Origin of the sequence: Prauserella oleivorans (genome assembly GCF_042685745.1) — a bacterium.
GTDB classification, from domain to species: domain Bacteria; phylum Actinomycetota; class Actinomycetes; order Mycobacteriales; family Pseudonocardiaceae; genus Prauserella_A; species Prauserella_A oleivorans.
Window position 1 is genome coordinate 4,388,753 of record NZ_JBHUNT010000001.1, and the last position, 56,729, is coordinate 4,445,481.

At 72.0% G+C, this 56,729-nt stretch carries 50 protein-coding genes and 1 pseudogene (2 of these 51 running past the window's edge); 23 read left to right on the forward strand and 28 right to left on the reverse strand.

The genetic code is table 11. The features are described from left to right. Positions 1 to 610 carry the 5' portion of an MATE family efflux transporter gene (locus ACFSZT_RS21515; RefSeq protein WP_377386865.1) on the reverse strand. Its footprint begins 698 nt before the window's first position, so 610 of the gene's 1,308 nt are visible here — the first part of the coding sequence; the start codon lies at positions 608 to 610; its stop codon lies beyond the left edge, outside the window. 90 nt (positions 611 to 700) lie between these two features. Here ACFSZT_RS21515 and ACFSZT_RS21520 point away from each other — a divergent pair, with 90 nt between their 5' ends. Further along, entirely contained in the window at positions 701 to 2,233 is a 1,533-nt protein-coding gene (locus ACFSZT_RS21520) for an SDR family oxidoreductase (protein WP_377386050.1), read from the forward strand. A gap of 71 nt (positions 2,234 to 2,304) precedes the next feature. Beyond that, positions 2,305 to 3,339 (forward strand): TRM11 family SAM-dependent methyltransferase, encoded by a 1,035-nt coding sequence (locus tag ACFSZT_RS21525; protein WP_377386053.1) that lies wholly within the window; start codon positions 2,305 to 2,307, stop codon positions 3,337 to 3,339. 120 nt (positions 3,340 to 3,459) lie between these two features. On the opposite strand, the gene ACFSZT_RS21530 is transcribed toward ACFSZT_RS21525, so the two are convergent. From ACFSZT_RS21530 to rimP, 7 genes are all read right to left on the reverse strand, one after another. Then, positions 3,460 to 5,049 (reverse strand): alkaline phosphatase D family protein, encoded by a 1,590-nt coding sequence (locus ACFSZT_RS21530; protein WP_377386056.1) that lies wholly within the window; start codon positions 5,047 to 5,049, stop codon positions 3,460 to 3,462. A 343-nt stretch (positions 5,050 to 5,392) separates the two neighbouring features. Beyond that, complete coding sequence (rbfA, locus tag ACFSZT_RS21535) at positions 5,393 to 5,845, reverse strand: 30S ribosome-binding factor RbfA (RefSeq protein ID WP_377386059.1); 453 nt, start codon at positions 5,843 to 5,845, stop codon at positions 5,393 to 5,395. Between the two features lie 27 nt (positions 5,846 to 5,872). Beyond that, positions 5,873 to 6,169, reverse strand: a complete 297-nt coding sequence (locus tag ACFSZT_RS21540) for a DUF503 domain-containing protein (protein ID WP_377386062.1) — start codon at positions 6,167 to 6,169, stop codon at positions 5,873 to 5,875. Positions 6,170 to 6,238: 69 nt separating this feature from the next. Continuing rightward, positions 6,239 to 9,076 (reverse strand): translation initiation factor IF-2, encoded by a 2,838-nt coding sequence (gene infB / locus ACFSZT_RS21545; protein WP_377386065.1) that lies wholly within the window; start codon positions 9,074 to 9,076, stop codon positions 6,239 to 6,241. A gap of 91 nt (positions 9,077 to 9,167) precedes the next feature. Next, positions 9,168 to 9,557, reverse strand: coding sequence for a YlxR family protein (locus tag ACFSZT_RS21550; protein WP_377386068.1), 390 nt, complete (start codon positions 9,555 to 9,557; stop codon positions 9,168 to 9,170). Continuing rightward, positions 9,554 to 10,603: a transcription termination factor NusA gene (gene nusA / locus ACFSZT_RS21555; RefSeq protein WP_377386071.1), complete on the reverse strand. Its 1,050-nt coding sequence runs from the start codon at positions 10,601 to 10,603 to the stop codon at positions 9,554 to 9,556. The genes ACFSZT_RS21550 and nusA overlap by 4 nt, the downstream gene beginning before the upstream one ends. Continuing rightward, positions 10,600 to 11,148: a ribosome maturation factor RimP gene (gene rimP, locus ACFSZT_RS21560; protein ID WP_377386074.1), complete on the reverse strand. Its 549-nt coding sequence runs from the start codon at positions 11,146 to 11,148 to the stop codon at positions 10,600 to 10,602. Before rimP ends, nusA begins: the two co-directional genes overlap by 4 nt. A 100-nt stretch (positions 11,149 to 11,248) precedes the next feature. On the opposite strand from rimP, the gene ACFSZT_RS21565 reads away from it, so the two are divergent. Further along, entirely contained in the window at positions 11,249 to 12,193 is a 945-nt protein-coding gene (locus ACFSZT_RS21565) for a ferritin-like domain-containing protein (RefSeq protein WP_377386077.1), read from the forward strand. 94 nt (positions 12,194 to 12,287) lie between these two features. On the opposite strand, the gene ACFSZT_RS21570 is transcribed toward ACFSZT_RS21565, so the two are convergent. From ACFSZT_RS21570 to ACFSZT_RS21590, 5 genes are all read right to left on the reverse strand, one after another. Beyond that, complete coding sequence (locus tag ACFSZT_RS21570) at positions 12,288 to 12,917, reverse strand: hypothetical protein (protein WP_377386080.1); 630 nt, start codon at positions 12,915 to 12,917, stop codon at positions 12,288 to 12,290. A 55-nt stretch (positions 12,918 to 12,972) separates the two neighbouring features. After that, positions 12,973 to 14,001 carry an aminotransferase class V-fold PLP-dependent enzyme gene (locus ACFSZT_RS21575; RefSeq protein WP_377386083.1) on the reverse strand — a complete coding sequence of 343 codons (1,029 nt, stop codon included), beginning with the start codon at positions 13,999 to 14,001 and terminating at the stop codon, positions 12,973 to 12,975. Positions 14,002 to 14,199: 198 nt separating this feature from the next. After that, on the reverse strand, positions 14,200 to 15,699 hold the full coding sequence (locus ACFSZT_RS21580; protein ID WP_377386086.1) for a PH domain-containing protein: 1,500 nt from the start codon (positions 15,697 to 15,699) through the stop codon (positions 14,200 to 14,202). Further along, a complete protein-coding gene (locus tag ACFSZT_RS21585; RefSeq protein WP_377386868.1) occupies positions 15,696 to 16,205 on the reverse strand; it encodes a PH domain-containing protein in 510 nt (169 codons plus the stop codon). Before ACFSZT_RS21585 ends, ACFSZT_RS21580 begins: the two co-directional genes overlap by 4 nt. A gap of 26 nt (positions 16,206 to 16,231) precedes the next feature. After that, a complete protein-coding gene (locus ACFSZT_RS21590) occupies positions 16,232 to 17,182 on the reverse strand; it encodes a threonine ammonia-lyase (protein ID WP_377386089.1) in 951 nt (316 codons plus the stop codon). A 71-nt stretch (positions 17,183 to 17,253) separates the two neighbouring features. Between ACFSZT_RS21590 and ACFSZT_RS21595 the strand changes: the two genes are divergently transcribed. Continuing rightward, complete coding sequence (locus ACFSZT_RS21595) at positions 17,254 to 18,180, forward strand: LysR substrate-binding domain-containing protein (RefSeq protein ID WP_377386091.1); 927 nt, start codon at positions 17,254 to 17,256, stop codon at positions 18,178 to 18,180. 12 nt (positions 18,181 to 18,192) lie between these two features. Here ACFSZT_RS21595 and ACFSZT_RS21600 read toward each other — a convergent pair whose 3' ends face one another. The 3 genes from ACFSZT_RS21600 to ACFSZT_RS21610 form a co-directional block, all read right to left on the reverse strand. Beyond that, positions 18,193 to 19,287 carry an MBL fold metallo-hydrolase gene (locus ACFSZT_RS21600; protein WP_377386094.1) on the reverse strand — a complete coding sequence of 365 codons (1,095 nt, stop codon included), beginning with the start codon at positions 19,285 to 19,287 and terminating at the stop codon, positions 18,193 to 18,195. 143 nt (positions 19,288 to 19,430) lie between these two features. Beyond that, entirely contained in the window at positions 19,431 to 21,155 is a 1,725-nt protein-coding gene (gene polX / locus ACFSZT_RS21605) for a DNA polymerase/3'-5' exonuclease PolX (protein ID WP_377386097.1), read from the reverse strand. A gap of 67 nt (positions 21,156 to 21,222) precedes the next feature. Continuing rightward, positions 21,223 to 21,990 (reverse strand): NAD(P)H-dependent oxidoreductase, encoded by a 768-nt coding sequence (locus ACFSZT_RS21610; protein WP_377386100.1) that lies wholly within the window; start codon positions 21,988 to 21,990, stop codon positions 21,223 to 21,225. A gap of 71 nt (positions 21,991 to 22,061) precedes the next feature. Between ACFSZT_RS21610 and ACFSZT_RS21615 the strand changes: the two genes are divergently transcribed. Genes ACFSZT_RS21615 through ACFSZT_RS21635 form a run of 5 tightly spaced genes read left to right on the forward strand, consistent with a single transcriptional unit; the run spans position 22,062 to position 27,310 of the window. Then, entirely contained in the window at positions 22,062 to 23,042 is a 981-nt protein-coding gene (locus ACFSZT_RS21615; RefSeq protein WP_377386103.1) for a GlxA family transcriptional regulator, read from the forward strand. A gap of 34 nt (positions 23,043 to 23,076) precedes the next feature. Then, positions 23,077 to 24,045, forward strand: coding sequence for a sigma-70 family RNA polymerase sigma factor (locus tag ACFSZT_RS21620; protein ID WP_377386106.1), 969 nt, complete (start codon positions 23,077 to 23,079; stop codon positions 24,043 to 24,045). 40 nt (positions 24,046 to 24,085) lie between these two features. Then, entirely contained in the window at positions 24,086 to 25,165 is a 1,080-nt protein-coding gene (locus ACFSZT_RS21625; protein ID WP_377386109.1) for an ATP-dependent DNA ligase, read from the forward strand. Beyond that, the gene (gene ligD, locus ACFSZT_RS21630; RefSeq protein WP_377386112.1) at positions 25,162 to 26,166 is read left to right on the forward strand and encodes a non-homologous end-joining DNA ligase; all 1,005 of its coding nucleotides are present in this window, start codon (positions 25,162 to 25,164) and stop codon (positions 26,164 to 26,166) included. Before ACFSZT_RS21625 ends, ligD begins: the two co-directional genes overlap by 4 nt. Positions 26,167 to 26,203: 37 nt before the next feature. Then, on the forward strand, positions 26,204 to 27,310 hold the full coding sequence (locus tag ACFSZT_RS21635; RefSeq protein ID WP_377386114.1) for an FUSC family protein: 1,107 nt from the start codon (positions 26,204 to 26,206) through the stop codon (positions 27,308 to 27,310). A gap of 93 nt (positions 27,311 to 27,403) precedes the next feature. Here ACFSZT_RS21635 and ACFSZT_RS21640 read toward each other — a convergent pair whose 3' ends face one another. From ACFSZT_RS21640 to ACFSZT_RS21650, 3 genes are all read right to left on the reverse strand, one after another. Then, on the reverse strand, positions 27,404 to 27,817 hold the full coding sequence (locus tag ACFSZT_RS21640) for a ChaB family protein (protein WP_377386117.1): 414 nt from the start codon (positions 27,815 to 27,817) through the stop codon (positions 27,404 to 27,406). A gap of 77 nt (positions 27,818 to 27,894) precedes the next feature. Beyond that, the gene (locus ACFSZT_RS21645) at positions 27,895 to 29,250 is read right to left on the reverse strand and encodes a phosphotransferase family protein (protein WP_377386120.1); all 1,356 of its coding nucleotides are present in this window, start codon (positions 29,248 to 29,250) and stop codon (positions 27,895 to 27,897) included. Beyond that, positions 29,247 to 30,503: an acyl-CoA dehydrogenase family protein gene (locus ACFSZT_RS21650; protein ID WP_377386123.1), complete on the reverse strand. Its 1,257-nt coding sequence runs from the start codon at positions 30,501 to 30,503 to the stop codon at positions 29,247 to 29,249. The genes ACFSZT_RS21645 and ACFSZT_RS21650 overlap by 4 nt, the downstream gene beginning before the upstream one ends. Before the next feature lie 236 nt (positions 30,504 to 30,739). On the opposite strand from ACFSZT_RS21650, the pseudogene ACFSZT_RS21655 reads away from it, so the two are divergent. From ACFSZT_RS21655 to ACFSZT_RS21665, 3 genes and pseudogenes are all read left to right on the forward strand, one after another. Continuing rightward, positions 30,740 to 31,015 (forward strand): annotated as a pseudogene (locus ACFSZT_RS21655) (enoyl-CoA hydratase-related protein); the annotation flags it as partial. Between the two features lie 82 nt (positions 31,016 to 31,097). Then, positions 31,098 to 31,505: an enoyl-CoA hydratase-related protein gene (locus ACFSZT_RS21660; RefSeq protein WP_377386871.1), complete on the forward strand. Its 408-nt coding sequence runs from the start codon at positions 31,098 to 31,100 to the stop codon at positions 31,503 to 31,505. Beyond that, the gene (locus ACFSZT_RS21665; RefSeq protein WP_377386126.1) at positions 31,502 to 32,275 is read left to right on the forward strand and encodes an SDR family NAD(P)-dependent oxidoreductase; all 774 of its coding nucleotides are present in this window, start codon (positions 31,502 to 31,504) and stop codon (positions 32,273 to 32,275) included. The genes ACFSZT_RS21660 and ACFSZT_RS21665 overlap by 4 nt, the downstream gene beginning before the upstream one ends. A 10-nt stretch (positions 32,276 to 32,285) precedes the next feature. Here ACFSZT_RS21665 and ACFSZT_RS21670 read toward each other — a convergent pair whose 3' ends face one another. Together ACFSZT_RS21670 and ACFSZT_RS21675 are read right to left on the reverse strand one after the other, a co-directional pair. After that, a complete protein-coding gene (locus tag ACFSZT_RS21670; protein ID WP_377386128.1) occupies positions 32,286 to 32,591 on the reverse strand; it encodes an enoyl-CoA hydratase-related protein in 306 nt (101 codons plus the stop codon). Between the two features lie 12 nt (positions 32,592 to 32,603). Continuing rightward, entirely contained in the window at positions 32,604 to 34,148 is a 1,545-nt protein-coding gene (locus tag ACFSZT_RS21675; RefSeq protein ID WP_377386130.1) for an acyl-CoA synthetase, read from the reverse strand. Positions 34,149 to 34,254: 106 nt separating this feature from the next. Between ACFSZT_RS21675 and ACFSZT_RS21680 the strand changes: the two genes are divergently transcribed. From ACFSZT_RS21680 to ACFSZT_RS21690, 3 genes are all read left to right on the forward strand, one after another. Then, positions 34,255 to 34,884 carry a TetR/AcrR family transcriptional regulator gene (locus tag ACFSZT_RS21680; RefSeq protein WP_377386133.1) on the forward strand — a complete coding sequence of 210 codons (630 nt, stop codon included), beginning with the start codon at positions 34,255 to 34,257 and terminating at the stop codon, positions 34,882 to 34,884. Positions 34,885 to 35,022: 138 nt separating this feature from the next. Then, a complete protein-coding gene (locus ACFSZT_RS21685) occupies positions 35,023 to 36,585 on the forward strand; it encodes a long-chain-fatty-acid--CoA ligase (RefSeq protein ID WP_377478328.1) in 1,563 nt (520 codons plus the stop codon). A gap of 50 nt (positions 36,586 to 36,635) precedes the next feature. Continuing rightward, positions 36,636 to 37,409: a tyrosine-protein phosphatase gene (locus ACFSZT_RS21690; RefSeq protein ID WP_377386138.1), complete on the forward strand. Its 774-nt coding sequence runs from the start codon at positions 36,636 to 36,638 to the stop codon at positions 37,407 to 37,409. Between the two features lie 130 nt (positions 37,410 to 37,539). On the opposite strand, the gene ACFSZT_RS21695 is transcribed toward ACFSZT_RS21690, so the two are convergent. The 3 genes from ACFSZT_RS21695 to ACFSZT_RS21705 are packed head-to-tail and all read right to left on the reverse strand — an operon-like array spanning position 37,540 to position 39,091. Continuing rightward, positions 37,540 to 38,097 carry a methyltransferase domain-containing protein gene (locus tag ACFSZT_RS21695; RefSeq protein ID WP_377386874.1) on the reverse strand — a complete coding sequence of 186 codons (558 nt, stop codon included), beginning with the start codon at positions 38,095 to 38,097 and terminating at the stop codon, positions 37,540 to 37,542. Positions 38,098 to 38,099: 2 nt separating this feature from the next. Next, positions 38,100 to 38,465, reverse strand: a complete 366-nt coding sequence (locus tag ACFSZT_RS21700; protein ID WP_377386141.1) for a VOC family protein — start codon at positions 38,463 to 38,465, stop codon at positions 38,100 to 38,102. Continuing rightward, positions 38,465 to 39,091 carry a vitamin K epoxide reductase family protein gene (locus tag ACFSZT_RS21705; RefSeq protein ID WP_377386144.1) on the reverse strand — a complete coding sequence of 209 codons (627 nt, stop codon included), beginning with the start codon at positions 39,089 to 39,091 and terminating at the stop codon, positions 38,465 to 38,467. Before ACFSZT_RS21705 ends, ACFSZT_RS21700 begins: the two co-directional genes overlap by 1 nt. A 173-nt stretch (positions 39,092 to 39,264) precedes the next feature. On the opposite strand from ACFSZT_RS21705, the gene ACFSZT_RS21710 reads away from it, so the two are divergent. The 4 genes from ACFSZT_RS21710 (at position 39,265) to ACFSZT_RS21725 (ending at position 44,632) form a co-directional block, all read left to right on the forward strand. Next, entirely contained in the window at positions 39,265 to 40,395 is a 1,131-nt protein-coding gene (locus ACFSZT_RS21710; protein WP_377386147.1) for an MBL fold metallo-hydrolase, read from the forward strand. Continuing rightward, positions 40,392 to 42,764 carry an acetyl-CoA acetyltransferase gene (locus ACFSZT_RS21715; protein ID WP_377386150.1) on the forward strand — a complete coding sequence of 791 codons (2,373 nt, stop codon included), beginning with the start codon at positions 40,392 to 40,394 and terminating at the stop codon, positions 42,762 to 42,764. Before ACFSZT_RS21710 ends, ACFSZT_RS21715 begins: the two co-directional genes overlap by 4 nt. Before the next feature lie 39 nt (positions 42,765 to 42,803). Further along, on the forward strand, positions 42,804 to 43,406 hold the full coding sequence (locus ACFSZT_RS21720) for a TetR/AcrR family transcriptional regulator (RefSeq protein ID WP_377386157.1): 603 nt from the start codon (positions 42,804 to 42,806) through the stop codon (positions 43,404 to 43,406). 65 nt (positions 43,407 to 43,471) lie between these two features. Next, positions 43,472 to 44,632: a hypothetical protein gene (locus tag ACFSZT_RS21725; RefSeq protein WP_377386160.1), complete on the forward strand. Its 1,161-nt coding sequence runs from the start codon at positions 43,472 to 43,474 to the stop codon at positions 44,630 to 44,632. 153 nt (positions 44,633 to 44,785) lie between these two features. On the opposite strand, the gene ACFSZT_RS21730 is transcribed toward ACFSZT_RS21725, so the two are convergent. From ACFSZT_RS21730 to fdh, 4 genes are all read right to left on the reverse strand, one after another. After that, the gene (locus ACFSZT_RS21730) at positions 44,786 to 45,256 is read right to left on the reverse strand and encodes a DUF4383 domain-containing protein (RefSeq protein ID WP_377386162.1); all 471 of its coding nucleotides are present in this window, start codon (positions 45,254 to 45,256) and stop codon (positions 44,786 to 44,788) included. A gap of 148 nt (positions 45,257 to 45,404) precedes the next feature. After that, entirely contained in the window at positions 45,405 to 46,388 is a 984-nt protein-coding gene (gene nrfD / locus ACFSZT_RS21735; RefSeq protein WP_377386164.1) for an NrfD/PsrC family molybdoenzyme membrane anchor subunit, read from the reverse strand. Beyond that, positions 46,388 to 47,356: a 4Fe-4S dicluster domain-containing protein gene (locus ACFSZT_RS21740; protein ID WP_377386167.1), complete on the reverse strand. Its 969-nt coding sequence runs from the start codon at positions 47,354 to 47,356 to the stop codon at positions 46,388 to 46,390. The genes nrfD and ACFSZT_RS21740 overlap by 1 nt, the downstream gene beginning before the upstream one ends. Then, complete coding sequence (gene fdh, locus ACFSZT_RS21745) at positions 47,353 to 50,643, reverse strand: formate dehydrogenase (protein WP_377386170.1); 3,291 nt, start codon at positions 50,641 to 50,643, stop codon at positions 47,353 to 47,355. The genes ACFSZT_RS21740 and fdh overlap by 4 nt, the downstream gene beginning before the upstream one ends. A 172-nt stretch (positions 50,644 to 50,815) precedes the next feature. On the opposite strand from fdh, the gene ACFSZT_RS21750 reads away from it, so the two are divergent. The 4 genes from ACFSZT_RS21750 to ACFSZT_RS21765 form a co-directional block, all read left to right on the forward strand. Beyond that, a complete protein-coding gene (locus ACFSZT_RS21750) occupies positions 50,816 to 52,456 on the forward strand; it encodes a RecQ family ATP-dependent DNA helicase (protein WP_377386173.1) in 1,641 nt (546 codons plus the stop codon). Between the two features lie 38 nt (positions 52,457 to 52,494). After that, positions 52,495 to 54,135 carry a catalase gene (locus ACFSZT_RS21755; RefSeq protein ID WP_377386176.1) on the forward strand — a complete coding sequence of 547 codons (1,641 nt, stop codon included), beginning with the start codon at positions 52,495 to 52,497 and terminating at the stop codon, positions 54,133 to 54,135. Between the two features lie 93 nt (positions 54,136 to 54,228). Next, the gene (locus tag ACFSZT_RS21760) at positions 54,229 to 55,026 is read left to right on the forward strand and encodes an IclR family transcriptional regulator domain-containing protein (protein WP_377386179.1); all 798 of its coding nucleotides are present in this window, start codon (positions 54,229 to 54,231) and stop codon (positions 55,024 to 55,026) included. Positions 55,027 to 55,305: 279 nt separating this feature from the next. Beyond that, positions 55,306 to 56,729, forward strand: the 5' portion of a protein-coding gene (locus ACFSZT_RS21765) for an acetyl-CoA hydrolase/transferase family protein (RefSeq protein WP_377386182.1). It continues 91 nt past the right edge of the window; the window shows 1,424 of its 1,515 coding nt (coding positions 1-1,424); the start codon lies at positions 55,306 to 55,308; the stop codon falls past the right edge of the window.

Consider the following 56,729-nt stretch of genomic DNA (forward strand, 5'->3'; position numbering starts at 1 on the left):
ACAGACCGCCGGAGACGGTCTGCGCGACGACGTTGGCGACGGCCGAGCCTTCGAGTCCCCAGCCGACGGGGTACACCAGCACGGGGCACAGCACGGCGGACAGGCCGTTGCCCGCGAGCACGTACCGCAGGGGCCGCACGGCGTCCTGGACGCCGCGCATCCAGCCGTTGCCCGCCATCGTCACGAGGATCATCGGCGCGCCGAACAGCGCGATCCGCAGCCACGACACCGTGGCCTCGGTGATTCCCTCGTCGCCGGACATGGCGCGGGCCACCGGTTCGGCGACGAGCTGACCGACCAGCAGCACCATCACGCCGACGGCGAGCGCGAGCCAGGTCGCCTGCACACCCTCCTCGACGGCGTCGGCGCGCCGTCCGGCGCCGTGCAGCCGCGCCGTTCGGGCGGTGGTGCCGTAGGAGAGGAACGTCAGCTGCGTGGACATCAGCGCCAGCAGCGTGCCGCCGAGCGCGAGCCCGGCCAGCGGCAGCGCGCCGAGGTGGCCGACCACGGCCGTGTCCACGAGCACGTAGAGCGGCTCGGCCGCCAGCACACCGAGAGCGGGTACGGCAAGCCCGAACACCGTGCGGGCGGGGACACGATCCTCGAGCATGCTGGCCACGCACCGAGCGTAGCCAGTGGGTCCGACAACCGGTCATCCGACAGATGCCGCGCCGGTCGTGCCGTTCCTACCGTCACGGGCATGAGCGAACCGAGGACGATCCTGGTGGCCGGCGCGACCGGAACCGTGGGGCGGCACGTGACCGCCGGGCTGACGGACCGCGGCGTGCGCGTGCGCGCCCTGACTCGTGACCCCGCCGCGGCGGAGCTGCCCGCCGACGTCGAGGCCGTGCCGGGCAGCCCGTTCGACCCGGCGGGGCTGGAACCGTGGCTGGACGGCGTGTCCGGGGTCTTCCTGATGATGCCCGGCTTCGACGACGTCGCCGCCGTGCGCGAGACCGTCCGCGTCATCGCGCGGCACGTCCGGCACGTGGTCTTCCTGTCGTCGGGTGCGGTGCGGGACGGCGTCCCCGCGGCCGGGCAGAGCGGTGCCATCGCCCGGGCGCACGCCGAGGTGGAGGAGGCGATCCGGGACTCCGGGATCACGTGGACGTTCCTGCGCCCGTACCGGTTCGCCACCGGCATCCTGCACTGGGGTGAGGCCATCCGGGCCGGTGCGCCGGTGCCGGCGGTGCTGCCGCACGTACCGGTGACGCTGCTGGACGAGCGCGACATCGCCGCCGTCGCCGTCCACGCGCTCACCGAGGACGGTCACGCCGGCGCCCGCTACGAGCTCACCGGCCCCGAGCCGCTGACGCCCGTGCAGCAGCTGGCGATCATCGGCGAGGTCAGCGGGCGCCGCATCCCCTGGACCGAGCGGCCGGCCGAGGACTGGATCCGTACGGTCCTCGGCCGGGACGCCACCGACGTCGAGGTGGCCGGCATGCGCGCGAGCATCGAGGACTCGGCGGCGTCCGTCACCGACACGATCACGCAGGTGACCGGCAGGCCCGCGCGCACATTCCGCCAGTGGGTGCTCGAGCACACGCACGAACTCACCGGCCCGCTGCCGGAGGTGAGGCGGGACGACGCGGGCTTCGTCCTCGTCAGCATCTGGCGGGTCGCGGACCCGGCGCGGCAGCGCGCGGCCGCGTCCGCCGCGCTCGACGACTGGCGCGACCGGCCGTGGCCGGCCGGGCTGCTCGCCCACAGCGTGCTGCTCGGCACGGACGGCCACACCCTGCTCCACTATTCGCAGTGGGCGGACGACGGCGCCGTCGAGGCCTTCCGGCGCGCCGACCGCAGGCGCCGCAACGACGCCATCGACGCCGTCGTGCCGGGCATCGAGCGTCTCACGGCCACCGGCTACCGGCGCTACCGCAGCGCCGTGCCCGACCGCCCGATCGAACCCGGGGTGGTGGTGCTCGTGTCGTTCGCCATCGACTCGGCCGCGGTCGGCGCACGATTCGTCGACGCACTGCTGACCCGGCATCCCGTGCACACCGGTGAGCGGCCTCCGGACGGCATGGGCGGCAACCACTTCCACCTCGCGGTCGACGGCAGCCGGGTGCTCAACTACGCCGAGTTCACCGACGAGGCGGCACACCAGCGCGTCGTGGACACCCGGCTCCGCGCCGGCGACGACGTCCCCGGACTGATCGCCGCCACACCGGGGCTGACGCCACTTGGATTCGAGCGGTTCCTGCCCTACGGCACCCGGTACGGACGCGGCTGACCCGGCCACGCTCGCGCGTCCCCGCCCGGCCCGGGCGGGGACGCCGCACATCGCTGGCTAATCTCTATCCGATGCCCGAGTACGCGATCCTGATCCTGCCGTCGGCCAACCGCGTCTACACGGAGACGTCGAGCAGGCTGCTGCGGGCCGAGCTCGCCGTGTTCGGCGACACGGTGCTGTCGGCGCCGCCGTCCGACATCGGCACGCGCACCCTCGGCGGCGTCGAGTACGTCACCTTCCGCACCGACGCCCCGCTGACCGGCTCCGACGTCGCCTACCTGTCGAACCTGTCGTCGGCGTACGTCCTGTTCGAACTCACGGGGGAGCTGTTCCGCCCCGTCACGCTGGAGCGCCTGGATCGCTTCGACTCCGACCTGCTGACCATCCAGAAGTACACCGGCAAGACCAACGAGCTGTTCACCAAGCTGCTGCTGAACCTCACGGTGCTGGCGACCGAGCGCCCCGCCGACCTGACCGGCCGCGCGCTGCACGTACTGGATCCGTTGTGCGGCCGGGGAACCACGCTCAACCAGGCCATGATGTACGGCTACCACGCCACCGGCCTGGACGTCGACGGCCGCGACTTCGAGGCCTACCAGCAGTTCATCAAGACGTGGCTGCGCACCAAGCGGATCAAGCACACCGCGGACGCGAGCTCGTTGCGGCGCAACAAGGTCCGCCTCGGCAGGCGGCTGGACATCTCCTACGCCGCCACCAAGGAGGAGTACAAGGCCGGCGACACCCGCACACTGACCTACCTCAACTGCGACACCCTGCACACCGACGAACTGCTGCGCCGCGGCTCGGTCGACGTGATCGTCACCGACGCGCCCTACGGAGTCCAGCACGGCAGCAGGCACCAGGACGCCGCCCTGGCCCGCAGCCCGCGGGATCTGCTGGCGGCTGCCGTTCCGGTGTGGACCCGGGTCCTCAAGCGCGGCGGCGCGCTGGGCATCTCGTGGAACACGCACGTCGTCAAACGCGACGAGCTCGCCGGGATCCTTGCCGACGCCGGCCTCACCGTGCGCGAGGGCGGCCCGTACGACGAGCTCGCCCACCGGGTCGACCAGGCCATCGTGCGCGACGTGCTGATCGCCCGGAAGTGACGGTCCACGTCCACGACACCACCCGACCGTCACCTCGCCCGGCCGGTCCCCCGCCACCTGGCACACCCCCGACGGCGCCCGCCCGCGCCGGCATGTCCTCCGGCGCGGGCGGGCCGCGGGTCAGGCGTCGACCTGGGCGATGCCGGGTGTACCCGCCTCGACGTAGACGCTCGCCCGGGTGGAGACCGGCGCGCCCGGCACGGTGACCCGCGGGACCACGCGGTAGTCCGTGCGCAGGTGACGCGGTGTCACTTCGCAACGCATGTACCCGCGCTGGGCGTTGTGGAACTTCATGTGCGGGTTCTCCCGCAGCCAGATCCGGCCGAGGTCGTCCATGTCCTGCCCGTCGGCTCCCGAGCTGATCGAGGTGCCGAGGAACTCGGCGCCGACGGCAGGGGCGTCCGGGTCGGTGAAGTCGACCTTGAGGTCGGCCGCGGTGCTGCGGTGGGCGTCACCGGTGACCACGACGAAGTTGTCCACCCGCCTGCGCTCGACCCCGGCGAGCAGGTCGCGCCGGGCGGCCGCGTAGCCGTCCCAGGTGTCCATGCCGAAGCCCTGCGCATCGCCCTCGAGGTGGTCGGCCTGCATCATGAACACCTGGTTGCCGAGGATCTTCCACGTGGCGTGGGACCGCTCGAGCCCGTCCAGCACCCAGGCCTCCTGCTCCTGCCCGAGCATGGTGCGGGCGGGGTCCAACCGTTCGGTGCAGTCGCTGCGCAGGCCGTCGCCGCACGCCTGGTCGTCGCGGTACTGGCGGGTGTCGACCATGGTGAAGTCGGCGAGCCGGCCGTAGCCGACGCGGCGGTAAAGCCGCATGTCGGGCCCGTGCGGACGCTGGGTGCGGCGCAGCGGCTGGTTTTCGTAGTAGGCCTGGAACGCCGCGGCCCGGCGCCGCAGGAACACCGCCGGGTCCTGGTCGGGTTCGGTGTCGGACTGGGAGATGGCGTCGGCCCAGTTGTTCTCCACCTCGTGGTCGTCGAGCACCACCAGCCACGGGAACGCGGCGTGCGCGGCCTGCAGGTCGGCATCGCTCTTGTACTGCCCGTACCGGATCCGGTAATCGGTCAGGGAGAACGTCTCGGCGGCGGGCAGGTGGCCCCGTCCGATGCTGCCCTGACCGCCGCCCTCGTAGATGTAGTCGCCGAGGTGCAGCACCAGGTCCAGATCTTCCTCGGCCAGGTGCCGGTACGCGGTGTAGTAGCCGTCCGGATAGCTCTGGCAGCTCACGACCCCGAACGCCAGCGACGAGAGCGCGGCACCCGCCGACGGGGCTGTCCGTGTCCGCCCGACCGGGCTCAGTTCGGAACCGGCGCGGAAGCGGTACCAGTATTCGCGGTCGGGGCGCAGCCCCTCGACCTCGACGTGCACCGAGTGCGCGAGCTCCGGCGCGGCCCGCTCGGCGCCGGACCGCACGACGCGGCGGAAGGCCGGGTCCTCGGCGATCTGCCACGCGACGTTCACGGCCTTGCCCGGCATACCGCCCGTGCCGTCCTCGGCCACCGGGTTGGGGGCGAGTCGTGTCCACAGCACGACTCCCGAGGGCGTCGGCTCACCGGACGCGACACCCAGGGCGAACGGGTTGTCGCGGAAGCGCGGCGTCGCCCACACGGGACCGCTGGACGCGCCGGCGAGCGCGAGTGCGGTCGCGAGCGTGCCACCCCCCGCGAGTGCCAGGAATCGCCGCCGGTCGACGTTGGACCTCTCAGCCATGTCTCTCCCTCTGCCGTGGCCGGACCGCAACATCCAGCCAGGGCAGGGCGACGCGAGGACCAGCGCCGCCCGAACGGGACGTGACGCGGCGGCCAACCTTCGCCGTCGCTGCGGCGAAGCGCCGAGGGCCGTGTCGTCCTTGCGCAGCAACGGATTCGGCCGTCGGGAGCCATGCGGGTGCGACGGCGTGGAGGCGGTCCCGGGCACGATGGTGTTCAGCGACAGTCCGGCCCGGGCGCACCCGGGTCACCGGAAATCCGGCTCCGGTCACCGGGAACGTGGCTGCCGCTCAGCGGCACCCGGACGGCGGCACGGCCGCCCGCTGGACCGTCGCCGGAACCGGTCAGTCGTCCTCGGGGGTGTCCTCGCGGGGCAGCCGGTAGGGATCCGGCTCGCCCGCGGGTGTGGCCATGGTGGCCCTCCGGGCAACCTCGGCGTCGGCTTCCCGCGCCTTCGCGAGCAACTCGTCGATGTGCCGGGCGTCCGAGGGCACGTTGTCGGGCACGAACGTCAGCGTCGGCGTGTACCGCACACCGGTTCCCTGCCCGACCTTCGTCCGCAGCACACCGCGCGCCGACTCCAGCGCCGCCGCCGCGCCCGCGAAGTCCGGCGCGGCCTCGAGGTTCTCGCCGAGCACCGTGTAGTAGACGGTCGCGTCCCGCAGGTCGCCGGTCACCCGCGCGTCGGTGATCGTCACGTTGCCCAAACGCGGGTCCTTGACCTCGTGTTCGAGTGCGGACGCGACGATCTGCGCGATCCGCTTGGCCAACCTCCGTGCCCGAGCCTTGTCGGCCATGGGGATCCCCTCACTCGCTTCGAACCCTCAGTCGTCATCCGGCCCGAGCAGCCGCCGGTGCGCGGACAGCAACTCGAGCTCGGGCCTGGCCGCCACGAACCGTTCGCAGGCGTCCAGTACGTCTCTCACATGCTCACCGTCCGCCGCGACCGTGACCACTCCGACCAGCGCACGCCGGTGCAGGTCGAGGTGTCCGGCCTCGGCGACGGCCACGTCGAACCGTTTCCGCAGATCCGCCAGCAACGGGCGGACGGCGGACCGTTTCTGCTTCAGCGACCGCACATCGCCGAGCAGGACATCCAGCTCCAGGGAACCGACGAACATTGCTCACCACCGGGACGGGCAAGGCCGGTCGGGCGGAGGCAGCCGCCCCCGCCCGACCGGTTCCCGACCTCAGTCGCGCGGCTTCTCGCGCTGCTCGTAGGTCTCGACCACGTCGCCGACCTTGATGTCGGCGAACTTGCCGAGCGTCAGACCGCACTCGAAGCCGTCGCGGACCTCGACCACGTCGTCCTTGAACCGCCGCAGCGAGTTGATCGGCAGGTCCTGCGCCACCACCACGTCGTCGCGGAGCAGACGCGCCTTGGCGTTGCGCCTGATCTGACCGGACGTGACCAGGCAACCGGCGATCGTGCCGTGCTTGGAGGACTTGAAGACCTCGCGGACCTCCGCCCGGCCGAGCTCGACCTCCTCGTACTCCGGCTTGAGCATGCCCTTCAGGGCCTGCTCGATCTCCTCGATCGCCTGGTAGATGACCGTGTAGTACCGGACGTCGACGCCCTCGCGGGACGCCCGCTCGGTCGCCTTGCCCTGGGCGCGGACGTTGTAGCCGATCACGATCGCGTCCGACGCCGTCGCCAGGTCGATGTCGCTCTCGGTGACGCCACCGACGCCGCGGTGCACCACGTTCAGCTCGACCTCGTCACCCACGTCGATCTGCATGAGCGAGCCCTCGAGCGCCTCGACGGTACCCGAGTTGTCACCCTTGATGATCAGGTTGAGGGTGTTGGTCTCCTTGAGCGCGGAGTCCAGGTCCTCCAGGCTGACGCGCTTGCGCTTGGCGGCGTTCTCCGCGTTGCGGATGCGGGCCTGGCGGCGCTCGGCGATCTGCCGGGCCACCCGGTCCTCCTCCACGACGAGGAACGTGTCACCGGCCCGGGGCACCGACGTGAAGCCGATGACCTGCACCGGCCGCGACGGGGTGGCCTCGGAGACGTCCCGGTTGTACTCGTCCACCATGCGGCGCACCCGGCCGTAGGCGTCACCGGCCACCACCGAGTCACCGACGTGCAGCGTGCCGCGCTGGACCAGCACGGTCGCCACCGGACCCCGACCACGGTCGAGGTGAGCCTCGATCGCGACGCCCTGGGCCTCCATGTCCGGGTTGGCCCGGAGGTCCAGTGCCGCGTCCGCCGTCAGCAGGATCGCCTCGAGCAGCCCGTCGATGTTGATGTTCTCGCGCGCCGAGATGTCGACGAACATCGTGTCGCCGCCGTACTCCTCGGCCACGAGCCCGTACTCGGTGAGCTGCTGCCGGATCTTCTGCGGGTTCGCGCCTTCCTTGTCGATCTTGTTGACCGCGACCACGATCGGCGCCTTGGCGGCCTGCGCGTGGTTGATCGCCTCGATCGTCTGCGGCATCACACCGTCGTCGGCGGCGACCACGATCACCGCGATGTCGGTGGCCTGCGCACCACGGGCACGCATGGCGGTGAACGCCTCGTGACCCGGGGTGTCGATGAAGGTGATGAGCCGCGAGTCGCCCTCGAGCTCGGTCTCCACCTGGTAGGCACCGATGTGCTGGGTGATGCCACCGGCCTCGCCCTCGGCGACCCGCGTCTTGCGGATCGTGTCGAGCAGCCGGGTCTTACCGTGGTCGACGTGACCCATGACGGTCACCACCGGCGGCCGGACCTGCAGGTCTTCCTCGGTGCCCGCGTCCTCGCCGTAGGTGATGTCGAAGGCCTCCAGGAGCTCGCGGTCCTCCTCCTCGGGGCTGACCACCTGGACGTTGTAGTTCATCTCCGTGCCGAGCAGCTCGAGCACGTCCTCGGAGACGGACTGCGTCGCGGTGACCATCTCGCCGAGGTGGAACAACACCTGCACCAGCGAGGCCGGGTTGGCGTCGATCTTCTCCGCGAAGTCGGTCAGCGAGGCACCGCGCGGCAGCCGGATCGTCTCGCCGTTGCCCTTGGGCAGGCGGACGCCGCCGACGCTCGGCGCCTGCATGTTCTCCATGTACTCCTGGCGCTTCTGCCGCTTCGACTTGCGGCCCTTGCGCGAGGGGCCACCGGGGCGGCCGAAGGCACCCGCGGCACCGCCGCGACCACCACCACCGCGGCCGCGGAAGCCGCCGCCACCACCGGGAGGACCACCGGGGCCGCCGCGGAAGCCGCCGCCACCGCCGCCACCACCGGGACGGAAGCCGCCACCGCCGCCGCCACGGGGACCGCCGCGGCCGGCACCGGCACCGGCACCACCGGGGCCGCCACGTCCACCGGGGCCACCACGACCGCCGGGACCACCGCTCGGGCGGGCCGGACGCGCCGGCATCATGCCCGGGTTCGGGCGCGGCGGCATGTTGCCCGGGCTCGGGCGGTTGCCGCCGGGACGCGGACCGCCGCCACGCTCACCCTGCTGACCGCCGCCGGGACGCGGGCCACGCTCGCCCTGCTGGCCGCCGCCGGGACGCGGCGGGGCCGGGCGCGGAGCCGGTGAACCGGACCCGACACCGAACGGGTTGTTGCCCACCCGGGGCGGACGGGGACCCGGCTTCGGGCCGGGCTTGGGACCCTGCGGCTTCGGCGGCACGACCGACGACGAGGACTGCTGGTCCTGCTTCGTCGGGCCTGCCTTGGCCGCGGGAGCCTGCTCGGCCGGCTTCGGACCGGGCTTCGGCCCCGGCTTGGGACCGGGCTTCGGCCCCGGCTGCGCGGGCCGCTGCTGTTGCTGCTGTTGCTGTTGCTGCTGCGGAGCGGAGGGCCGCGGAGCCTGCTGGCTCGGCTGCGCGGGCGCGCCGCCGTTGCCACCGGGCTTCGGTGCGGCCTTGCCGCCCTGCTTGCCGTCCTTGCCGCCTGCGAAGGCGTCCCGGAGCCGCCGGGCGACCGGCGCCTCGACCGTGGACGACGCAGACTTCACGAACTCGCCCTGCTCCTTCAGCTTGGCGAGTACTTCCTTGCTCGTAACACCGAGCTCTTTCGCGAGCTCATGTACGCGGGCCTTGCCTGCCACTGCTCTCCTCAACTGATGAGGCCAGGCAGGCAGTGCACCCGCTGACCTCGTCCTATCGTCGCGCGTTCATGGCTTCAGCTTCACGGCTGACTCATGACGGGTCGACCTGCTTCCTTGTTCCGACGGGAACCCGGGATGGTCCCGGATCCTCACTCTGCTCGGCGAGCTGCTCCAGCGCGTGTCGTGCACCGCCGGTCTCGAGCGGCCCCTGGGCTCGCAGCGCCCGGGGAAACGCCCTCCTCCGTTCGGCCTTGGTGAAGCACCCCGTGTCGCGGTGCACCCAGGCACCGCGCCCGGGAAGCCGTCGCCGTTCGTCGACGACCAGCGCCCCATCCACCACGACCAGCCGAAGTAGCTCGTCGATCAACGCTCGCCGCCTGCATCCGACACACGTGCGGACCGGACCGGCCGGGTACTCGTGCTGTACGGAATTCGACTGCGGACGTTGCACCGCGCCCCAGTTTAGCCCTTGGCCTCTCACTCAGCCGAACCGGTTGCCGCCGCGTGTGGCGACTCGTCCGGCGCGACCTGGCGCTGCCCGGCACCGCCCTCCGGAGCGGCGTCACTGCGGATGTCGATCCGCCACCCGGTCAGCCGCGCGGCGAGGCGGGCGTTCTGCCCCTCCTTGCCGATGGCCAGGGACAACTGGAAGTCCGGCACGACGACACGCGCCGTCTTGGCACGCTCGTCCACCACCGTCACCGACACAACCTTCGCGGGCGACAGGGCATTCCCGACGAAGCGAGCCGGGTCCTCCGAGTAGTCGATGATGTCGATCTTCTCACCACCGAGCTCACTCATGACGTTGCGCACACGCGCGCCCACGGGACCGATGCACGCACCCTTGGCGTTCACCCCGGCCACCGCCGAGCGGACAGCGATCTTCGACCGGTGCCCCGCCTCGCGGGCCACGGCAGCGATCTCCACCGTGCCGTCGGCGATCTCCGGGACCTCCAGGGCGAACAGCTTGCGCACGAGGTTCGGGTGGGTGCGCGACAGCGTGATCTGCGGACCCCGGGCGCTGCGGGACACCCCGACCACGTAGGCCTTGATCCGGCTGCCGTGCTCGTAGTTCTCCCCGGGCACCTGCTCGGCCGCGGGCAGCACGCCCTCCGTGTCGCCGACCTGGACGACCACCATGCCTCGCGCGTTCGCGCGCGCGTCACGCTGGATGACGCCCGCGACGATCTCGCCCTCCTTGGCGGAGAACTCGCCGTAGGTCTTCTCGTGCTCGGCGTCGCGCAGCCGCTGCAGGATGACCTGGCGGGCCGTGGTGGCGGCGATCCGCCCGAAACCCTCGGGCGTGTCGTCCCATTCCTCGGCGATCTCGCCGTTCTCGTCCAGGGTGTGGGCCAGCACCCGCACGTAGCCGGTCTTGCGATCGATGTCGATCTTGGCGTGCGGCTGATGACCCTCGGTGTGCTTGTACGCCGTCAGCAGCGCGGACTCGATCGCCTCGAGCACGGTCTCGAAGGGGATGTCCTTGTCGCGCTCGATCGCCCGCAGCGCGGCGATGTCGACGTTCACCTCGGCTCCTCCTTCGGGCCGGTCGGTCCGGCATTGTCGTCGTCGGCGCCGGAGGCGTCCTGCTCCAGCACCTTGAGTTCATCGGCGGGTGGCTGTTTGAACTCGATCTCGAGCACCGCCTTGGCGACGTCGGCATAGCGCACGTCACGGACGGTGCCGTCGACGAGCATCCGCACCGAGTCCTCGCCGGCCCGGCCGATCCGGCCGACGAACTCCGCGCCTTCCGCGGGAGTCACGCGGGCCTGGCGGTATTTGGCCCGGCGCCAGTGGCGCGGCTTGGTCAGGGGGCGGTCGACGCCCGGGGACGTGACCTCGAGGGTGTACGCGCCGGCGATGAGGTGCTCGTGGTCGTCGAGCACCGCGGAGAGGGCCCTACTGATCTCGGCGACCTCGTCGAGACCGACACCGTCGTCGCCGTCCACGACCACCTTGACCAGCTTGCGCCGCCCGGCCTGCTGCACGTCGAGCGCGTCGAGATCGAAACCCGCGGCCGTGACGGCCTCGGCCACGATGGGCTCCAGCCGGCTGGCGAGTTCGTTGGGCACCGTGATGCTCCTGTTGTCCTGTTCGAAGTGGTGGTCCAGCTTATCGTGCCGCGACCGGGTCTCGCCGACCAGCAGGCGTCGCCTGGCAGGATGGCCTCTCGTGACCTCCCGAGGACTGCTGAACCGGCGTGCTGCGCTGCGGGCCGCGGCCCTCGCCGCGGTGGCCGTTCCCGTCGCGGGCACGGCGTCGGCGTGCACCGGCTACGACGACAGCCCCGACCCGTTGCTGCCGCTGCTCGCACGCGCCAGGGCCGACGCGGCCGCCGCCCGCGGGCTCGCCCGGTCGTCCCCCGAGGCCGAGAACCTCGCCTCCCAGGTGGCGACCGTGCGCTCGGCACAGGCCGACGCGCTCGGCCGCGAGGTGGACCGGCTCAACCGGCCACGGCCGGACCGGACGAACGCGCCCGGCACCACCGTCGCCGATCTCGACGCGCTGCGGCAGCGGCTGGCCGACGCCCGGCAGCAGGCTGCCGCGCTCGTCCCCGGGCTGCCCGCCTACCGGGCCGGTCTGGTGGGCGCGGTCGCGGCCGGCTGCGCGGGTGCGCAGCAACTGGATCCCGCGCTGGGCGCGGGCCAGCCGGGTCCGCTCGGGCGCGTTTCCACCGGGCAGCTCGAGGAGCCCGCCGTGGAGGCACTGCAGGGGGCACTCGCGGCCGAGCACGCCGCCGTGTGGGTGTACGGACTGGTGAGCGCCTTCCTGCCCGACGCGTTCGGCAAGGGCCTCGATGCCGGAGCCGAGGCGCACCGCGACCGTCGCAGTGCGTGCGAGCGCGTGCTGACCGCCGCGGGCGCGGAACCACGGGGGCCCGAACCCGCCTACCTGCCACCGCAACCGGTGACCGACGAGACGTCGGCGGCGACGCTGGTAGTGACCGCCGAGACCGACGCGGCCCGGGCCTGGCACGGCGTGCTCGAGCGGACCGAGGACACGGGGCTGCGCGAGCTGGCCACCCAGGCGCTGGTCGGCTCGGCCACCCGGTGCACGAGCTGGCGGCTGGAGGCCGGGCTCGAACCGGCCGCGATCGCACTGCCGGGCCGCGGCTGACCCGGCGCGGGTCAGGCCCCGCCGTGTCGGCCGTCTGTGTCGCCGTGTCGGCCGTCCAGGTAGCAGGAGCGGCCGGACCCGGCCGACGGTGCGACTACCGGGTGGCGGCCGAGAGCCGCAGGGCATCCCGGCTGATCCGCCGGAGCAGGCCGTCGTCGCTGTGGTCGCCGAAGAACGCGGCCTCGACGATGGTGACCGCCCGGCCTTGGGCCCGCGACGCGTACTCGCCCTCGGCGACGTTCGGCGCGCCGGGCAGGTTGGCGCTCTCGTCGCGGACGAGGTCGTTGACGTTGCCGGTGCCGTCGGTGTCGGTGATGACCTTGAGCTGCCGCGCCTCCGTCTGCCCGGGCATGGTCACGACGACCACCGACACAAGCGCCCGCGCCCGGCCCACCTCGGTGCTGTAGAGGGCACGCGCGACCCGCTCACACGGGTGCTCGCCGAACCAGTCGGACACGTCACCGTAGGAGTTGCTCGCGCAATCGGTGGACCTCTCGGGCCCGGCCACCGGCGTGTAGGTGAACTCGCCGCTGGTCAGTGGATCCGGGGGCGGGGTGAGCTCGTCCGCGGCAGGGGCGCCGCCGTCGGAGCGCACCAGCCACCACACCAGCCCGGACACGATCGCGACGGCGAGCAGCCCTGCTCCCCGAAGCAGCAGGCGGGGTCCGCGTCGACGTTCCGGCGGGTGCTGCCGGACCGCCTGCATCGGCGCCGTGTCACTCACTTCAGGGATGTATCGCTGTTGTCCAGCCACGGGCGGTGACCGTATCCGACCGGGGTCAGCCGAGGGCGTCCAGCACCCGTTCGACATCCTCCTCGGTGTTGTAGAGGTGGAAGCCGAGCCGGACGTGACCTGCGCGGATGCTCGACCGGACGCCGGCTGCCGCGAGCCGATCGGCGGCCGACCCCGCGTCGAGGGCGACGATGGCGCTCCCCCGGGCGGGCAGGCCGAGCTTGCCGAGCAGGGAGTCGGCCAGTCCGGTGCAGTGGTCGTGGACGGCCTGCAGGTCGAGCGAGGCCAGGTAGGGCAGGGCCACCGACGCGCCGACGAACGCGAGCCAGCTCGGGGAGAGGTCGTACCGCCGGGCGCCGTTCGCCAGCCGCAACGGCATCCCGTACACGGTCTGCCAGGGGTCCTCGCCCGCGTACCAGTTCGCGGCCACGGGACGTCCGCGCTCGAGCACACGGGGGTGCACGGCCAGCCAGGCCGCGCCACGCGGCGAGAGGAGCCACTTGTACCCGGCGCCGACCACCCAGTCGGCCCACTCGAGGTCCAGCGGCAGCCAGCCGGCCGCCTGGCTCACGTCGAGCACCACCGGCACGTCGGCCGATTCGGCGGCGGCATGCAATGCCGCGAGGTCCACGACGGCGCCGTCGGCGGACTGCGCCACGCTCACAGCGACCAGATCGCGTCCGTCCACAACGGACGGCAGCTCGGCGAGTGGCGCCTCGCGCACGCTGACCCCGCGATGTGCCTGCGCCGCGAACGGGAAGGTGACGCTCGTGAACTCGCCCTCGGCGGCCAGCACGCGGGCGCCGTCGGGCAATCCGGCGGCGACGGCGGCGAGGAGCTGGGAGACGCTCGCGCCGATGGCGACCCGGTCGGCGGGCACGCCCACGATCCGGGCGAAGGCCTCCCGCGTGGTCGCGACGGCGGCGTCGAAATCCGGTGGGGCGTCCGCGCCGGCGCGCCAGCGATCGACCGCCTCGGTCACGGCGTCGGCCACGGGTACGGGCGGCACTCCGATGCTCGGCGTGTTCAGGTACCCGGGGGCAAGGCCGAAGTCGGCGGAGAAGGCGTGGCGCATAGGGGCGACACTAGCGTGGCGGTCCACTGAAAATTCGCGTGTCGGCGGTCCACGTCGCCGTGTCGGCCACCCGGGTCCTCGTGGTGGCGCCGTGCGTGGCGAACACGGCTACCCGAACCGCAGACACGGCTACCCGAACCGCCGACACGGCTACCCGAACCGCCGACACGGCTACCCGAACCGCAGACACGGCCGTGGTCAGCGGCGTTCGAGGAACGGACCGAACAGATCCGGCACGGCCTCCTCGGCGAAGGCGAGGCCTTCGTTCTCGCCGACGTCGTAGATCGTGTAGGCGCCGGTGCCCGCGGCGGTGGTCGCCGTCAGGTTGAGCAATCCCTTGCGCCGCTGGAAGATCGACTGCCTGGCCGTCCAACCGATGACGCCCCGGCGCTGCAGCGCCACCGTTGCGCGTCGCACGGTGCCACTGCGCGCCACCAGGTAGCCGCCGGTGAGCCCGTGGCCGAGGTTGCGGTAGGCGTCGACGGCGAGCACCACACCGATCGGGACGCCGACGAGCGCGCAGATCCACGCCAGGTGGAGCAGCACGTCAACCGACAGCAGCAGGCCGAGCAGCGCGAGCGTCAGCACAGGCACGGCCACGGTCGCCAACGCCCAGCGGATCCGCCTGCCCCGAGCGGCCACCGGATGCGCGCGCAGGCGCACGGCGGAGGTCGGAGGTACCGCTTCCCGCAGGACCGCCGCGGCGACCCGGTCGGCCTCGGCACGCGGCGCGGCGGGCAGCAGCGTCTTGCGGTCGGTCTTGTCGTCGTCCTTCTGTTGCCGCAGTCCCGTGGCGACGGCGTCGACCCGGGCGGCACCGGCCGTACGCACACCGAGCGGCTCGACGAGCTCGACGCCGCGCAGCCGCTCCTCCTCGAGGGAGATCGACCGGGACGTCAGCAGACCACGCCGCACTCGCAGGGTGCCGGCGGATTCGCGGTCCAGCCGGTAGTTCCACCACATCTCGACGAACAGGCCGAGCGACCCGATGAGACCGATCACGAGGCCCACCACCACGACCACCGCGATGCCGCCGACGAGCCCGAACCCGCTCAGCAGGTCGATGGTCCACGTGATGACGCCGTTCTGCAGCCCGAACCACTCGGCGACCTGCAGCACGGCACCGTACGCGGCGACCCCGAGCGTCGGGGTCACGAACGACAGCGGCGCGTACCGGATCCAGCGCGGGTCGAACGTGGCGAGCCTGCCCTCCTCGGTCGCCTCGCCCGCCGATGCCCGGTCGAGCAGCTCCGCCCGCAGCCGTTCACCCTCGTCGCGGGACACGGCATACAGCGCGAACGAGCTCGAGTTCCACTCACTCTGCTCACCGGTGTCGATCTTGACCGTGACGATGCCGAGGTAGCGCGCGAGCGGACCCGCGGTGAGGTCGACGGTGCGGACGCGGTCACGCGCCACCGAACGCCTGGTGCGCACCACGATGCCCTTGGTGAGCTCGACCCGGTCCGGCAGCACCCGGTAGCGGGTCTTGCGCAGCCGGATGGTCTCGACCACGACCGTGCCGGCGACGATGAGCACCGCCGCGGGGATCACGGTGCCCAGCGCCCACCCCAGCGAGGCGGTGGCGATGCCGATCGCGGTCGGCACACCGGCGGCCACGCAGACACCCGCGACCGTGAGCGTGCTGGCGACGATCGTGCGCCGGTCGAGGTAGCTCCACGTGACCTCCGTGGGGCTCATGTGGCGTCACCCGGGGTGGCCTGGGTGGTCTCGGTGAGCTGGTGCACGAGGTCTTCGGCCAGTTCGTGATCGAGTCCGGGAATCTTCACCGCGCCCTTCGCCGACGCGGTCGTGACCGTCACCGTGGCCAGACCGAAGTACTGCTCCAGCGGGCCACGCTGGGAGTCGACCGTCTGGATGCGGGACATCGGCGCGACACGCCATTCCTGCCACAGCGCGCCGGTACGCGTGTAGACGGCGTCGCCGGTGACCTCCCAGCGGTGCACGCGATACCACCACGCGGGCATCCCGAGAGCGGCGGCCACGGTGAGCACGGCGATCACGACCGCGGGCAGCAACAGCCCGAACCGCGCCGCGTCCGGAAGCACGAGGCCCAGCACGACGAGCACGATCACGGGGACGCCACCGGTCGCCAGAACCTGCGTCCGCCACCACGTGACCGCCCTGCGGTCGACCTGATGGGACGGTGGGCGCAGCCGCAGCGGCGCACCACCCCCGCTCGCCATCGCCACGACGGACCTCCCCCAGCGCCTTACGGTGCCCCGGAGGTTAGCAGCCGGGCCAGGACGTCGAGTGCGATGTTGCGGCCGGAGACGACGGCCACCACGGTGCCCTCTGCGGAGACCTTTCCGGACAGCACGGCGGCGGCCGCGGCGGCGCCCGCACCCTCGGCGACGACGCCGCGCTCCCCGGCGAGGTACCGCACGGCCGCGTGCAGTTCGGCCTCGCTCACCGCGACGAGCTCGTCCACGTGCTTGGCGACCAGGTCGATGGTCACCGAGCCGGCCTCGAGATTGGCGGCGATGCCGTCGGCGATCGTCGGTCCCACCTCGACGGGCACCTGCCGCCCCGCGCGGACGGCGGCGGCCATGGACGGAGCCGCGTCGGCCTCCACCCCCACGAGCCGGACGTCGGTGCGTTCGGCCGCCCACAGGCCGAGTCCCGAGGCCAGGCCGCCGCCACCGACGCCGCACACCACGGTGAGCGGTCCCCGGGTCTGCTCGGCCAGTTCGTAACCGATCGTCGCCTGCCCGGCGACGACGTCCGGATCGTTGTAGGGGCTGACGAAGCGGGCACCGCGGGCGGCGAGCTCCAGGGCGTGGGCCTCGGCCTCGGCGTAGCTGGTACCGGTCTGCACGAGCTCGATGTCGAAAGCGCGCAGGGCGGCGACCTTGGCCGGGGACGCGGTGCCGGGTACGACCACGGTGGCCCGCCTGCCGAGCCGGGTGGCGGCGAACGCGACGCCGAGCCCGTGGTTGCCCGCGGACGCGGTGACCACCTCGTCACTGGGGCCGACGGCGGCGAGCGCACTCAGCGCGCCGCGGACCTTGAACGACCCGGTCGGCTGGAACGTCTCGAGCTTCAGGGCCGGGCCGGTGTCCGTGGCCGGAGCCAGCGGGGTCGGCGGCACTGTCGACCGCACGATCTCCCAGGCGCGCGCCAGGTCGTCGGGTCCGGGGGTGCGTACGTCACGGATCGCCATGCCTCTAGCGTGCGCCTCGTCCGAGCGTCGACACCAGTGCGCGCTTCTGGGGCTGAGCGTAAGTTGAGCTTGTGCTCGACCCTCGCCGCCTGCGGTTGCTCCGGGACGTCGCGCGGACCGGCTCGATCGCCGGAGCCGCCCAGCGTGACGGCTGCACGGCCGCCGCGGCGTCGCAGCAGCTGGCGGCCTTGGAACGGCAGACCGGCGTCCCGCTGCTGGAACGCGGCGCCCGCAGCGTGCGGCTCACCGAGGCCGGGCGCGTGCTCGTCGAGCACGCGGACCGGGTGTTGTCCGAACTGGACAGTGCGGAGCAGGCCCTGCTCGCCGTGGCGGGACTGCGCGGCGGCCGGTTGCGGGTGGCGGCGTTCGGCACCGCGGCGAGCTTCACCGTGCCCGCGCTGGCGGCGTTTCAGCGGCACCACGCCGAGGTGGAGCTGTCGTTCGTGGAGCTCGAGCCGGACGAGGCGGTGCCGGCGGTCCGGGAGGGCGAGGTGGACCTCGCCGTGACCCACCAGTACGCCCAGCTGCCCAAACCGGACCTGCGCGGCCTGCGGCAGGCGCCGCTGCGCCGGGAGCGGTTGCTCCTGGCCGTGCCGCCGAGTCTGCGGCCCGGCGACCCGGGGGCGGTGCGGCTGCGGGACTTCGCCCCGGCGCGGTGGATCGCGCCCCGCCCCGTGGCCGGGTTCCAGGCCGTGGTGGAGCTGACCTGCCGCGCGGCCGGGTTCGAGCCGAACGTCGGGTTCCGCACGGACAGCTACGACGTCATGCTGGCGTTCGTCGCAGCGGACTTCGGGGTGGCGCTGGTGCCCGAGCTCGCCGCCACGGAGACGCCGGGAGTGGCGTTCCTGGAGGTGGCGCGACCGGCGCCGCTCGCGCGCGAGGTGCACGCGACCGCTCGGGCCGCGGACACCTCACCGGCGGTCGCGCATCTGCTCACGTTGCTGCGCGAGCGGGCCGGCGGCCACGCCGCCGCATCCGGTGCCCGGCGCCGGGGCTGAGCAACCGGCCCGCTACCGCAGGCGTTCCCACCAGGCGTCGACCTCGGACACCTCCGCGACGGTGAGCCGCTCCCCCGGCCGCGGCACCGCGATGCGGACACCGCGGGTCTCGGCCTCCCGGCGGGCCCGGTCAACGGGGTCGGTCCAGCCGTGCGGGGCGAGGCTGAACGTTGCCCAGTGGACGGGGACGAGCAGCCCGCCACGGACGTCCACGTGGGCGGCGACGGCCTCCTCCGGCGTCATGTGGATGTCGGGCCAGCTGATCGCGTAGGCGCCCAGCTGCACCAGGGTCGCGTCGAACGGGCCGTGCTCCGCTCCGATCCGGGCGAAGCCGTCGAAGTAGCCGGTGTCACCGGAGTAGAAGACGCGGTGCCGGGGACCGGCCACGACCCACGACGCCCACAGGGTGTTGTTCCGTTTGAAGGCACGCCCGGAGAAGTGCTGGGCGGGCGTCGCGACGAGGCGCAGGTCGCCGACGCGGGTCTCGTCGCCCCAATCCAGCTCGACGATGCGCGAGTCGGGAACGCCCCACCGGCGCAGGTGCGCCCCGACGCCGAGCGGCACGACGAACGGCGCGCCCTGGGTGCGAGCGAGCGTCCGGACGGTCGGCATGTCGAGGTGGTCGTAGTGGTCGTGCGAGATCACGACCGCGTCGAGGCGGGGCAACTCCTCGAGCGGATGAGGTGGCGGATGCAGCCGTCGCGGGCCGATCCGGCGGGACGGGGAGGCCCGGTCACTCCACACCGGATCGATGAGCACGCGTGCGCCGTCGAGCTCCACCAGCGACGACGCGTGCCCGAACCACGTGACGTGCAGGCCGTCCGCGGGGGACGGGCCCGCCGGTCCGACCAGCGGCACGGGAGCCTTGGGACGCCGGCGCGCGGCGCCGACGAGGAATTCCCGCGCGGCCGCCTTCGCGCTGCCACGGGGTACCCAGCGTGGCGGGGAGCTGTTCCGGAAGGCACCGTCCCGGAACTGCGGCGAGCGGAGCACCGCCTCGTCCTCCGGGCGCCCGCCGAGGGCCGGCAGCACGTCCCGCGCCGCCAGTGCCGTTCCCGTCACGAGCACGCTCACCCCGGCCAGTACCGCCGGGCCGACTTTCGCCACGTTCGGAACCCCTTTCCGATGTCTGTCCGGAGAACGAGTGATCGTCGCGACGTGTTCCCGCACCGACCGGACGGACGGTGCCTCTCCCCAGCGGCCGGAATCGCGGCAGGCAGCGGGTGGGCGTCCCCGCGGCAACGCCCGGGCTACGAGCGCCCGGCCTCGAGAAACTCGCGCAGCCGCGGCCACGGCCAGGCGGTGATGACGTCGTCGGCGGTGAGCCAGCCCCGTTGCGCGGTGCCCACGCCGTAGCGCACGAACCCGAGGTGCCCGACGGCGTGCGCGTCGCTGTCGATCGCGAACCTCACCCCGAAGCGCTTGGCCAGCAGGATGTGCTCGTCGCGCAGGTCGAGCCGGTCGGGCTGGGCGTTGATCTCCAGAGCGGTCCCGGTGCGGGCGCAGGCCCGGAACAGCTCCTCGAGGTCCACGTCGATCGGCTCGCGCCTGCCGATGAGGCGGGCCGTCGGGTGGCCGATGACGGCCACGTCCGGGTTCTCGCACGCCCGGACCAGGCGGCGCGTCATCGTGGCGCGGTCCTGGGTGAAGTGCGAGTGGACCGACGCCACACACAGGTCGAACTCGCGCAGGAACGCGTGCGGCCAGTCGACGTCACCGTCGGGGCCGATGTTGAGCTCGGTGCCGTGCAGCACCCGCATCCCCGGGTGCTTGCGGTCGAGCTCGCGTACCCGCTCCCGCTGGGCGAGCATCTTCTCGGCCGTCATCCGCTGCATCGGCATGTCGGGTGCGTGGTCGGTGACCGCGTAGTACTCGAGCCCACGTGCCGCGGCCGCGTCGACCATGTGCTCGAGCGAGCCGACGCCGTCGGTGAGGTCGGTGTGCGTGTGCAGGTCGCCGCGCAGGTCGGCCTCCGTCACCAGCCGCGGCACCGTGCCGTCCAGCCCGGCCTCGATCTCGCCGCGGTCCTCCCGCAGCGTGGGCGGGATCCAGGGCAGGCCCAGCCTGCCGTAGACCTCGTCCTCGGTCTCGGACACGATGAGCTCGCCGGTGCCGGAGTCGAACAGCCCGTACTCGGACAGCTTGAGCCCGGCGCGTACGGCCATGACGCGGGTGCGCACGTTGTGCGCCTGCGAGCCGGTGAAGTACTGCAGAGCGGCTCCCCACGCGGCAGCCGGCACCACCCGTAGGTCCACCTGGACGCCCTCCGTGGTGCGCACGGAGGTCTTCTTCTCCCCCGCCGCGATGATCTCGGCCACGACCGGCGAGTCACGCAGGGCGGCCATGAGCGGCCCGGAGTCCTCGGCGGCGGCGAGCACGTCGACGTCGCCGATCGTCTCGCGGAACCGCCGCAGCGATCCGGCGTGGGTACACCGCAGGCAGCCCGGCGCCGCCGACACGGCCGCGACGATCTCCTCGGCAAGGCCGAGCGCGGTGTCGAGCAGCACCCGCTCGCCCGACTGCCGCAGCAGCCGGATGCCGTGCAGGATGTTCTCCTCGGTCCTGGGGCCGAACCCCTTGAGCCCGCGCAACGCTTCGGAGTGGATGGCCGCCTCGAGCTCCTCCACCGAGGAGATGCCGAGCTGCTCGTAGAGCGCGGCCGCCTTCTTCGGCCCGAGCGTCGGGATCGCGACGAGCCTGCGCACGCCCGGCGGGACCTTCTGCCGTACCCGCTCCACCGCCGCGACGGTGCCCGTGGCGACGTACTCGGCGATCTTGTCCGCGATCGACGCCCCGACCCCCGGTATCGACCGCAGCTCCGAGGTGCCGAGCGTCGAGACGTCCTTGTGGTAGCCGCCGATGCCGCGGGCCGCCTTCTCGTAGGAGCGGATCTTGAAGGCGTCGCCACCGGTGATCGACAGGAGGTCGGCGTACTCCTGGAACAGCTCCGCGACCTCGTCGTTGGGCCGGGCCATGCGCCCGAGTGTAGGCAGCCCGCCGCCCGGTGGCCCGCCGGCGCGAGCGGACCGGCCCCGGCATGCCTCACGCGTAGTGGGCGGCGATCCCGGACTGGCCGGGCGCGATCACGGGCCGCAGCACGAGGTCGTCGTCGTAGTCACCACCGTCCTGGTGGCGGAACCGGATGGGCTCGGCGGTCGGCAACGCGGCGAGCCGCTGCCGCAGATCCTCTGCGGCGCGGGCGAAATCCTCGCTGCCGAGCCGGTCGGCGCTGTAGACGGCGAACGGCGGCAGCACCTCCATCCCCGTGTACCAGAAGATGCCGTGCTGCATGCCGAACAGCACGTCGTTGAGCTCGCCGTGGACGCCGCGCGGACCGTAGGTCGCCCGCCGCGCGCCGATCGTCGTCACCAGCAGCGCCCGTTTGCCGGCGAGACCGCCGTCGCCGTAGCGCAGGGTGCGCCCGGTGGCCGGGTCCTTGACGCCGAAGGCGAAGCCGTTGACGAACACGCGGTCGAACCAGCCCTTGAGGATCGCGGGCGGCCCGGCCCACCACAGCGGGAACTGGACGACCACGGCATCGGCCCACACCAGCTTCTCCTGCTCGGCGACGATGTCGGGGCTCAGGCTGCGCTCGTGGTAGGCGCGGCGGGCCTCCTCCCCCACGAGCAGCCGGGTGGCCGGATCGTGACCGAAGTCGCCGGCGTCGACGACGGGGTCCCACTTCATCGCGTACAGATCGGACACCCGCACGGCGTGGCCCTGTTCGGCCAGCGTCCGCAGCCCCTGCTCCTTGAGCGACCCGTTGAGCGAGCGCTGCTCCGGATGCGCGTAGACCCACAACACGTTCATGGCCACCAGCGTCGTCCGGCCACCGTGCTCGAACCAGTGGCCCGATGGCCGACATGTGGAAGAATCGGGCCATGACCGATAGCCATCGGGTCGCCGTCCTCGTCCGCCACGGCGTCATGCCCCTGGAGCTGGGCCTGGTACACCAGCTCTTCGGGACGGCGCGCTCGGCCGCGGGCGAGCCGCTCTACGACGTCGTCACCTGTGCGCTGGAGCCCGGCGCGGTCCGGACCGACGCCGACTTCCCCATTCACGTCGCGCACGGGCCGGAGGCACTCGCCCGCGCCGGCACCGTGGTGATCCCCGCCACGCACGAACCGGACGACACCGAGACCGAAGGCAGGCTCGGCGACGCGCTGGCCGCCGCGCTCGCGCAGATCCGGCCGGGAACGCGGGTGGCGTCGATCTGCACCGGCGCGTTCGTGCTGGCCGCGGCCGGCTGGCTGGACGGACGGCGGGCCACCACGCACTGGATGTCGGCCGAGCGGTTCCGGCGCCTCTTCCCCCGGGTCCGGCTCGATCCGGACGTGCTCTACACCGACGAGGGCGACGTGCTCACCTCGGCGGGCGAGGCGTCCGGCATCGACCTCTGCCTGCACCTGATCCGGCGCGATCACGGCGCGGCGGTCGCCGCCGACGTCGCGCGGCGCACGGTCGTCCCGCCCCACCGCGACGGCGGCCAGGCTCAGTACGTGCCGCGCCCGGTCGCCGAGCCTCACGTCGCGTCGACGGGGGCCGCGCGGGCGTGGGCGCTGGAACACCTGGACCGGCCGCTGACGTTGCACGAGCTGGCCGGCCGCGAGTCGATGAGCGTGCGGACGTTCACCCGGCGGTTCCGCGAGGAGGTGGGCTGCTCACCGGGGCAGTGGCTCACGCGGCAGCGCGTCGAACGCGCCCGCCAGTTGCTCGAGGAGACCGACCGGCCGGTCGACCGCATCGCCGCGGACGTGGGCTTCGGCACGGGCGCGTCGCTGCGCCAGCACTTCCGGGCTGTGCTCGGCGTCTCGCCGACCACCTACCGCACCACGTTCCGGGGTGGAATGACCGTGGGGTGAAAAACGTTGTCATGACCGAGAGAGGTGACAACGATTGGCTGACGCCACCATGACCGCGACCCGCCGTCGCACCCGGCCCGCAGGCGAGGACGCCGACCTGGTCCGCGTCTACCTCGACGAGATCGGCGCCACGCCGCTGCTGACGGCGGAGCAGGAGATCGACCTGGCCAAGCGCATCGAGGCCGGAGTCTACGCCGCCGAGCTGATCCGGCAGGCCGACTCCGGCGGCCGCCCCCTGCCCGCGGACCGCCGCGACCTGGAGGCGCTCGTCCGCGACGGCAGGCACGCCAAGGACCACATGATCCGCGCGAACCTGCGCCTGGTGGTCACGGCCGCCCGCAAGACGCGCAACACCGCACTGTCGCTGCTCGACGCCGTCCAGGAGGGCAACCTCGGCCTCATCCACGCCGTCGAGAAGTTCGACTACGCCAAGGGCTTCAAGTTCTCCACCTACGCCATGTGGTGGATCAGGCAGGCGATCCAGCGCGGCAACGCCTTCCACAGCGGCACGATCCGGCTGCCCATGCACACCGCCGAGCAGATCGCCAAGCTCGACCGGCTGGAGCGGACCCTGGAGTCGCAGGGCAAGCACAACCTGTCCGTCGAGGAACTGGCCGACGAGGCCGGCATGCCGGTGGAGCGGGTCGTGGCGCTGCGGCAGGCAGGCCAGACCACGGCGAGCCTGGACGTCGCGGTCGACGAGGACGGCGAGCTGACCCTCGGCGATCTCGTGACCACCGAGTCGGTCCCGGGCGTCGGCGAGGCGCTGGAGCGTGAGGCGCTGGTCGGCGAGCTCAACGCGGCGCTGGAGAGCCTGCCCGCCGCGGAGTCGGCGGTCGTGTCCCTGCGCTACGGGCTGACCGACGGCGAGCAGCACTCGGTGCCCGACATCGCACGCCGGCTGGGCATGACCCGCAAGCGGGTCCGCACACTCGAGGAACGCGCACTGGCCCAGCTGCGCGACCCCGAGCGCAACCGGTCGCTGCTGGCCTGGGCGAGCTGACAGCTATGCCCGGCGGCGGTGCGGGCCCTACGATCTGCTCGTGAGACTGCCCGTCATGCCGCCGGTCAAGCCGATGCTCGCGACGCTCGTGCGCGAGCTGCCCCGGGAGCCGGGCCTGCGCTACGAGCCGAAATGGGACGGCTTCCGGTGCGTCGTGTTCCGCGACGGGGACGAGATCGAGCTGGGCTCCCGCAACGACCGGCCGCTGACCCGGTACTTCCCGGAACTCGTGGAGCTGCTCGCCGAGGCCCTGCCGCCGCGCTGTGTTGTCGACGGCGAGATCGTGATCGTCACCGAGGCCGGGCTCGACTTCGACTCCCTGCAGCTGCGCCTGCACCCCGCCGCGTCGCGGGTACGCAAGCTCGCCGCCGAGACGCCCGCCAGCTTCGTGGCGTTCGACCTGCTCGCGCTCGACGACCGGGACCTCACCGGCGCACCGTTCACCGACCGGCGCGCCGCGCTCGAGCGGATCCTGGACACCGCCCAGTCGCGGGTGCACCTCACCCCGCTCACCGACGACCCGGACGTGGCGCAGGACTGGTTCACCCGGTTCGAGGGCGCCGGGTTCGACGGCGTGATGGTGAAGGCACCCGATCTGCCTTACGCGCAGGACAAGCGGGTCATGCGCAAGGTCAAACACGAGCGCACCGCCGACTGCGTGGTCGCCGGGTTCCGCTGGCACAAGGACGGCCAGGGCGTGGGCTCGCTCCTGCTGGGCCTCTACGACGACGAGGGCACCCTGCACCACGTCGGCGTCGCGAGCAGCATGACGGCGGCGCGCAGGCGCGAACTCGTCACCGAGCTGGAGCCACTGCGGGAGAACGCGCTCGAGGACCATCCCTGGCGCGACTGGGCCGACGCCGAGGCACACGCCGGCGGGCGGATGCCCGGCGGCATGAGCCGGTGGAGCGCGGGCAAGGACCTGTCCTGGGAGCCGCTGCGCGTCGAGCTGGTGGCCGAGGTCCGGTACGAGCACCTGCAGGCTGGCCGGTTCCGGCACGGGGGCAGGCTGGTGCGCTTCCGGCCGGACCGCTCTCCGGCGTCGTGCACGTACGCGCAGCTGGAGGAAGTGCCGCCCGCCGAGCTGGCGGCCCTGTTCGACGAGGTGGCATCCGCATGACGGAATCGGTGACGCTCGATGTGGACGGTACCGAGGTGACGGTGTCCAGTCCGGACAAGGTGTTCTTCGGCGAACGCGGCGAGACCAAGCTCGACCTGGTGCGCTACTACCAGGCGGTGGCGGGCCCGTTGCTCGCCACGCTCGGCGGCAGGCCGCTGCTGATGGAGCGCTACCCCAGCGGCGCGGGTGGCAAGTCGTGGTTCCAGAAGCGCGTGCCGAAGTCGGTGCCGGACTGGCTGACCACCACGGTCGTGTCCACCCCGAACGGCACCACGAGCGACGCGCTCGTCGCCGCCGACCTCGCGCACGTGCTGTGGGCGGTCAACCTCGGTTGCCTCGGCTTCCACGTGTGGCCCTACCGTGCTTCGACCCCCGAGGTGACCGACGAGCTGCGTGTGGACCTCGACCCTTCCCCCGGTGTGACGTTCTCCCAGGTGCGGGAGGCGGCGTGGCGGGCGAAGGAACTGCTCGACGAGCTCGGCATCGAGGCGCTGCTCAAGACCACCGGCTCGCGCGGTCTGCACCTCTACGTCCGGCTGCAACCCCACTGGGACAGCTACGCCGTGCGGGCCGCCGCCGTCGCGCTGGCCCGGGAGCTGGAACGCCGGCATCCCACGCTCATCACCGCGCAATGGTGGAAGGAGGAACGCGGGCGGCGCGTGTTCGTCGACTTCAACCAGAACGCTCCACACAAGACGGTGTTCGGCGCCTGGTGCGTACGCCCCCGGCAGGGCGCGCAGGTGTCGACGCCGATCGCCTGGGACGACCTCGACGGCATCGATCCGGACAGCCTCACCATCGCGACCGTGCCCGCCCGGCTCGCGGACCGCGGCGATCCCTGGGCCGGTCTGGACGAGCGGCCCCAGTCGCTGGAACCGCTGCTGGCGATGTCCGAGCGGGACCTGGCGTCGGGTCTCCTGGACGCCCCGTGGCCGCCCGTGTATCCCAAGCAGCCGGGTGAACCACCACGGGTGGCGCCCAGCCGGGCCAAGCGCAGCTGACGTTTCACCCGTCCGAGGCACGGGTAGCTCGGCACCCGTGCACTTCCGGCAATCGCTTGCCGCGCCGGTCGCCTGGGGCGGGCGCGCGCTGTTACGCAACGGACCCGAACGGGCCGCGGTGCTGCAGATCCTCAAGGCGGCCCTCGCGGCCGTGATCGCGTGGGTCGTCGCCGCGGACGTCCTGGCGCTGCCGCAGCCGTTCCTGGCGCCGTATGCGGCGGTGTTCGTGGTCGAGGCCACGGTCTACCGGTCCGTGCGGTACGCCGCGCAGCAGTTCGGGGCGATGGTCGGCGCGGTCACGGTGGCCGCGGCGGTCGGGCACCTGATCCCCTCACTCACGCTCGCTCTCGCCGTGGCCGTGGCGGCGGGCCTGCTGCTCGGGCAGTGGCGCCGGCTCGGCGACGCGGGCCCGTGGGTCGGCATCACGGCTCTGGTGATCGTCACCTACGGGCAGGCCACGCACGAGGCCCTGCTCCTGGCCCGGCTGGCAGAGGGTGCGCTCGGCGTGGCGATCGGCACGGTCGTCAACGCCGCGCTCTTCCCGCCGGTGTACGCCGACGGGGCCCGCCGGGCGACCGAGCGGCTCGCCGCGGAGATGGCCGAGCTCATCGCCGCGATGGCGAACGGGTTGCGCCACAACGACATCGCCGGCCCTGCCGGCGAGTGGGTCCGGCGCTCCTACGACCTCACCGGTCTCGTCACGGAGGCCGAGCAGGCGGTGAGCTGGAGCCGGGAGAGCCGCCGGCTCAACATCCGGGGGCGGATGCCGCGACGGCGCACACCGCCCAGTGACTACCGGTTCTCCCTGGCCGGGCTCCGGGCCGCGGCGCCGTACCTGCAGACCATGGCGGACGCGCTGCACGCGGGCGTCGAGACCGGGCGGTTCACGCCCGGGCCCACCGCCGAGTCGCGTGAGCGGTTCGCCGACCTGCTCGACAGCCTCGCGACCGTGGTGCGGTTGCGCGCCGACGCCGACGCCTCCGACGACGACGTCGGCGAGGCGCTGGCGAGCGCCCGCCGTCTCCTCGACGAACTCGACGACCGGGTCCTCACCGCACCGGGCGAGGCGTTCGGTCCGGCGCTCGGACTGGCCGGGCTGCTGATCCCGGCCCGGCGGTCGCTGCGGGAACTCGGGGCGCACTGATCGGGAGCATGCAGCGGGGCCGCCGGCCCCCTGCGCCGACGGCCCCGTTGGTGCGCGCCCACACGGTCCCCTCGCCGGTGGAGCGCTACGGTCCTACTTCTTCTTCCTGCCCTTGCGTGCCTGTGCGGTCCGGCGGCCGCTGGCCTTCTTCAGCGCCTGCACCAGTTCCGACTTGCTCATCGTCGACCGGCCCTTGATGGCGAGCTCCCTGGCCCGCTCGTACAGGTGCTGTTTGCTGGCGGAGGCGTCCACTCCGCCCTGGGTCTTCTTCTGCTTCTGGCCGGCGCCGCCCTTGGCCTGTTCGTCCGAGGGCCCGCGGCCCTGCTTCGGCTTCCAGCGGTCGCCGACCTTCTCGTAGGTGTGCTTCAGGGCGGCGAACGCCGTCTGGTGGGCGCGCCGTCCCTCGCCGTAGGTCTCCACGGCGGAGTCGTGCGCCTTGATCCACGTGCGCTGCGCCTTCCGCGGCGAGCGCTGCAGCGTATCCGGCAGCTCCTTGCGTCCAGGCATCGCCAACCTCCTTGCGGTCGCGCCCTGGAGGTTTGCCCGGTCGCACGCGTCTCAAACGTCACCCGCTGGTGGGAGGCTCACGCCGGCTGGTCGAAGTACCGCGGGTTGGCGACGGCGAGCCGGTCGGCGACGTCGCGGCGAATGGCGTCGAGCACGTCCTCGCCGAGCGGGTCGAGCGAGCCGCTGCGCAAGGCCGCCGCGAACTCCCGCTGTCCGGAGACCCCGAGCGCGGCGAGGCGGCGGTCGTGCCGCCGTTGCTGCGCCGCTCCCGCGGCGAGTTCGCGCTCGACGATCCCGAGCGCGTTGGCCGCCACGCGGGCGTGGTAGGCGAGGACGCCGTCGGTGCCCTCGACCACGTGCTCGGCGAGGAACTCGCGGACCGCCTCGATCAGCTCCCCGGCCGTCGGCCTGCCGTGCAAGTCGGGCGGCGGGGTCGGGTCCTCGGGTTCGGGCCGTTCCGGGGGCATTCCGAGCGCGAGCAGCAGATCGTGTTCCTGCTCGCAGACCCGCCTGCCGACGGCGGCCAGTTCCACCGACCGGGTGCGCCCGCCGAGATGCCGCTCGGCCTGCATCCGGCAGACGACCGCCCACTTGGCCGTGCCGTACACCTCCCACCAGTGCAGCGCGCCGGGGTCCGGCCGCACGCCTGCGACCTCGGCGTACCCGTCGAGCAGCTCCTCCCGCCCACCGAAGCCGCCGACCGGCTGGGCCGTGCCGAAGCGCCACGCCTTGACACACAGCCAGCCGAGATCCTCCATCGGGTCGCCGCGGTGCAGGAGTTCCCAGTCCAGCACGGCGCGCAGGCCGTCAGGGGCGACGATGAGGTTGCCGTTGCGGAAGTCGCCGTGCACCACCGTGTCGCCGGCGGGATCGGGCCGGTGCCGCCGGAGCCAGTGCAGGGCGATCTCGACGGGCGGCAGCGGTTCGCCCAGCTCGTCGTAGTGCTCGGTGAGCCAGTCGAGCGGGTCGGGTGCGGGCAGCTCGGGCACGTCGGCGAGCGGGATGCGGTGGATGCGGGCGAGCACCCGGCCGAGCTCGCCCGCCAGGGAGCTGCGCACGGCGTCGTAGCGCTGTTCCCGCAGCAACTTGCGGGGAATCGTCTCGCCGTCGACGTGCGCCGTGATCAGGTAGGGCGCGCCGAGCACGGCCGCGTCGAGGGTGTGGTCGACGAGCTCCGGCACCGGCACGCCCTGTGCCCGCGCCGCCGGCAGTACCGCCGCCTCCCGGGCCACCGTCGCGGGATCGGCCTGGGCGGGCGGGTCCCGGCGCAGGACCAGCCGCACCGGCTCGCCGTCCTGCGGGGTGGCTTCGAACACCCATGTCTCCCGGCTCGCGCCGCCGGAGAGCCTGCGCAACCCGCCGACGGTGGTCTCCGTCCGCCACAGCTTCGTCAACCGGGCGGAGAGCCGCGTGGCGAGCTCGTCGGCGGTCATGCGCGCTTGCGCGGGCCGGCGAAGCCGAACAGGTAACCGGCTACCTTGCGCATCTGGATCTCCTCCGACCCCTCGGTGATCCGGTAGCGGCGGTGGTGCCGGTAGATGTGCTCGAACGGCGTGTGCCGGGTGTAGCCGAGGCCGCCGTGGACCTGCATCGCGCGGTCTGCGGCATCGCAGACGAGCCGGTTGGCGCGGTAGTTGCACATGGACACCTTGTCGCTGATCCGCAGGGCGGGCGCCCGGTCCAGCTCCCAGGCGGTCTTGCGCACGAGCGTGCGGACGAGTTCGGCCTCGGTGTGCAGTTCCACCAGCGGCCATTGGATCGCCTGCCGGTCGGCCAGCGGCCGGCCGAACGCCACGCGCTCGCGCGCGTAGTCGACGCTGCGGTCGATGCAGTACTGAGCGGCACCCACGCCGGAGGCCGCCTGGCGGATGCGGTTCTCGTGCACGAAATGCTGCGCGAGCGCCAGGCCTTCGCCGACCTCGCCGAGCACCGCGGTCGCGGGCACCCGGACGTCGCGCAGGCTGACCTCGGCGTGGTCGGTGGGCATATTGAGGGTCCACCAGTGGAAGTCGACGGAGAACCCAGGCGCGTCCGTGGGGACGATGAACGCCGTGATGCCCCTGGCTGATCCGGCATCGCCCGACGTCCGCGCGAAGATCACGTCGTGCGTGGCGGTGTGCAGCCCGGTGTTGAACCGCTTCTGTCCATTGAGGATCCAGTCGGACCCGTCCTGGACGGCGGTGGTCTCCAGCCACGTCGCGTCGCTGCCGTGACCGGGTTCGGTGAGCCCGAACGCGACCCGCTTGGCGCGGGTCAGCATGGGTTCGAGAAATTCCTCCCGCTGCTCGGCGGTACCGAACTCGAGGAACATGTGCACGAGCGGGAAATTGCCCACCACCGACGCCTCGTTCTGCAGGTCGTTGTGCAGGCCGAGGCCTTTGGCGGCCAGGTGTTCGCGGATGACGGCCATGTCGAGATTGGACCCGCCGCTGCCGCCGACCTCCTTTGGCAGGCCGTACCGCAGCCAGCCCGCGCGGTCGGCGCGCCGGAACATCTCCTCGAGCAGTTCCTCCCATTCCGGATTCGGGATGCCGCCGCGGGCGATGTCGGTACGGGCGAACTCGCGGCGGTGGTCGAAGAAGCGTTCGTTGTCGTTCTGGTGCTCCAGCGGAGTGATCTCGGCGTCGATGAACTCGTCGAGCTCCGCCAGCAGCCGGTGCAATTCAGCGGGCAACTCGAAATCCATGACGCTCCTTTCCGCGCGGCGACGTCGGCGGCGGTGATCTCGTCGATCTTGTCCGGCACCACCCGCGTGAGGCAGGATCGCGAACGGACGTTGGTGGAGCTTACGAGCCAAAACCACGGCACGGCAAGACATCGGCAGCCGCGAGGGGAGACACCGTGACCGAGCCACCCGACCATCGCGTGTCGTGCACCGTGCGGGACGGCGTGGCCGACGTGCGGCTGGACCGTCCGGACAAGATGAACGCGCTCGACCCGCCGATGTTCGACGCGCTCGTGCGCACCGGCGAGCGGTTGCGCGACGACACGTCGGTGCGCGCGGTGGTGCTGTCGGGCAATGGCCGGGCGTTCTGCTCCGGACTGGATGTCGGCATGTTCCGGGCGATGGTGGGCGGCGCCGAGCACGCGGACCTGGGACGCCGCGACCCGGGTTGCCCCGGACCCGCCCAGGCGCGTGGTCGACGCGCCGCGTATGTGTGGGCCGAGGTGCCCGTGCCGGTGATCGCGGCCGTGCACGGCTACGCGTTCGGCGGCGACCTCCAGCTCATGCTCGGCTCCGACATCCGGCTCGTGGCCCCCGGACACCCAGCTGTCGGTGATGGAGATCCGCTGGGGACTCGTGCCGGACATGACGGGCACGCAGCTGCTGCCCGAATTGGTCGGCCGGGATGTCGCCAAGGAACTCACCTACACCGGACGTGTCATCGACGGTACCGAGGCCGCCCGGCTCGGACTGGCCACGCGGACCGAGACCGATCCGCTCGACACGGCGCTGAGCCTGGTCCGGGAGATCACCGGAAAGAACCCGCACGCCGTCCGGCACGCCAAGAGGCTGCTGGAGCTGGCGGGCCGGATGGGCGTGGCCGACGGGTTCGCCGCCGAACAGACCGCGATCCGGGATCTGATCGGCAGCCCGAACCAGGTCGAGGCGGTGCGAGCCAATCTGGACTCGCGCACCCCGGCCTACCGCGACCCCGCCCCGGCGAGCAGTAGGAGCACGGCATGACGACGGACAACCCGTTCGACCTCACCGGCCACGTCAGCGTGGTCACCGGCGGCAACTCCGGGATCGGACTTGCCATGGCGGACGCGCTGGCGGCCGCAGGGGCGGGTGTGTGCGTGTGGGGCACCAACGCCGACCGCAACGCCGAAGCGCGGCGACACCTGCAACGGCACGGCGGCACCGTGCTCGCGCTGCGCTGCGACGTCGGCGACGAGGACCAGGTGTGTGCCGCCATGACGCGCACGGCCGAGCACTTCGGACGGATCGACTCCTGCTTCGCCAACGCGGGCGTGCCCGGAGTGCCCACCCGATTCGTGGACACCGGGCTGGACGAGTTCCACCGCGTCATGCGGATCAATGTGGACGGTGCGTTCGTGACCCTGCGTGAGGCGGCCCGGCACATGCTCGAGCGGGGCGAGGGCGGCAGCCTGGTCGCCACGTCGAGTCTGGCGGCCGTGCAGGGGCAGCCGCGCGGGCACGCCTACGCGGCGTCGAAAGGCGCGATCATCTCGCTGGTGAAGGGCATCGCCGTGGAACTGGCCCGGCACGGCATCCGCGCGAACGCCGTGCTGCCGGGCTGGGTCAGCACGCCGATGGCGGACCCCGCGCTGGAGTCCGAGGGGTTCCAGCGCAAGGTCCTGCCCCGGATGCCCGTGGGCCGCTGGGGCCATCCGGACGACTTCGGCGCCCTGGCGGTGTACCTGGCGAGCCCGGCGAGCGCCTTCCACACCGCCGACTGCATCACGGTCGACGGCGGCTACCTGTCGTTCTGACACCGCTGGACTACGCCAGCTCGGGGCCACCCCAGCCACCGGTGTAGGCCGGTTCGGTACGGGTGCGGAAGGCATCGAAGGCGGCGGGCACGTCCTCGGTCGCGAAGTTGATGCTCTGGGCGCGGGCCTCGTTCTCCAGGGCCTCGCGCAGGGTCGCGTCGGCGCCCTCGTTGAGCAGCGCCTTGGTCTGTGCCAGCGCGACCGGCGGCCCGGCGGCCAGCTGTGCGGCGACGCCGGCGACGAAGGCGTCCAGCTCCTCCGGCGGCTTGACCCACGTGACGAGGCCGAGCCGCGCAGCCTCCTCCGCGTCGACCATCTCACCCGGCCGTCAGTGGCTGGCGGCCGCGGTGTAGCGCTGCTTGAGCTTGTGCTTGACGAGCTTGCCCGTGGGCGTGCGCGGCAGCTCGTCGACGAAATCGACACTGCGCGGCGCCTTGTAGTGGGCGATGCGATCGCGGACGTAGTGCAGCAGTTCGGCCTCGAGCTCCGGACCCGGGTCCACACCGGACGCCGGTTGGACGACCGCCTTGACCTGCTCCCCCATCTCCGGGTCGGGGATGCCGATCACCGCCACGTCGTACACCGCCGGATGCAGCGTGAGGACGTCCTCCACCTCCTGCGGGTAGATGTTCACGCCGCCGGAGATGATCATGAAGGCCTTGCGGTCGGTGAGGAAGAGGTAGCCGTCGGAGTCCACATAGCCGACGTCGCCGTTGGTCGCCCACGTGGGATGGTCGGGATGCTGCGCGTCGCGCGTCTTCTCGGGCGCGTTGTGGTAGGTGAACGGCACCTCCTCGCGTTCGAAGTAGACGGTGCCGATCTCGCCGGCAGACAGCTCCCGGCCCTCGTCGTCACAGACGTGGATGACGCCCAGCCCGGCCCGGCCGACCGAACCCGGTTTGTCGAGCCACTCCTGCGGCGAGATGAAGGTCATGCCCGCACCCTCGGTGGAGCTGTAGTACTCGTAGAGGATCGGGCCCCACCAGTCCATCATCGCCCGCTTGACCTCCACCGGACACGGCGCCGCCGCGTGCACGGCGACCCGATGGCTCGACAGGTCGTACCGGCTGCGGACCTCGTCGGGCAGCTTGAGCATCCGGACGAACATCGTCGGCACCCACTGGCTGTGCGTGACCCGGTAGGTCTCGATGGCGCGCAACGCGGCCTCGGGCTCGAAACGCTCCATCATCACAAGCGTGCCGCCCACGGCGTGCACGCAGGCGCCGAACCGCAGCGGCGCCGCGTGGTAGACCGGTGCCGGGGAGAGGTAGGTGATGCCGGAATCGAAGCCGTACATGGCTTCCAGCAACGGCCGGAGCAGGTCGCCGGGCTCGTCGATCTGCCGTTCCGGCAACGAGACCCGGATACCCTTCGGCCTGCCCGTCGTCCCCGAGGAGTAGAGCATGTCGGCGCCGGCGGGTTGGTCGTCCGGCACCTCGGCGGATGCCCCGGCGAGCGCGGCGTCGTAGTCGTCGTAACCCGGCACCGGGCCGCCGTAGGCGAGCTTCACCGGCACGCCGGACACCAGTTCGGCGACCTCGCGTGCCAGCTCGTCGAGCGCGGCGGAGACGACGAGCGCCTTGGCGCCGGAATCCTCGACGATGTAGGCGACCTCGGGCGGTGACAGGTGGCTGTTGACCGCCGCGATGTACAGGCCCGAGCGCACCGCCGCCCAGTAGACCTCGTAGGCGCGCACGGAGTTGTCGGTGAGCAGCGCGACGGTGTCACCCTTGGTGAATCCCTTGGCGCGTAAGGCATTCGCCAGTCGGGCCGAGCGCTCCTCGAGTTCGCCGTAGGTCAGCCGATCGCCCGAGCCCGCCATGATCACGGCGGGCTTGTCCGGCTGGGTGGCAGCGTGCGTACCCGGATACATACGGTTCCTCCTCGAACCGGCGGCGTCCTTGCCGAGCCTGCACCGAGCACGGCACGGCAGTCAATGCCGACTGTTTCTCCAGTCTGCCGCTCGCTACGCTGATCCGATGGCCCGTCCCGCGCACGCAGCGCCGCGCAGCCGGGAGGAGCGCAGCGCGGACAGCCGCGTGCTGATTCTCGACGCGGCGGTCGACTGCCTGATCGAACACGGCTACGCGGGCGCCTCGACCCTCGCCATCCAGGCGAAGGCGGGCGTGTCGCGCGGCAGGCTGCTGCACCACTTCCCGTCTCGCGACGGCCTGCTCGTCGCCGCGGCCCAGCACCTCGCGGCGCGGCGGCTGCGGGAGACGGAGGCGCGCGTGGCCGCCGCGCTGACCGGCGAACCGGAAGGGCCGGACCGCGTCGACCGCTGCATCGAGCTGCTGTGGGCCACCTTCCACGAGCCGCATTTCTGGGCCGCCGTGGAACTCTGGACGGCCGCCCGCACCCATCCGCCGCTCGCCGCGGCACTGCGGCCGGCCGAACGGGCGTTGCGCGAGGCCATCTACGACGTCGCCGATCGGATCTGGGGCCCGGCGGTGCGCGCCCACCCGCGCTACGGCGAGCTGCGCGAGTTGCTGTTCACGAGCATGCGCGGCGCCGCGCTGCCCTACGCGTTCGACGCCCGACCGCCCGCGACGGATCGTCATATCGCCCTGTGGAAGTCCATCGCCCGCACCGTGTTGTTCGGCGAATGACAACTAACGGTCAGGGTTGACCGGATGGACGTGCCCGGGTGAGCATGATGCGGATCACTCTCCCGAGGATGACCGAGGTCAACGATGTCCGTAGCGTCACCCGCCGCCCCCGCGATCCCCAGAATGCTCGGCCGGGGCATGACCATGGGCGACCAGCTCGCCCGGCACGCCCGCACGATCGGCGACGACGTCGCCTTCGTCTTCGAGGGCACCACCCGCACCTACCGGGAGCTCGACGAGCGGGTCAGCAGGCTCGCCAACACACTGCGCTCGCGCGGCATCGGCCCCGGTGACCGGATCGCCGTTCTCGGCCTCAACACCCTCGAGGTCGTGGAGGCGTACTTCGCCTCGACGCGGCTGGGCGCCATCTGCGTGCCGGTGAACTTCCGCCTCGTCGCCGACGAGATCGCCTACGTGCTCTCCGACAGCGGCGCGGCCGCTGTCGTCGTGCAGGCCCCGCTCGCCCCTGCCCTGGCGAAGGCCCGCGAGCAGGCGGGCACGGATCCCGTGTGCCTCGTGTTCGGTGGCGACGCCGCCACGGCGGGCGCCGGGGCCGTCGACTACGAACACGCGCTCGCCGAGGCCGCACCCGAGTTCGACGAGATCGCCGTCGACGAGCACGACCCGGCGTTCATCATGTACACCTCGGGCACCACGGGCAGGCCGAAGGGCGCGGTGCTGACGCACTTCAACCTTGTCATGCATGCCTTCAGCAACATGGCGACGCTCGGGGTCACGCACGAGGACCGGGTGTGGATGGCCGCGGCGCCGCTGTTCCACATCGCCGGGCTGTCCGGCATGCTGCCCACCCTGCTGCTCGGCGGCCGCACCGTGCTGGCCCCGTCCGGCCAGTTCGATCCGGTGGCCATGCTCGACACCTTCGAGCGCGAACGCGTGTCGTCGGTGTTCCTCGTACCCGCGCAGTGGCAGGCGATCGTGTCGGTTCCCGACATCGACAAGCGTGACCTCTCGTGCCTGCGCAAGATCTCCTGGGGCGCCGCTCCCGCATCGACCACGTTGCTGCGCACGATCATCGAGACGTTCCCCCAGGCCGAGCTCAGCACCGCCTTCGGCCAGACGGAGTGCAGCCCGGTCACGACCTTGCTGCGCGGGGAGGACTCGCTGCGCAAGATCGGCTCGGTCGGCAAGCCCATGCTCAACGTCGAGGTGCGAGTGGTCGACGACGACATGAACGACGTGCCGCGCGGTGAGGTCGGCGAGATCGTCTACCGCAGCCCGATGGTGATGAAGGAGTACTGGAACAAACCCGCCGAGACCGCGGAGGCGTTCCGGGGCGGCTGGTTCCACTCCGGCGACCTCGTCCGCGAGGACGAGGACGGCTACCTCTACGTCGTCGACCGCAAGAAGGACATGATCATCTCGGGCGGCGAGAACATCTACTGCGCCGAGGTCGAGGACGTGCTCGCCGGGCACCCGAAGATCGGCGAGGTGGCGCTGATCGGCATGCCGGACGAGAAGTGGGGCGAGACCCCGCTCGCCGTCATCGCCCCGCGCGACCCCGCGGACCCGCCCACGGGAGAAGAGCTCGAAGCGTGGTGCACCGAACGGCTCGCGCGGTACAAGCGGCCGCGGCGGATGGCGATCGTGCCCGCGTTGCCGCGCAACCCGAGCGGCAAGGTGCTCAAGACCGACCTGCGCGCCGACCGCGCCGCGGGCCGGCTCCCGGTCGAGCCGGTGTGAGGTACGACGCGCGAGCCGGTCGCGAGCCCGGTTTCTGAGAGACTGGCCGGGTGCTGTGGATCGAGCTCGAAGGTGCCGTGAACATCCGCGATGTCGGAGGCATTCCGACCACAGACGGCGGCACGACGGCCCGTAACCAGCTACTGCGCGCCGACAACCTCCAGGACCTCTCGCGCCGCGACCTCGACTACCTCGTCGGCACGGTCGGCCTGAGCACAGTGGTCGACCTGCGCACCGCCAAGGAGATCGAAGCGGAAGGGCCTGCCCCGCTGCGCAAGTACGCGCACATCCGGCACGTGCACCACTCGCTGCTGCCGGAAGGCGACGAGGCCCGCCCGGACGCCCTGCTGACGCGCGGCCGGGAACGCAACGGGCGCCGGGAGAACGGCGACCACGGCGACCACACCGTGTCGAGCTACCTGGGCTTCGTCGCGCACCGGCCGGACAGCATCGTCGGGGCGTTGCGGGCGATCACCACCTCGCCCGGGCCCGCGCTCGTGCACTGCGCCGCGGGCAAGGACCGCACCGGCGTGGTGGTGGCGTTCGCGCTGACCGTGGCAGGCGCCGAGCGGGAGGCCATCGTGCGGGACTACGCGGCGACGGCCGAGCGGATCGAGGCGATCCTGCGGCGGTTGCGAGCCTCGGCGACCTATGCCGAGGACATCGACCGCGTGCCCCTGGACCACCACACGCCCCGGGCCGAGTCCATGGCCCGCTTCCTCGACCAGGTCGACCAGCACTACGGCGGCGTGCTCGACTACCTCGGCACCCACGGCTTCGGCGCCGACGACGCGGCCCGGCTCCGCGACAAGCTGCGCGCGTAGCCGGACCCGGACCGCGCGAGCGGGCGTCCGCGTCACCGTGTCCGCAGCCCGCGTCAGCGTGTCCGCCGTTCGCGTCAGCGTGTCGGCCGCCCGCGTCAGCGTGTCCGCCGTTCGCGTCGCGCGGCCGGCACTACGGCGCCGGTGCCCGGGCCAACAGCCACGTCGTGCGGCGCGCACCCGCGACGGCGAGGTCCTCGGCGACCACCGTGTATCCGGGGGGCAGCCGGTGGGCGAGCTCGCCGTGCGGCACGTGGTACGGGCGCGGGTCCTCACCCTGGGCCAGCGCCTCCCAGGCCAGCAGGCCGCCGGGCGACACCGCCCGCGCGCCCGCGTCGAAGACGTGCTCGTCCCAGAACCGGGTGGCCAGCACCAGCGCGTACCCGCCCGGCTGGGGCCGGCACTCCCCCGCATCGGCCTGCACGCACGTGATGACCGCGGCGAGACCGCGCCGATGCGCCTCGGCCGCGAGCTGGCCGAGCGCGACATCCGAGACGTCCACGGCGACCACCCGCCGCCCCGCGGCCGCCAGTTCGAGAGCACTGCCCGACCGGCCGCATGCCAGCTCGAGCACCGGTCCGTCGGGCAGGCCGGCGGCCAGAGCGCGGGCCACGAGCGGGTGCGGCGTGAAGGTGGGGACGCTGCCGGCGTAGCGCGCGTTCCAGCGCAGCCGGTCGGGGTGGCCGGGCATGGTCACAGTCGCTGCGCGAATTCGACGACGTTGCCGTCCGGGTCGGCGACATGCAGGGTCCGTTCGCGCCACGGCCGGTCCACCGGACCACTCAGGATCTCCACACCGGCCGCGCGCAGCCGGGCGGCCTCGGCGTCGACGTCGTCGACCCGGAACCCGATCTCGCCGCACGGCGCCCTGCCCTCGCGCCCGCCGATGAGCTCCGGCAGTTTCGCCCGGTCGAACAGCGCGAGCTTCACGTTCTCCAGGTCGAACTCGACGTAGCCGTCGCCCTCGACACGGACGCCGAGCCCGAGTACGTCCCGGTAGAACGCGACGGATCGCTCGAGCGACGCCACGTACCAGATGACGTAGTCCAGGCGGCGCATCAGCCGAGCAGTCCCGCCCAGTACGGCCAGAACCGCTGCACCACCAGGATGACGATGAGCAGTAGCCAGAACAGCAGGGGCGCCACGTGGCGCCGCGCGAGCGTCGCACCGAGTTCGCGGCCGCCGGCCAGATGGCCCGCGGCGAGGTTGTGCACGGTCGTGTACCAGAAGATCGGGATGGTCACCGCCCACACGACGAGGCAGTACGGGCAGAGCGCGCCGATCTCGTAGAGGCTCTGCGCGATGAGCCAGTGGACGAACCCGACGCCGAACACCGTGCCGGCCTGCAGCCCCAGCCAGAACCAGCGTGGCAGCCGGGCACCCGCGAGCAGCGCGACACCGATCGTGGCCACCACCGGAAACGCGGCCAGGCCGAGCAGGGGGTTCGGGAAGCCGAAGGCCGCGGCCTGCTCGCTCTGCATCACCGACGTGCACGACAGCGTCGCGTCGATGCTGCAGCTGGGCTGGTAGAACGGATCGCGCAGCAGCGCGATCCGTTCGATGGTCAGCACGAACGCCGCCGCGGCGCCGAGCAGCCCGCCGACGGCGAGCACCCAGCCCACCACCGTGCGCAGGCGCGCCGGAACGCCGGTGTCCACGTCGTGGTCGGCGACCGGTACGGACATCGGCCGGATCCCCTTTCGTCCATCCGTCCCCCTCGACGTTACGCAGCCCGGACGGCGCGGCGCGACGGGGCTACTCCGATCGAACGTGATCCAGCGCTCGTTGAGGTGGCGAGCCGGCCCGGGTTATGTTCGAGGCGTTTACAGACGAGGACCGTCTAGGAAGCCGGTGACTCATGGCAGCCGACCCCGCCGAGGCAGCGACGGGTTTCACCGTGCTCGGCACCGCCCAGAAGGCCGCGTGGGACGCGCGCACGCTGCCACCCGTCGAGCGTCTTCCCAGCGGGCTCTGGTCGATCCCGGTACCGATCCCGGACAACCCGCTCCGCTACACGTTGTGCTACGTGGTGCCTGGTGATGACGGGCTGGTGGTCGTGGACCCGGGCTGGGATTCGGGCGACGGCTGGGACACGCTGGTGGCCGGCCTCGCGGAGGCCGGGGCGGCCCCTCGCGACGTCGTCGGCATCGTGGCCACGCACGTCCATCCCGACCACCACGGCCTCTCGGGCAGATTGCGCGAGGAGTCCGGCGCGTGGATCGCGATGCACCCGGCCGAACGCGACACCCTGCCGCAGCGGCTCGCCGCCCAGCATAACGCCGGAACGGCCTCCACCATGTCGGCCTGGCTACGGCAACGCGGCGTGCCCGAGCAGGACGCGGCCGCGCTCGGCGGGCCGTTCGACGAGGAGCGCCTCGGCCCCGACGGCTACGTCATGGCCGAACCCGACGTGCTGTTGGAGGATGGGGACCTCGTGCCGCTGCGCGGCCGCACGCTGCGTGCCGTGTGGACCCCCGGGCACACCCCGGGGCACCTGTGCCTGCGGGACGTCGACGCGGGCCTGCTGCTCACCGGCGACCACGTGCTGCCCCGCATCACGCCGAACATCGGGCTCTATCCGGGCGCCGTGGGTTCGCCGCTCGGCGACTTCCTGCGCTCGCTGGAGCGCATCGGCGACTACGACGATCACGACGCGCTGCCCGCCCACGAGTACCGGTTCCGCGGCCTCGCCGGCCGCACGCGCATGCTGCGTGAGCACCACGAGGAACGCTGCCGCGAGCTGCTCGCCGTCGTGGCGGACCTCGGCGAGGCCTCGCCGTGGCAGATCGCGATGAACCTGCGCTGGTCGCGGCCGTGGGCCGAGATCGGGCACATGCGCATCGGGGCCCTCGCCGAGACCGAGGCCCACATCGACCACCTGGTCCGCCAGGGACGGCTGGTCTGGCACGACCCGGAGGGCGCCGAGGGCGTCCGGGTCCGGCCCGCCGGCCGAGACACCGTCTCCGCCACGACGAGGAGCAGCCCGTGACCGCACCCGATCTCGATCCCCGGACCCCGGTCCTCGTCGGCGTCGGCCAGGCGAGCGAGCGCATCGAGGATCCCGGCTACCGGCGGCTCTCGGCCGTCGAGCTGGCCGCGGAGGCCGTGCGCGTGGCGCTGGCCGACACCGGCGCCGACCCGGACGCCGTGGCCGCCGCCGTCGACACCGTGGCCGGAGTGCGCCAGTTCGAGATCTCCACCCCCGGCGCGTTCGCACCGCTGGGCCGCTCCGACAACTACCCCCGCTCCGTGGCGGGCCGCGTCGGGGCGAACCCGCGGCGGGCCGTGCTGGAGGTCGTCGGCGGACAGGGGCCGCAGCACCTCGTGAACGAGTTCGCCGCCACGATCGCCGACGGTGGCTGCGAGGTCGCGCTGCTGTTCGGCTCCGAGGCGATCTCCACCGCCCAGCACCTGGCCGGCGCCGAGGACAAGCCCGACTTCACCGAACATGCCGAGGGCAGCCTGGAGGATCGCGGCCTCGGCCTGCGGGGCCTGGCCACGCGGCACATGCTGATGCACGGCCTGGTGGAGCCCGCCGGCCAGTACTCGCTGTTCGAGAACGCGCGCCGGGCGCGGTTGAAGATGTCGCGGGAGGAATACGCCGCGGCGATGGGAGAACTGTTCGCGCCGTTCACCACCGTCGCCGCGCGCAATCCGCACTCGGCGGCCCCGGTCGAACGCACCGCCGAGGAGCTCACCACGCCCACCGACGCCAATCGCCTCGTCACCGACCCGTATCCGCGTTACGTGGTGGCCCGGGAGAAGGTCAACCAGGGCGCGGCGGTGGTGCTGACGTCGGTGGGTGCTGCCCAGCGGCTCGGGATCCCGCAGGAGCGCTGGGTGTTCCTGCACGGTCACGCCGATCTGCGCGAACGCGGCCTGCTCGACCGGGACGACCTCAGCGCCTACCCCGCAGCGGTCGCCGCCACCCGGCACGCGCTGGAGGTCGCCGGGATCGACCTCGACGACGTGTCGGCGGTCGATCTCTACAGCTGCTTTCCGATCGCGGTGTTCGCGCTCTGCGACGGGCTCGACCTCGCCCCCGACGACCCACGTGGGCTGACGCTCACGGGCGGGCTGCCGTTCTTCGGCGGCGCGGGCAACAACTACTCGATGCACGCCATCGCCGAGGCCGTCCACCTGCTGCGCGCGCGGCCGGGCGCCTACGCGCTGGTGGGCGCGAACGGCGGGATGCTCAGCAAGTACTCCGTCGGCGTCTACTCCACGACCCCGGCACCGTGGCGGCCGGATCGCAGCACCGAGCTGCAGGCCGAGCTCGACGCCGTGCCCGCCACCGCGCACACCGAGCACGCCGACGGCTGGGCCACCATCGAGACCTACACCGTGCTGTACCGCAAGAGCGGCACGCGCCGCGGAATCGTCATCGGCAGGCTGGAGTCGGACGGTACGCGGTTCCTCGCCAACACCGAGGACGGCGACGAGGCGATGCTGGACCTGCTGAGCACGGGCGAGCCGATCGGCGCGCGTGTGTTCGTGCGCTCGTTCGGTTTCGGCAACCGCGTCACCGTCAGCCGGGAGCGCATGGACGAGTTGTTCCCGCCACGGCCCGCGGTGCTGCGGCAGAGCTACGAGCACGCACTGGTACGCCGGGACGGGCACCTGCTCGAGGTGACCATCAACCGGCCCGAGGCGCGCAACAGCCTGCACCCGGAGGCCAATGCCGAGCTCGACGAGATCTTCGACGCCTACTTCGCCGACCCGGACCTGTGGGTCGCGATCCTGACCGGTGCCGGCGAGAAGGCGTTCTCCGCGGGCAACGACCTCGCCTACACCGCGTCCGGCAAGCTGCCGTGGGTGCCGAAGAACGGTTTCGCCGGACTGACCAACCGGGAGCACCTGCCGAAGCCGGTCATCGCGGCGGTCAACGGCTACGCGATGGGCGGCGGTCTCGAGATCGCGCTCGCCTGCCACCTCGTCGTGGCCGACGAGACCGCCCAGTTCGCGCTCAGCGAGGTCAAGGTCGGGCTCATCGCCTCGGCGGGCGGTCTGGTGCGGCTGCCGAGGACCGTCCCGCCGACGGTCGCGAACGAGATGATCCTGACCGGCAGGCGCATCACGGCGCGGGAGGCACTGGACTACGGGCTCGTCAACCGCGTCGTCGGCCCCGGGCAGGCCGTCGAGGGCGCCCGCCGGCTCGCCGCCGAGATCCTCGAGGGCTCGCCGACGTCGGTGCGCGCGTCGTTGCAGGTGATGGCCGAGACCCGCGGCATCGCCGACACCGTCGCGGTGGTGAACCATCCGACCACGGCGCTCGACGAGCTGCTCGTGAGCGAGGATGCGATCGAGGGCGTGACCGCCTTCGTGCAGAAGCGGCGTCCACAATGGCGGAATCGGTGACGCCGGCCGGATACGGCTGAGCAGGGCGGAGTGTGACGGATGACGGCGAGGAGCGGCACGACCGCCGGTCGTCCCCGCGACCCGGAGGTGGATCGCCGCATCGCACTGGCCGCCGTGGAGCTGTTCGGGGATGCCGGCTGGGCCGGTTTCAGCGTCGAGTCCGTGGCGCGGCTCGCGGGTGTCGGCAAGGCGTCGATCTACCTGCGCTGGCAGACCAAGGAGCAGCTACTGCTCGACGCCCTCGCCGCGCACGTCGCTCCGGTGGTGGACGCCGACACGGGAACGTTGCGCGGCGACCTGGTGGCGCTCGCGCGGCAACTGCTCAAGCTCTACATCGGCCCCAGCCGCCGGGCCGCGCTGCGGATGACGCTGGAGGCGCCGACCATCCCGGGCCTGTCCCGTCGCTGCGAGGAACTGCGGGACGCGCAGGTGAAGGCCGCGCGTGCCATGGTGCGCCGGGGCATCCGCCGCGGCGACATCCCGGAGGACACCTCGGTGACCCTCCTGCTCGACACGCTGTGCGGCGGTGTCATCGTCCACATCCTCTCCACACCCGCCCATCTCCAGGACACCCTGCGCGCCCAGCTCGACCGCTACGCCGACCAGCTCGTCGACTTCCTGCTGGGCCCGGCGCAGAGGTAGGGGAACGGGCGGGACCAGCCTCCGAACGGCGATAACCGCTTGCGACCGTCTCCTAGGGTGTGGGAATGCTGCCTACGGTGTGGCTGCTGGGGACGTCGGGCGTCGGCAAGACGACCGTCGGCTGGCGCCTGCTGCTGAGCCTCGGCGAGAGGTCGGTCCGGGCAGCCTTCGTGGATGCGGACCAGCTTCGACTCGCCGACGGAATACCGGCGGCCCAGCCGGAGCTCACGGCAGGCGGCCTGGCGGCGCTCGAGCACGGATACCGCGACGCGGGCGCGCAACTGCTCATCGTGGCGGGGCCGGCTGACGATCCGGCACACCTCGCTCGCCTGTTGCCGGGCCGGAACCTGGACCACGTCCTCACGGTGCACCTGCACGCCTCCGACGACGCCATCGTCGAGCGTATTCACCGGCGTGGCTGGCTCGTCGAGCTGGCGCAGGATGCCGTCGACTACGCGCGGTCGCTCGACCACGGGTGGGCAGACATCACGCTGGACACGACCTCCCTCGGCCCGTGCGAGGTCGCGGGGAGACTCGTCGCACCGGCGATGCGCCTGCTCGTTCAGTCCCGTGCGGCCACACCAGCCGTCTCACGGCCTGCCAGGGATGCCGATATGCCTGCTGCCGTCGTCGTGACCGGACCGGGTGGATCGGGCGTATCGACCGTGGGGTTCCAGCTCTTCCGGAAGCTCGCGCGCCATGGTTTGAAGGTCGGCTATGTGGACAGCCATCAGGTGGGCTTCGTCGGCCCACGCCCCCGTGCCGCCGAACTGGCCGGACTGCGCGCCACGAACGCCGTATCCGTGGCCGCGGCGATGACGGAGCGAGGTGTGCACACGGTTGTCCTTACCGCCGACCCACCTACCGCGCGCCGCCTGCAAGGCGCGCTTGCCCACGCTGACATGTATTGGCTGGACGCCTCACCGGAGTCGCTGGCCGGCCGGCTCACCGCCCGTTCCCGCGGCGGCGGCCCGCCCATCGCCGGGGACCACCGACTCGGTCTCGGCGACGGCGAGCTGGCGGCCTCGATCGCCGCGTCGGCCGCCGAGGCGCGGGATCCTGCCCTCCGGCCCCGGCACGCCCACGTGATCCCCACCGATTCCCGCTCTCCCGGCCAGATCGCGGACACCATCGTCGCCACCGTCGCCATCGTCGCCACCGTCGCCACCGTCGCCACCCGCCACGCGCGATCGCCGGGACAGGGCGACGCCGGACCGGCGACGTAGCAGCCGGCGACCACCCAGCCGCAGCAGCGACCGGAACGGCACACACGGTGACGGGAACGGCAGACACGGCGACGGGAACGGCAGACACGGTGACGGGAACGGCAGACACGGTGACACGAGCTGCCAACGCAACACGGCGACGCGGCCCAGGCCTCACGCGCCGGTCTGGGGCCGGGACGCCGGGGAGCGCGCACGCTCGATGGCCGTGCCGAGGACTCCCAGCCCGATCATGCCGATGCCGAGCCCGAAGTGCAGCCAGTTGTCGGCGCGGTTGAGGGGCAGGAAGTTGGCCCAGCTGTCGGGGTCGATCGCGGCCCCGTAGACGGCCAGCAGCAGATAGAGCCCGCCGCCGAACACGAGGTAGCCACGCGCCGCCGACGCGTTGCGCCAGGCCGCGAGTCCGAGTGCGCCGAACACCAGATGCACGATGTTGTGCAGGATCGACACGCAGAAGACGCCGAACAGCATGGCCTCCGAGCCGGCGCCGGCGAACGCCATCCGGTCGTAGTCGGTGACGATCCCCGGAATGAACCCGGCCACGCCGACCACCACGAACACGGCTCCGACGAGCGCCGCGAACAGTTGCACGGGCAGCCTGCGTGTCCCCGCGTGTGCGTCCGTCACGCCACTCCCCTTCCTCGCTGGTGCAGCGAGGGTGCCCGGCGGCCGCGCGGGCAAACGCGCACACCACGCCCCGCTCACCCGCTCCGGCCTGCCGGGACGCGCCGGGGGCACGGCCTCGCGATCGTCCCGATCGGCCTGGACCGTGCCGCTAGGCCGGCTCGCCCCGGTCCAGGCGCTCGCGCTGCGGCACGACGACGTATTTCGGATCCCGGGTGGACTCGACACCGGCCTCGAAGACGCCGAACCGCTGCAGCGCGCTGCCCGCGAGCAGGGCCAGGCCGGACACCGCGGCCACCGCCCGGCTGCGCCGCGCGAACACCGTGCCGAGCGCGCCGCCGAGCGTCAGGTACTCCGACCACGCGCGCAGCCGGTGCGCCTTGCCGGTGCGGTAGGCCTCGCCGATCAGGCCGAGCCGTCGCTCGAGCTCACGCGACACGACGAGCTCCACCACCGCGCCGCCCACGGCGAGCCTGCGCGCCGGGCCGGCCTCGGACACGGGCGCGCACACCATGCCGAACCCGCCGCCGCTCGCGGCCGCCGACCCGGTGAACACGAACGGCAGCATGCGGTGTGCCTCCTTCCACGCGGGAACCGCGGTGTGCGAGAGCAGCACGGCCGTGTAGGAGGCGACGGCGGGCGCCACGGCCGCCGCGGACAGCCCGGCCGGGCGCGCGGCCTTGCGGATGATCCTGCCCAGCAGCGTGCGGCGCAGTCGGCGGGGCAACACCTCGGCGACGGCCGCGGCACCGGCACCCGGGCCGTACGCGACGAGGATCCACGTGCCCACGCTCATCGGCGAACTCGGCTTCGCCACCCGCAGCATGTGGTGGAACCGTGCGGGCCTGCCGAGGTCGGCGACGAGCAGGTACATGCTCGCGGCGAGACTGCCCAGCGCGCCGAGCCTCGTGGCCGCGCGCAGGGTGGGCCTGCCCGTCAGATCGGCGCCCGCGGCCAGCTCCGCACAGCCCGCCGAAAGCCCGCCGGTGAACAGGTACGCGGGGATCAGCCATTCCCACACCGGCGGTTTGAGCACCGGACGGCCGTAGTACGACCGGAACGTCGCCTTCGGCACGGCCCGCTGCTCGCGGGTCCCGTCACCGCCGAGGGCGCGGGTGGCACGCTGCTCGGTCATCACCCACTCCGTCCGAAGAAGACGGACACGGCCGCCGCGGCGAACGCCGCCGCCGCCACGCCCGCGTGTTTCCACATCGACCCGGCGTCCCGGGTCGGCACCACCGGGTCCGGTGGCAGACCGTACACCTCGGGTTCGTCCAGCAGCAGGAAGAACGCACCGTCGCCGCCGACGCCGTCGTTGGGGTCCTCGCCGTAGAGCCTCGCCTCGGGAACCCCGGCGTCGTGCAGCTCGCCGACCCGCTGCCGGGCGCGCTCGCGCAGTTCGTCGAGCGGTCCGAATTGGATGGAGTCGGTCGGGCACGCCTTGGCGCAGGCCGGTTCCAGCCCGTCGCGCAACCGGTCGTAGCACATGGTGCACTTCCAGGCGCGCCCGTCACCCTCCCGGCGGTCGATGACGCCGTAGGGACACCCGGAGACGCAGTAGCCGCAGCCGTTGCAGATGTCCTCCTGCACCACGACCGTGCCGTACTCGGTGCGGAACAACGCACCCGTCGGGCACACGTCGAGGCAGCCGGCGTGGGTGCAGTGCTTGCAGACGTCGGAGCTCATCAGCCAGCGGAAGTCGGTGCGGGACTCTTCCCCCGTGCCGGCGCCGGGCAGGTCGAACGACGGCAGCCCGAGGTCCACGGTCTCCGTGGCCTGCGCGGTGGCCGAGGCGCCGGTCGGCTGCCCGGCCACGCCGCTGTCCTGCTGCCCCAGCGGCCGCTGCTGCTCGATGAACGCCACGTGCCGCCACGAGTTCGCGCCGAGCATTCCGGTGTTGTCGAACGACATGCCGAGCAGGTCGAATCCGTCGTCCGGCACGAGGTTCCATTCCTTGCACGCCACCTCGCACGCCTTGCAGCCGATGCACACCGAGGTGTCGGTGAAGAACCCCACCCGCGGGGGGTGCTCGGCGTAGCCCGCGTCGGCCGTCGGGTCGTCGAGAGGACCGTAGAAGCTGTTCCGCTCGTCGTGCGCCGTCATGAGTCGTCCCTGGTCTGCTCGGTGTGCGCGGTGCCGTCCGTGCCGGTGGTGAGGATGCGCGTGCCCGTCTCACGGGTGATGCCGGCCCGCCGCCGGTAGCCCTCGACGTAATCGAGCACGGCCGGTCCACGCGGCCTGCGGCCCGGCCGGATGTCGCACGTGGCCACCTTGCTCTCCTGGATGAACACGTTCGGGTCGAGCGCGACGCCGAAGAGGTCGTTCACGACGTCACCGTCGACGAGGCCCGCGTGGCCCCAGTGGTAGGGCAGCCACACCTGGTGCACCACATGGTCCTGCACGCGCAGCGGCACCATGCGGTCGGTGACGAGCACGCGGGCGTCCACGGCAGCCCGGCTGGTGACCACGTGCGCCCAGCCCAGGTGCTCGAGGCCGCGCTCCCGGGCGAGCTCGGGCGAGACCTCCACGAACAGCGCGGGCTGCAGCTCCGCCAGGTACGCCAGTTGCCTGCTCATCCCGCCCGCCGTGTGGTGCTCGGTGAGGCGCGCGGCGGTGAGCACGTACGGGAACACCTCGCCGTGAGCCTCCGGCGGCGCCGGGTTGGACGGGTTGTCGGGACGGCCGTACACCTTGCGCACCGGGTTGCCCTGCTGGCCGTAGAGCAGGTTGCGCACCGGTGACTCGTGGGGTTCGTAGTGTGTCGGCAGTGGACCGTCGACCACCCCGTTGGGCGCGAACAGCCAGCCCTTGCCGTCGGCCTGCATGATGAACGGATCGTTGCCGGCCAGCGCCGCCGGCCCCGCGTCCCCGGGCGACGGTTCGAACCCCGGGGGCGTCGACACCGGGAAGTCCGGTACGTCGTCGCCGGTCCACTCGCCACGCTCGGCGTCCCACCACACGAGCTTCTTGCGCTCGCTCCATGGCCTGCCCTGCGGATCGGCCGAGGCCCGGTTGTACAGCACGCGCCGGTTCATCGGCCACGTCCAGCCCCACTCCGACTCGTACGGGCCCTGCTCGGTGTGCGGCGCGCGTCGCGCGGCCTGGTTGACGCCGTCGGCGAACACTCCACTGTAGATCCAGCAGCCACACGACGTGCTGCCGTCCGGGCGCAGGTCGAGGTAGTTGTTCAGCTCCTTGCCGGTGCGCAGGTCCACGCCGTTGATGTGCCGCAGCACGTCCTCGGCCGACGGTTCACCGAACTCGCCGCCCTCGCAGGCGTAGTCCCAGGCGAGGTCGAGCAACGGACGGTCCCGCTCGTCGGTCGACCCGGCGAGCTTCTCGCGCAGCAACCGGCCCAGGTGGTACATGAACCACAGCTCCGACCGCTGGTCGCCGCGCGGCTCGACGGCCTGGTCCCGCCACTGCAGCATGCGCTGGGTCTGCGTGAACGTGCCCGATTTCTCCACGTGCGACGCCGCGGGGAAGAAGAACACCTCGGTCCGGCAGCGTTCCGGCACGATCTCGCCCGTCTCGACCTCGGGCGAGCTCTTCCAGAACTCGGCGCTCTCGATCATGGTGAGGTCACGCACCACGAGCCAGTCGAGCTTGGCCATGCCGAGCCGCTGCAACCGGCCGTGTGCCGACCCGACCGCGGGGTTCTGCCCGAGCAGGAAGTAGCCGTACACCACGCCGTCGATCATGTCCATGACCGTGCGGTAGGTGCCGTGGTCGCCGCTGATCCGTGGCAGGTAGTCGAAACAGAACTCGTTGTCCGGCGTGGCCGCCTCGCCCCAGTACTCCTTGAGCAGCGAGACCAGGTAGCTGTCGGCGTTGTGCCAGAACCCCTTCTGCTGCTCGCCGCGCACCGTGCTCAGGTAGTCGTCGATGCCACGGTGCGTGACATCGGGCATGGGCAGGTAGCCGGGCAGCAGGTTGAACAGCGTCGGGATGTCCGTGGACCCCTGGATGCTGGCGTGCCCGCGCAACGCGATCACCCCGCCGCCGGGCCGGCCGACATTGCCCAGCAGCAGCTGGATGATGGCACCCGCGCGGATGAACTGCGCGCCGACGGTGTGCTGCGTCCAGCCCACGCTGTAGACGAGCGCGGCCGTGCGGTCCCGGCCTGACGCGCTCGTCCACGCCCGGCAGACCTCGAGGAACTGCTCGGCCGGGACCCCGCAGATCGCCTCGACCATCTCCGGCGTGTACCGGGAGAAGTGCCGCTTGAGGATCTGGAACACACACCGCGGGTGCTGCAGCGTCGGGTCGGTCCGGATCTCACCCGGCGCGATGCCCAGCTTCGGGCCACCCGACCCGTGCTGCTCGGGCTGCGACTCCTCCTTCGAACGCCTGCCCACCGTCTCCTCGACCGTGCCGTCCTGGTACTGCCAGGTGGCGGTGTCGTACGACGCCGTCTCCGGGTCGTAGCCGCTGAACAGGCCGTCCAGGTCCTCGGTGTCGGCGAACCGTTCGTCCACGAGGAACGGCGCGTTCGTGTAGGCCTGCACGTACTCCCGGAAGTCCAGGTCGTTGGACAGGATGTAGTTGATCACCCCGCCCAGGAACGCGATGTCCGTGCCCGCGCGCAGCGGCACGTGCTGGTCGGCGAGCGCGCTGGTCCGCGTGAACCGCGGGTCGATGTGGATGACCTTCACCCCGCGCCGCTTGGCCTCCATGACCCACTGGAAGCCCACCGGATGGGCTTCGGCCATGTTGGAGCCCATGATGATGATGCAGTCGGAGTTGACCAGATCCTGCTGGTAGTCCGTCGCGCCGCCGCGACCGAAGGAGGCTCCCAGACCGGGAACCGTGGCGGAGTGTCAAATACGGGCCTGGTTCTCGATCTGGATCGCGCCGAGGGCCGTGAAGAGCTTCTTGATGAGGTAGTTCTCTTCGTTGTCCAACGTGGCGCCGCCGAGACTCGCGATGCCCGTCGTGCGGCGCAGCGGGTTGCCGTCCTCGTCGGTGTCCTGCCAGCCCTTGCGCCGGGCGTCGAGAACCCGGTCGGCGACCATGTCCATCGCGGTGGGGAGGTCCAGCTCCTGCCACTCGGTGCCGTAGGGCGGGCGGTAGAGCACCCGCTCGGCACGGTGGCTGCCGGTGACCAGTTGCTTGCTCGCCGATCCCTTCGGGCAGAGCCGGCCACGGGAGATCGGGCTGTCCGGATTGCCCTCGATCTGCACGACCTGCTCACCGGAGACGTAGACGTTCTGCGAGCAGCCGACCGCACAGAACGGGCAGACGGACTTGACGACCCGGTCGGCGTCCGTGGTCCGCGGCCGGAGCGTCTCCGAGCGGCGCGACGCCGCCGCCTTGCCCCGGCCGAGCCGGTCCGCGCCCGTGAGCTGGCGATACACCGGCCAGGACCGGATCCAGTCGCTCACACCCATTGCGCTTCCTCCTCGGGGACGACCCGGCTTTCCCCGTACGTCTGTCCGTCAAACCTACCCCGAGTGCCTGCCGCGGGCAGCGCAGCGTGATCGTTCCGACACGCCGGACAGGGAGTCCACTGTGGATCGAAACCGCCGGTTTACGCTGTTCGCGCGAGGGAATCCCCCGCCCATGCCGAGCTCGACACCACGCGAGACCACCCGTGACCGGCTGCGCCGGGTCGCCTCCGACCACTTCGGCTGGCCCGGCCTCGGCGACGACCAGCTCGCCGCCATGGAAGGCCTGCTCGAGGGCCGCGACGTCCTCGCCGTGATGCCCACGGGCTCCGGCAAGTCCGCCATCTACCAGCTGCCGGCGATGCTGCTCGACGGGCCCGCCGTCGTCGTGTCGCCGCTGATCGCGCTCCAGCGCGACCAGATCGGCCAGCTCGACGACGCCGACGCGCCCGACGCGGTGGCCGTGAACTCGGCACAACGCTCCGGCGAGCAGAACCGGGCCTGGCAGGCGGCCCGGTCGGGCGAGGCCGAGTACCTCTTTTTCGCCCCGGAACAGCTGGCCAAGGAGGAGACGCTCACCGAGCTCGCCGACACGCACCCCGCGCTGTTCGTGGTGGACGAGGCGCACTGCGTCTCGGCGTGGGGGCACGACTTCCGGCCCGACTACCTGCGGCTCGCGCAGGCCGCCGAGCGGCTCGGCCGGCCGCCGGTGCTCGCGCTCACCGCCACCGCGGGCGGGCCGGTGCGCGAGGACATCGTGGAGCACCTCGGCCTGCGCGACCCGGTGTGCATCGTCTCCGGCTTCGACCGGCCGAACCTCTTCCTCGCCGCGCGCAGGCCCGCCGATGAGGAGGACCGGCGCGCCGCGCTCGTCGACTGGGTGGCCTCGGCGCGCACACCCGGCATCGTCTACGCCCCGACCCGGAAGGACACCGAGCACTACGCCGACGACCTGCGCGCCACCGGCCTGCGGGTCGAGGCCTTCCACGCGGGCCTGCCCGCGCGCGAGCGCAAGCGCACGCAGGACGCGTTCATGGCCGGGGAGACCGACGTCGTCGTCGCGACCTCGGCGTTCGGCATGGGCATCGACAAGCCCGACGTCCGGTTCGTGGTGCACGCCGCGCCGCCCGAGTCGCTCGACTCCTACTATCAGCAGATCGGCCGGGCCGGTCGGGACGGCGAGCCCGCCGACGCGGTGCTGTTCCACCGCGCCGAGGACCTCTCGCTCCAGCGGTTCCTCACCGCCCGTTCGCTCGACGAGGGCAAGGTGCGCGAGGTCGCCGACGCCGTAGAGGAGCACAAGGGCGAGGCCGGCGCCGGTGCCATCGCCGGCGAGGTGGACCAGTCGCGGCGCAGCGCACTGCAGCACCTCAACCTGCTCGAGCAAGCCGACGCCGTCCGCTACGAGCGCGGCGGCGGCCTGAGCCTGGTCGCCGGAAAGGACGTGGAGCAGGCCGCGGCCCGGCAGTTCGAGCGGCAACGTGAGCTCGACCGCACTCGCATCGAGGTCGTGCGGGAATACGCCGAGACGCGCTCGTGCCGCAGGCAGTTCCTGCTGGGCTACTTCGGCGAGGACCTTCCGCGGCCGTGCGGCTTCTGTGACAACTGCGAGGCGGGCACAGCGGAGGAGCACGCCCCTGACGAGTCCGTGCGCAGCGAGTTCGGTGTGGACACGCGCGTTCGCCACCCGGACTGGGGGCCGGGCGTGGTGGTCAATCAGGAAGCCGACCGGCTCACCGTCCTCTTCGACGACGCGGGATACCGGACGTTGTCGTTGCCCGCCGTGCGCGAGGGTGAGCTGCTCGACCGCGAGTGAGCCGATTGAGGCCACCGTGGGCCGGGTAGCTGGCAGGCATGAGCGAGACACCAGCCGAGAAGCGCCACACCCTGACCAACCGTCAGGGCCATCCCGTCTACGACAACCAGAACCAGCGCACCGTGGGCCGTCGCGGCCCGGCGACGCTCGAGAACTACCAGTTCCTCGAAAAGATCAGCCACTTCGACCGGGAACGCATCCCCGAGCGGGTCGTGCACGCGCGCGGCTTCACCTCCTACGGGTTCTTCGAGTCCTACGGAAAATGGGGCGACGAGCCGATCACCAACTACACCCGGGCCAAGGTGTTCGCCGAGCCCGGCAAACGGACCGACCTCGCCGCGCGGTTCTCGACCGTCATCGGCGGCCGCGACTCCGCCGAGACCGCTCGCGACCCGCGTGGGTTCGCGATCAAGTTCTACACCGAAGACGGCAACTGGGACCTCGTCGGCAACAACCTCGCGGTGTTCTTCATCCGCGATGCCATCAAGTTCCCGGACGTCATCCACGCGCTCAAACCGGACCCCGTGACGTTCCGCCAGGAACCCAACCGGATCTTCGACTTCATGTCGCAGACGCCGGAGAGCATGCACATGCTCGTCAACCTCTTCAGCCCGCGCGGCATCCCCGCCGATTACCGGCACATGCAGGGCTTCGGCGTCAACACCTACAAGTGGGTTAACCAGCAGGGCGACACCGTGCTGGTGAAGTACCACTGGATGCCCAAACAGGGCGTGAAGAGCCTCACCGAGGAGGACGCGGCCAAGATCCAGGCACACGACCTCGGCCACGCCAGCAAGGACCTGTTCGAGGCCATCGAGCGCGGCGACCACCCGGAGTGGGAGCTGCGGGTGCAGATCATGAGCGACGACGAGCACCCGGAGCTGAACTTCGACCCGCTGGACGACACGAAGGTCTGGCCGGAGAACGAGTTCCCCGCCAAGCCGGTCGGGCGGATGGTGCTCAACCGCAACGTCGACAACAACTTCGCCGAGAACGAACAGATCTCCTTCGGCACCGGCGTGCTGGTGGACGGCCTCGACTTCTCCGACGACAAGATGCTGGTCGGCCGCACGTTCTCCTACAGCGACACGCAACGCTACCGGGTGGGCCCGAACTACCTGCAGCTTCCGGTCAACCAGGCCAAGAACGCCGAGGTCCAGACCAATCAGCGGGACGGCCTGATGGCCTACTACCAGGATCCCGGTGGCCAGAACCCGCACGTGAACTACGAGCCGTCGATCACCGGCGGACTGGCCGAAGGCGACTACCCCACCCACGACGAGCAGGGTCCGGAGCTGCGCGGACGGCTGACCCGCAAGCAGATCGAGCGGACCAACGACTACGAGCAGGCCGGCCAGCGCTACCTGCTCATGGAGCAATGGGAGCGCGACGACCTGGTCCAGAACCTCGTCACCAACCTGCAGCAGTGCGACCGGCCGATCCAGGAACGGATGGTCTGGCACCTGCTGCTGTGCGAGGACGAGCTCGGCAACCGGGTCGGCGAGGGACTCGGCATCACGGCCGACGACGTCGCCGGGCTGGAGCCGCTGCCGAAGCAGCAGCTCAACGACGAGGAGAAGCTGCGGCTGAAGAACCTCGGCAAGAACGGTCCGCGCGACGTGAGCGACCTCGTGATGACGCACTGCGTCCCGGACGAGCGGGCGAGCGTGCCGGGCTGACTGCGCACACCGGACCGGGTGTTCCCGCACGCGGGACGCCCGGCCCGGGCGCGTCCTCGGCGGGCACGCGCGCGGGCTAGCATCACGACCGACATGAGCAGCCCCGAGCCACCGGTGGAACGCGGCGGGCATTTCCTGCGCCTGGTCGAGAAGACCATGCTCGTCCTGCGTGCCTTCACCCCCGACCGGCCTGAGCTGACGTCCGCCGAGGTCGCCAGGGCCAGCGGCCTCGACCGCGCCGGCGCCCGGCGCATCCTGCTCACGCTCACCGACCTCGGCTATGTCCGGCACGACGGCCGCCTGTTCGCGCTGACGCCGCGGGTGCTGGAGTTCGGCTACGCGCACCTGTCCGGCCGGTCGTTGCCGCAGATCGCCGAGCCCCACCTGCGCCGGCTCACCGAGGAGCTCAGGGAGATGTCGTCTGTCGGCGTGCTGGAGGGCGACGAGATCCGGTACGTGGCCCAGGTGGAGAGCCCCAAACTTCTCTCGGTCGCGATCCCGGTCGGCACGCGCCTGCCCGCCCACGCCACCTCGATGGGCAAGGTGCTGCTCGCAGGCCTGCCCCCGGAGCACCTCGCCACCCGGCTGCGGACGATGCGCCTCGACCGGCTCACCTCCCGCACGATCACCACCCCGCAGGAGTTGCTGGCCGACCTGGCGGAGGTCCGCAGGCGCGGCTACGTCATCTCCGACAACGAGCTGGAGGAGGGCCTGCGCGGCGTGGCCGCGCCGATCCGGGACCGCACGGGGCAGGTTCTCGCCGCGGTCAACGTCTCGCTCGACGCGCACAGCGCCCCGCCCAGCACCGTGCGCGAGGTGATCGTGCCGCGGGTGCTCGCCACGGCGTCCCGGATCGAGGCCGACCTGCGCATGACCCGTCCCGGGCAGTGAGGCGTTCACCTGCCGACCGGCGCGGTCAGCACGTGAACACGTGCCGGATCGGCCGGAGGGGGCGGGCATGGGCCGCCGTCCGCCCGCGACGACGACATCGTGGCTGTTCAGAGGCCCGCGAACCGGCAGGTTCCGCCGTGGGGCCGCCGTGGGGCCGCCGTGGTGTCGTCCGTGTCACAGATGACGGAGAGGTGAACGTCCTTACGCTCGCGATCACCTATCGCGGGCGCACACGACCGTGTCGTGCCCCGAGCGTGTCGTCGACGCAAGGAGGCTCGAATGACCGGCAGGATCCGGAACCGCGAACTGCGGTCCAGGATCGTCGAGGCCGAGGAGGCCGCCCAGCTGATCCGCCCCGGGGACAACGTCGGGATGAGCGGGTTCACCGGCGCCGGGTACCCGAAGGAGGTGCCGGGGGCGCTCGCCAAACGGGTCCAGAAGGCGCACGAGGCCGGCGACCCGATCAAGTTCGGCCTGTGGACGGGCGCCTCCACCGCTCCCGAACTCGACGGCGCGCTCGCCGAGGTCGACGGTATCGACCTGCGCCTGCCGTACCAGTCCGACCCGGTCACGCGCGCCAAGATCAACGACGGCTCGCTCGGCTACACCGACATCCATCTCTCCCACGTCGCGCAGCGCGTGTGGCAGGGCTTCTTCGGCAAGCTGGACGTCGCGGTGGTCGAGGTCAGCGGCATCACCGAGGACGGCGCGTTGATCCCGTCGGCGTCCGTGGGCAACAACAAGACGTGGCTGGAGCAAGCCGACCGGGTGATCCTCGAGGTCAACTCGTGGCAGAGCGAGCAACTCGAGGGCCTGCACGACGTCTACTACGGCACCGCGCTGCCCCCGCATCGCATGCCGATCCCGATCACGCACCCCGCCGACCGCATCGGGTCGCCGTACTTCCACTGCCCGGCCGACAAGATCGTCGCCGTCGTCGAGACCGACTCGCCGGACCGCAACTCGCCATTCACCGCGCCGGACGAGACCTCGGCCCGCATCGCCGGGCACATCCTCGACTTCCTCGGCACCGAGGTGGAGAGCGGCAGGCTGCCCCGTAACCTGCTGCCGCTGCAATCGGGTGTCGGCAACATCGCCAACGCCGTCCTCGCCGGGCTGGACTCCGGACCGTTCGAGTCGCTCACCGCCTATACGGAGGTCATGCAGGACGGCATGCTGCAGCTGCTCGACTCCGGCAGGCTGGAGTTCGTATCGGCCACGGCGTTCTCGCTCAGTTCGTCCGCATTGGACAGGTTCAATCGCAACCTCGGCGACTACCGCGACCGGATCCTGTTGCGGCCGCAGGAGATCAGCAACCATCCCGAGGTGGTGCGGCGGCTCGGCTGCCTGGCCATGAACGGCGTCATCGAGGCCGACATCTACGGCAACGTGAACTCCACCCACGTGATGGGCAGCCGGATCCAGAACGGCATCGGCGGGTCGGGCGACTTCGCCCGCAACGCCTACGTCTCGATCTTCATGACGCCGTCGCAGGCGAAGAACGGGGCCATCTCGACGATCGTGCCCATGGTGTCCCACGTCGACCACACCGAGCACGACGTCGACGTCATCGTCACCGAGCAGGGGCTCGCCGACCTGCGTGGCCTGCCGCCCCGGGCCCGGGCGCGGAAGATCATCGAGACCTGCGCCCACCCGGACTTCCGGCCCGCGCTGCGGGACTACGTCGAGCGCGCGGCCCACGC

Excerpts from the sequence above, each read along its gene's own strand:
- ACFSZT_RS21520 (WP_377386050.1), top strand. The coding sequence starts at position 701 with ATGAGCGAACCGAGGACGATCCTGGTGGCCGGCGCGACCGGAACCGTG.
- ACFSZT_RS21525 (WP_377386053.1), top strand. The coding sequence starts at position 2,305 with ATGCCCGAGTACGCGATCCTGATCCTGCCGTCGGCCAACCGCGTCTAC.
- ACFSZT_RS21530 (WP_377386056.1), bottom strand. The coding sequence starts at position 5,049 with ATGGCTGAGAGGTCCAACGTCGACCGGCGGCGATTCCTGGCACTCGCG.
- rbfA (WP_377386059.1), bottom strand. The coding sequence starts at position 5,845 with ATGGCCGACAAGGCTCGGGCACGGAGGTTGGCCAAGCGGATCGCGCAG.
- ACFSZT_RS21540 (WP_377386062.1), bottom strand. The coding sequence starts at position 6,169 with ATGTTCGTCGGTTCCCTGGAGCTGGATGTCCTGCTCGGCGATGTGCGG.
- ACFSZT_RS21575 (WP_377386083.1), bottom strand. The coding sequence starts at position 14,001 with ATGCGCCACGCCTTCTCCGCCGACTTCGGCCTTGCCCCCGGGTACCTG.
- ACFSZT_RS21580 (WP_377386086.1), bottom strand. The coding sequence starts at position 15,699 with ATGAGCCCCACGGAGGTCACGTGGAGCTACCTCGACCGGCGCACGATC.
- ACFSZT_RS21585 (WP_377386868.1), bottom strand. The coding sequence starts at position 16,205 with ATGGCGAGCGGGGGTGGTGCGCCGCTGCGGCTGCGCCCACCGTCCCAT.
- ACFSZT_RS21590 (WP_377386089.1), bottom strand. The coding sequence starts at position 17,182 with ATGGCGATCCGTGACGTACGCACCCCCGGACCCGACGACCTGGCGCGC.
- polX (WP_377386097.1), bottom strand. The coding sequence starts at position 21,155 with ATGGCCCGGCCCAACGACGAGGTCGCGGAGCTGTTCCAGGAGTACGCC.
- ACFSZT_RS21610 (WP_377386100.1), bottom strand. The coding sequence starts at position 21,990 with ATGAACGTGTTGTGGGTCTACGCGCATCCGGAGCAGCGCTCGCTCAAC.
- ACFSZT_RS21615 (WP_377386103.1), top strand. The coding sequence starts at position 22,062 with ATGACCGATAGCCATCGGGTCGCCGTCCTCGTCCGCCACGGCGTCATG.
- ligD (WP_377386112.1), top strand. The coding sequence starts at position 25,162 with ATGACGGAATCGGTGACGCTCGATGTGGACGGTACCGAGGTGACGGTG.
- ACFSZT_RS21640 (WP_377386117.1), bottom strand. The coding sequence starts at position 27,817 with ATGCCTGGACGCAAGGAGCTGCCGGATACGCTGCAGCGCTCGCCGCGG.
- ACFSZT_RS21645 (WP_377386120.1), bottom strand. The coding sequence starts at position 29,250 with ATGACCGCCGACGAGCTCGCCACGCGGCTCTCCGCCCGGTTGACGAAG.
- ACFSZT_RS21650 (WP_377386123.1), bottom strand. The coding sequence starts at position 30,503 with ATGGATTTCGAGTTGCCCGCTGAATTGCACCGGCTGCTGGCGGAGCTC.
- ACFSZT_RS21660 (WP_377386871.1), top strand. The coding sequence starts at position 31,098 with ATGGAGATCCGCTGGGGACTCGTGCCGGACATGACGGGCACGCAGCTG.
- ACFSZT_RS21665 (WP_377386126.1), top strand. The coding sequence starts at position 31,502 with ATGACGACGGACAACCCGTTCGACCTCACCGGCCACGTCAGCGTGGTC.
- ACFSZT_RS21670 (WP_377386128.1), bottom strand. The coding sequence starts at position 32,591 with ATGGTCGACGCGGAGGAGGCTGCGCGGCTCGGCCTCGTCACGTGGGTC.
- ACFSZT_RS21675 (WP_377386130.1), bottom strand. The coding sequence starts at position 34,148 with ATGTATCCGGGTACGCACGCTGCCACCCAGCCGGACAAGCCCGCCGTG.
- ACFSZT_RS21680 (WP_377386133.1), top strand. The coding sequence starts at position 34,255 with ATGGCCCGTCCCGCGCACGCAGCGCCGCGCAGCCGGGAGGAGCGCAGC.
- ACFSZT_RS21685 (WP_377478328.1), top strand. The coding sequence starts at position 35,023 with ATGACCATGGGCGACCAGCTCGCCCGGCACGCCCGCACGATCGGCGAC.
- ACFSZT_RS21695 (WP_377386874.1), bottom strand. The coding sequence starts at position 38,097 with ATGCCCGGCCACCCCGACCGGCTGCGCTGGAACGCGCGCTACGCCGGC.
- ACFSZT_RS21700 (WP_377386141.1), bottom strand. The coding sequence starts at position 38,465 with ATGCGCCGCCTGGACTACGTCATCTGGTACGTGGCGTCGCTCGAGCGA.
- ACFSZT_RS21705 (WP_377386144.1), bottom strand. The coding sequence starts at position 39,091 with ATGTCCGTACCGGTCGCCGACCACGACGTGGACACCGGCGTTCCGGCG.
- ACFSZT_RS21710 (WP_377386147.1), top strand. The coding sequence starts at position 39,265 with ATGGCAGCCGACCCCGCCGAGGCAGCGACGGGTTTCACCGTGCTCGGC.
- ACFSZT_RS21720 (WP_377386157.1), top strand. The coding sequence starts at position 42,804 with ATGACGGCGAGGAGCGGCACGACCGCCGGTCGTCCCCGCGACCCGGAG.
- ACFSZT_RS21725 (WP_377386160.1), top strand. The coding sequence starts at position 43,472 with ATGCTGCCTACGGTGTGGCTGCTGGGGACGTCGGGCGTCGGCAAGACG.
- nrfD (WP_377386164.1), bottom strand. The coding sequence starts at position 46,388 with ATGACCGAGCAGCGTGCCACCCGCGCCCTCGGCGGTGACGGGACCCGC.
- ACFSZT_RS21740 (WP_377386167.1), bottom strand. The coding sequence starts at position 47,356 with ATGACGGCGCACGACGAGCGGAACAGCTTCTACGGTCCTCTCGACGAC.
- ACFSZT_RS21750 (WP_377386173.1), top strand. The coding sequence starts at position 50,816 with ATGCCGAGCTCGACACCACGCGAGACCACCCGTGACCGGCTGCGCCGG.
- ACFSZT_RS21755 (WP_377386176.1), top strand. The coding sequence starts at position 52,495 with ATGAGCGAGACACCAGCCGAGAAGCGCCACACCCTGACCAACCGTCAG.
- ACFSZT_RS21760 (WP_377386179.1), top strand. The coding sequence starts at position 54,229 with ATGAGCAGCCCCGAGCCACCGGTGGAACGCGGCGGGCATTTCCTGCGC.